This window comes from Phormidium tenue FACHB-1050, assembly GCF_014696925.1.
Classification (GTDB): Bacteria; Cyanobacteriota; Cyanobacteriia; order Pseudanabaenales; family Pseudanabaenaceae; genus Pseudanabaena.
The window spans coordinates 1-57,671 of the sequence record NZ_JACJQY010000019.1 but is presented as its reverse complement, the minus strand read 5'-3'; the positions used below and the strand labels follow the sequence as shown (position 1 = coordinate 57,671).

Here is a 57,671-nt window from a genome sequence, read left to right as displayed (position 1 = left end):
GGATTGCGATTGCTAGCACCTGCAACAACTGTTTTCTGAGGAATATTGGCGACCACATTGGAAGGCACTTGCCGACCTACTACATAGGTCTTTGCACCTGAAAAAGAGGCTTGAGCAACTTGCAGAGCTTGCATTACCTCGTCCGCCGAACGATAGCGATTGGTGGGTTTGTAGCTCAACATTTGGTTGATCACCCTTGCAAAGGCGGGATTGACATTGGCAAACTGCTGCCAATTCCACGCTAAATTGATGCTGTCAAACAGTTCCGATGGCTCTTTGCCCGTAAGCAACACAATCGAAGTTACTGCAAGGGCATAGAGATCACTATTGGCATAGGCACTTCCTGACTGCAATTGCTCTGGTGGTGCATAGCCCGCTTTACCCGCGACCGTTGAGGCAGGAATACCCATTTGTGAGTTGAGTTTGGCATTGGTTTCTTGGACAACCCCAAAATCGATCAGCACAGGTAAATTATCCTGCGATCGCAGCATCAGATTTTCAGGAGAAATATCGCGGTGAATGATGTTGTGACTATGCAGATAGCTCAGCACTGGCAAAAGCTGCTGCATTAAAGCAAAAATTTCATTCTCCGAGAATGTCTGTCCAACCTTGAGGCGATCGAGTAATAAATTACGATAATTTTTGCCCTCCACATAGTCTTGCACCAAGAGCAACCTGCCCTCAGACTCAAAGGTAGCGCGGAAGTCTGGCACTTGAGAATGACGGATTTGATAAAGTACTGAGGCTTCGCGGCGAAAGAGCTCTTTAGCCTTTTCGGTTACTTCTAAAGAATCTTGAGGCGGAATAAATTCTTTGAGTACGCAGGTTTCATTAAAGCGCTCTAAATCTTGTGCTAAATATGTGCGCCCCATACCACCCTGTCCAATCGTTGAGCGGATTGCATAGCGACCTTTAAGTATAAAACCTTGAGGAAATGGGGGTTGCATAATTAATACCTCACCGCCATTGCACTACCCCGAATGATATATCTAGGTCCTTCAATATCAATTGATGTGCCGACTTTAACCTTTTCATTAGCAAATACAGCCCCATCATTGGTAATTTGGGCAGTTGCTTCGAGGGTGAGCGCTAGGTCGGATTGAGAAGTGGCGACAGCGCGAGGATCATCAAAATAAACGGCTGTACCATCAGCTTTTGCGGCGACAATTTTGGGAACCGAAATATCTACTTTTGTGATCGTGACTTCGCCGCGTGGTTGATTGCGGATAATAATTTTCACTTTGTCACCGACTTTGACAAGTTTTTGAGGCTCATTAGCACTTAAACCACGTACATTCATATCTACTTGGACTGTCTTATTTTCGGCAGATAGCACTTGAGCGATCGAACTGCCGCTATTGCCAGGGACGACGAGTAAGCCAATCAAGACAATCAGGATCGTCGCGATCGCGCCGATGTCTAGAATGCTGAATTTACCAAATAAACGACCTTGCCGATCTAGAAGTGCCATGCGTATTTTCAGGATGTAACGGTGGAATAGAGTGTTAGAGGTTTGCTAAAGCGACAAAGCGCTTACAGCATTACAGTATAGCAATCGCTAAGACGGTTACAGTGTTTTTTGTATGGTGCGGCAAAGCCGCGCCATACAAAATCTGGTTACTGTGCTTCCCTTATTACTTACGGGGTAATGCGTTTAAAAGCTCTTCGGTAATAATTTCGGTCATGATGCGCGACATTTGGGGCATCAAAATTTCGTTAGTACGCTGAAAAGAGTCATTAAAAATCTGTGGCATCAGACTAATTGCCTTTTTGCCAGTTGACGACTTATAAAATCCGATAATGTCGCGCAATTCCGATTCTGTAAAATACTTGTCATAGATCGGATAGGAAACCTGTTCAATTAACTGATTGACATCAATTTTTTTGACCACGCGATCGCGATACTTACCCGCCATGCGTGAGACGATCTCACTAAATTGTTTTTGAATTTCTGGGCGATCGCTGTCGAGGGCAGGAGCATTTTTGAGGACTGCTGACACTAACTTAGGCAACTCGGAACGCACCATCGAATCCATGATCTGTTCAGCATTTTTAGTAGATTCTGTAATCTCTAGCAACTCTTTGATCAAGGCTCGTTTTTCTTGTGAAATAATCGGCGCAGTAGGCTTAACAGTAGGCTTGACAGCAGGCTTAGTTGTATTACTACTTTCTTGAGGTGTTTGGGCGATCGCTTGATGAGATGCGGGCAAGACTAAGCTAGTAGTAAGCAATGAAGACAAGGCAGTAGTTAGAAAAATGCGGTTTAGCATAATTTTTTTTAGTGTAATGAGGAAAACCTGTGGCGCACGCTGCGCGTTCGCCACAGGTTTTAGATCAGATGAGATACTCATGAGGACATTTTTTCGAGATTATAGGTGAGTTTTTCAGCGATCGCCGTTACCCAATTTTCATCTTGCTTAGTGTAACTACGGGGAATATTTGCTCCTAATACCATGACTCCTTTTTCGCCCAGAGGTTGCACGATCACACCCTGAGTATTTTCGGGTAGATAGTCAAACTCCACCCGTCCTGGATAAAGCTCTAATTTGACCAAATAAACTGGCTTTTGGGTTTTCATTACCCGCTCAGCGATCGCGCCAATATTTACCTGTTTGCTCTTGCCTAAAATGCCTCGTCGTAAAATTGTTTGGCGATCGTAATAAACCGCTACTACCTTAGTCACTGTATTAGTTAGCAAAATATGCGAAGCCCAAGCCAGTTCAGTTTTAACTGCATCGCTGAGTGAGTTATCGATTTCTAACCCTTCTTCGCCAATCAAATTTACAGCCTCAGGGGGCTTCGGCTGAGCTTGTTGCCATAGTAACCCCACTAAAATCAACACAGCACTCAATAAAACTCCTAGAGCATCAGCGCGAGATTGGCTAGCCGTGAGATTGAATGTTACCATCCGATTTGCTAGTAGGGCAAAGCCTCCCAACGTCCCTACCACAAGGGGCAAATATCGAATCATGTTTACTCTTATACTCAAATGACAATAAATACGCTGCTAGCTGTCGCCAGTCTGATTAGGACATAAACCCAGAAGACGAGTAGCGGCGCAAAGCGCCGCTACTCGCTTCTTGGGTTTTGATTTGTCATAATACAAACGGCGACAGCTATAAATTAGCATTTCTGTGAAACATCTATGCTGCCTAGCGAACTCCTGATGCATCGACTGAATGGCGAAACCGTCGTTCCTAAACGATTGAAATTAGATGATAAGCATCAGGCGATCGCTACGGAATTAATCGCAATTTTTGAGAATGCTAAGGGTGGTACACAGGGGGAACTCGATCGCCTATTGCAAGAACTTGAAGGTGATACTCCTGACTATCGGGTGAAGCGGGGATTGGCTCATATTCTCAAATCCAGCTTCAGTACCTTTGAAATTATGAGTCCCCTCGAACCGCAGGAATTACGTCGCCGCATTTTTGAATTATCAGCGCAAGTTATCCCTAGTCATCAAGCTACAAAGCAAACTCTCATTCAACTCGCCGATAAACTGACTGAAGAACTGAAACGCGAAGTCCTACCTTCTCAAATTACCGCAGGACTCTATGCTGATCTGATGGAAAATCGGATTCTGACACAATTTGAAAGCCCTACGCCTGAAGCTCTCATCCATCGTTATAATCTCTCGCAAGTGCAGGGGATTTTCTATCGGGCAAGTCATATGACGCTCAAAGTCCATCGTAATGATCCAGGGGAATACAAGTTACTGTTCCGTTATCTCAAGCTATTTCAATTGATGTCCTATATTGAAGGTGATGTTGATTATGGCTTTACGATTACCGTTGATGGTGCAACGAGTCTGTTTGGTACAAGTACCCGTTATGGCTTGGCGATCGCTAAATTACTTCCTGCTTTGCTCCATGTCACCAAATGGAGCCTCAACGCCACTCTTGTTGAAAAAGATACTTATTCTAAACAAAAGCGTACAGGTCTATTTACTCTTGATTCAGACTGTGGGTTAGTCAGCCATTATCCTGCGGGCAAAATGTATGACAGTGCGATCGAGTCATCGTTTGCTGAGCGATGGGCAGAATTAAAAACAGAATGGAAGTTAGAAAGAGAAGTTGATTTAATTCCTATCCCTGGAAGTGTGATGATTCCCGACTTTCGATTAGTGCATCCCGATGGACGTACTTATCTCTTAGAGATTGTCGGCTATTGGCGACCTGAATATTTACGCAAGAAATTTTCGCAAGTGCGGCAGGCTAATTGTGAGAATTTGATTTTGGCGATTTCTGAACGCCTAAATCTGGAGAAGGCTGGCGTAAAAGTAAGTGATACGCCTGCACTGACGGTTTGGTTTAAGGATAAACTTTCGCCTAAAGTCGTTTTACAAGCGATCGAATAAATCGCAAATATAGCAATGTATAGCAATCCTAAATGGTTAGTGGAAGAACACCCCATCGGGGTGTCCTTCCACTAACCAAAAAAATCACAAATGATATAGGACTGCTATATAAGCTAAATAACAGAATATTCATGGAACATCAGTTGTTTAGATACAGTCTAAATAATAATTAAGACCAATTTACGAAAGTATAACTACACTTTTGCGAATTAAAAACAAAACCCTTATTGGGTTTTAAAAACACAAAATGGCGTAACACTTTTGAGGATTAAAAGATAAAACTCGGCAACTATTTAGATATATGAAATATCAAAAAAATACAGATTAAAATATCCGACTTTTTCTAGCCAAACAAAGGCAATTTGTAAAACCACAAAAAAGTCGTAAATCTTTGCTTTTAGAGCTTTTTTGATTGCCGACTTAATAGTTTAAATGCACAAAATAGCTACACTATTTTGTGCTTTAAGGTAAGACAAAAAGCTTATTTACATGTATTTTTTTACGTCTAGGATGAGTTATCATCTATTTTTTTATATAAATAAAGTTAGCAAATCATTTAGAGAATGAAGATTAAGCAAAAGTTGACTCTGAGTTATTTAGCGATCGCTGCTATCACAAGCTTAGTTGGTGTAATCAACTACAAAAACATAGAAACAATCAACCAAGATTTTCAAACTGTTTCCGAGGGAACTATACCTACTAACTCAGCGCTCAAAGACCTAAAAAATTCAGGCTCAAAAATTATTGCTGCTACTTCTGAATACTCAACGATCTCTGCACGCTCGAAAGTTTTGGCTCCAGCCCCAGAAATAAACGCAGCTTTACTTGAAGAAGAAGAAGAGGTAAAACAAGGATTTTTGGCATATGATTTGGCGTTGAATCTTTATAAGTCTGTACCTGAAAACTTGTCTGCTGATAAAAAAGGTGCTCTTAACCAAATTAAATCCGCAGGTGCATCCCTCAAAGCAAATAGCTTAAAATTAATTGAGGTTCAAAAAACAAGCAATGATCCCCAGAAATTTTTAGAGCAAAAAGAGGAGTTTGAGGAGAGCGAAGAAGAATTTATTAAAGCAATCGATGTCGCCCTAAAGGCCGAAGAATTAAAGTTGCAAAGGCTTAAGACTGAAGTCCAGATTGCAATTATTGACAGTCGAAATATCTTCTTAATTGCCAGTATTTTTACATTTATTTTCGCGGGAGGAATTGGGCTAGCTTTATCAGCTTCTATTATTAAGCGTTTACAAGAATTGGTTCTATCTACTAAACAGATTAGCCAAGGGAATATAGATGTGCTGCTTCCATCCCCTAAGAATGATGAATTGGGACAACTAAGCCAGAGTTTTGCCGTTATGCAAAATGAACTTAAATCCAACTTTGATCGACTTGAAGACACCGTAGAAGAACGCACAAAACTTTTAATGCTTGAACAGGCTAATTTAAAAAAGAAGCTAACTCAAGAGCGTCTGGTGTTAAGCATTGTTGAACAAATACGCCATTCTTTAGAGATTATGGAAACCCTCAGCTCGGTTACGGCTGACATGCGCTCAGTATTTGCTTGTGATCGCGTAGCCATATTTCAATTTAACGATCAAAACTTTGCTACCTTTATCAACGAATCGGTAGGGCAAGGTAACGATCCTATTGTCAATGGCACACTTCAATCCTTTTTTGTCGAGAATAAGGCTTTTCGATCTGGGTTAACTCATCTCGCCATCAAAGATCATGAAGATCATGAAGATATTTACTCACGTTTGAGTATGCCAATATTTGAAGGCGACCAACTTTGGGGAATATTAGTTGCTTTTGATTATCAGCAGCCTAGCCGTATTTGGACAGAAAGTGAAATTGCGATCGCTACAGCAGTTTGTTTACAGCTAGGAATTTCGATCAAACAAAATATTTTATTGAATGAATTAAAACGCTCTAAAGAAAAAGCTGAAGCCGCAAATGTTGCCAAAAGTGAGTTTCTATCGATGATGAGCCATGAAATTCGCACTCCCATGAATGCTGTAATAGCTGTAAGCGACCTTCTTAGTTTTACTGAACTTAATGAAGAGCAAGAAGATTATATCCAGATGATTATTGAGGGGGGAAGAGTATTATTAAATGTGATTAATGACATCCTTGATTTTTCCCGTATAGAAGCAGATCACCTAGAGTTAGATGTAAAAACTTTTGAATTACGTCGTTTTATTGAGAGTATAGTTAACTTACTCAGCCTACAAGCTAGTCAAAAGAATCTAGGTTTATTCTCCATAATAGATCCATTGTTACCAAATTTATTTTGGGGAGACAGCAATAGAATAGAGCAAATTTTAATTAATTTGGTTGGTAATGCCATCAAATTCACTGAATCTGGAGAGATTAGAATCATAGTAGAAATGCTAGATCAAAATGAAGGCAACTATACAATTAAATTTAGTGTTTCAGATACAGGGATTGGGATTGAGCCTGAAAACCAAAATAAGCTTTTTAGTCCATTTGTTCAGGTAGACTCTTCAAATACTCGTCGCTACGGTGGTAGTGGTTTGGGGCTAGCAATTTGCAAACGGCTAGTTGAGAAAATGGATGGAAATATTTCGGTGCGATCGCAATTTGGGAAAGGTTCAACATTTAGTTTTGCGATCCCGTTAAAAGAAGAAAAAGAGGAGCAACCAGTTACCCCGCAAGCAAAGGTCATAGTAACTACTCAAGCAACTTCCATAGTACCTCCTCAAGCTATTGACACAGAAGCAAATCTAAAAGTCTTAGTGGTAGAAGACAATTCCTTAAATAGGATTGCAGCGCTGAAGTCTTTAAAAAAAATGGGATGCTCGGTAACTTTAGCTGGAGATGGACTTGAAGCGATCAGTCATCTTAAACTGCAACATTTTGATTTAGTATTTATGGATCTGCATATGCCCCAATTAGATGGAATTGGAGCTACTCGGTTAATTCGCCAAGAAGCATCTGATGATTCTCCTTATATTATTGCTATGACCGCAGATATGACCCAAGGAGTAAGGGAAGAATGTTTAGATGCTGGTATGAACGACTATATTAGTAAGCCAGTCACATTTAAAGAATTAGACTTAGCTGTAAAACGAGCATTAAAATCAATGGATTCCAAATCAACTTTAAAATCTATTGATTTATAGCAATGTAAGTTTTGCTTAGGACATAAAACCCAAAAGATGAGTGGCGGCGCTTTGCGCCGCCACTCATCTTTTGGGTTTTGATTTGTTCTAGCTATCTCTTGCATTGCTATAGAACCCATTTAAGAATTACACAACCTCAAAAACTCTAGGTGTCTAGCCCCCTAAATCCCCCAATTCTGGGGGACTTAAATATAGTTCCCCCCAGAATTGGGGGGCTAGGGGGGCAAAAACTACAATTCTTAAAATCAAGAATGGATCGGCGGCGCAAAGCGCCGCCGATCCATAAAAACCAAATACGCTTATAGATACTAGGGATTGCAATAAGAGCAGTACATCGGATCAGCAAATTGAACTTGATCTGGGAAGAGAACTTCTTGCTGAAATAGACAGCGATCGCATCGCTATCTTAAGAAGCCCAAGGCACTTGGTTATAATCACCTTCCCACCTTGATTTATAGAGACGATTTGTATAGACTCCATTGTAGCCAAACAAGCGTAATAGGCAAAGCTCTAAATACCATTTACTTAGATTGTAAGCTTCGGTTCGCTCTTCAGGGGAGTATTTTAGAATAGTCGTAGATTTGCCTTTTCTTTTTGGGTGCGTAATTCTATTCCGAATTGCCGTAATACATCCCGCACAATCCAATAGATTACTTTCTGCCTTGAGCATTTTTTTAAGAGCATCAAGAAAAAGTGGAGATTCTTCTGGTACTGGAGGCATTGTTATTGGGATCTGAAGCCAAGAAAATAGTAATCGTAAACTACCTTCAGCTTTTAATTTATCCAGTCCATCAGGCACTGGTCAGCCAAATCGAGATCGACGTATTTGCGTCTTTTTTATCGTCATGAAATGGACGTTTCAGAACCCATCCCACATTAGCTGACCAGTGCCATAACCGCAGAGAGATATCATTAGTAAAATCAAGAGAGCGGTAAGAACTATCCTGAAATGAAAATTTTACTTTTATATCGGGGAGCCAATTAAATGTAATTTCGCCATATCCTTGATAAGCTTTACTATCATCTAAGAACTCAATTTCCCCTTGATATAGAGTTATTGGTTGATTTTGTTCGCACTAGTAGATTGGTTGGATTGCTTTTTGGATGTTTCTCATGTTTGGTTATCCGCAATTTAAATAATTTGTTTTTTGAACATTTTGTAATTGCTTAAATAGTTAGGCTGTAATATAGAAAGTACAATAAATTATACTAAGCAAAGGTATTATTGATTTAGGTTATAATCATAATTTTTGTTTTGGTTTTTCATATTTGCAATATCTCGCGTTCTCACACAATAAAGATATGGAAGAACTTTTGACGTTAAGGGAATTGCTAACTAAAGGCGATATGACTGGAGCATTGGCAATTGTTGATGAATTAGAAGAAATGAGCCGCGACGATAAAATTAACAACATTCGTAGCTATGCAGTAATTCTGCTCATGCATCTCATCAAACAAAAAGCAGAAAATCGCACCACCAAGTCTTGGGAGCTATCAATTCGTAACTCGATACGCGGTATCCAAACCAAAAACCAGAGACGCAAAGCTGGCGGAACATACCTTAATACCGAAGAATTATGCTTAGCAATTTCCGAAGCTTATACTGAAGCAGTCGATCGCGCATCCGCAGAGGTTGAGGAAGGTCGCTATGAACCCAAGGAGTTAGCCAAATTAGTCAACCGTCAAGAAGTCTGCGATCGCGCCATGATCTTAATCTCGACAAATCTAGAAATTTAAACCAACCCCAAATATGACTTGGCAGGCTAAGCCCACCGAGTCATAGGGGTTTATTTCGTTTGTGCTCCTAAGGATTGCAATAAGAGCAGTACATCGGATCTGCAAATTGAACTTGATCTGGGAATAGAATCTCTTGCTGAAATAGACAGCGATCGCAACGATAGACATTGGCGCGGGTGGATTTTGTAGGCAATCCGCAAAGCTCACAGGGCAATCCCTTAATTCGATCTACTATATCGAAATTCACAAAATTACAATTGGGACAGAGTTGCTGTAATTTGCGTACTAAATCTTCAGTAGCTTTGGTAATATTTTTCATTCGAGTGGGATTATATAGCGCTCGCATGTCAGTTTCTATGTGGATTTGTAGCGATTTTTTCAATAACTCATTTACTGCTTCCTTCAGCATGTCTTCAGAAGTAATTCCTTTATAAATTGATTCCTTTGCTGAAGTATGAGTATCTGGAATTAAGACAACTGCATGGTCTGGAAAGCCAACTTTGAGCGCAAAATCATAGGCTTGCTCATAGCTGGAAATCTTTTGATGGCGAAAGTTGGTATCAGATGAGAGGGCTTCACCATAAACTGTGAAGTTATGCTGTTTATCTAGCAATAAAACAAGTTCGCGATTGAAGGGAATACCTAGCATCGGATGCGGGAAAAAGCTGCCTTCACTGGCGATCGCTAAGTCAGCATCAATTAGTTCTAAAGCTTTCTCCGCCTTAATCTTCGCGGTTTCAATTTGATTGGCAGGGCGATCAATATCGCGGGTAAATGTACCGAACAAGTCGCTATCAAAATTTTGAGGTACGGTAACTCTTACGCCCAAAGATGTTTGTAAGATTGGTGCGATCGCTAATTCCTTACGATGCATGGTCGCAATTACCGCTAGGCGATCGCGAAAGCTTATTCTGTTATCTGGTTCCCCTCTCCCATAGGGAGAGGGGCTAGGCGTGAGGGCATCACTCATCATGGGCAAAACGGTTATACAGAAAATCTAAAGCTGTATTTCTAAGATCATAATATAAAGGATCTTCCATGATTTGGGCGCGATCACGAGGACGGGGGAAAGGGATGGTCATGATTTCACCAATATTAGCGGCAGGACCATTGGTCATCATCACTAAGCGATCGGCTAGGAATAGAGCCTCATCGATATCGTGGGTAATCATTAATACGGTACAGCGATGCTCTGTCCAGATTTGTAATAGTTCCTCTTGCAGTTCCTCTTTGGTAATCGCATCCAAAGCGCCAAAGGGTTCATCAAGAATCAATACTTCAGGACGGATTGCTAAAGCTCTAGCGATCGATACGCGCTGCTTCATCCCCCCCGAAATTTGAGTGGGCTTTTTCTCGGCGGCTTCACTTAATCCCACCATTGCCAAATGATGGCGGACGATATCATTTTTTTCGCCTTTCGACATGTTGGGGTTAACCGAGTCAACGGCAAGCATGACATTTTCATACACCGTTAGCCAAGGCAAGAGCGCATAACCTTGAAATACCACCATGCGATCGGGACCTGGTTTGGTGATCAGTTTGCCATTGACTGTTACTTCACCAATGGAAGGCTTTGAGAAGCCGCCGACCATGTTTAAGAGAGTAGATTTACCACAGCCAGAGTGACCAATTAAACAAATAAATTCACCTTCTTGAATATGTAGATTGACATCCTTAAGAACAACATATTCACCTTTTGGCGTGGGATAGATTTTGGAAACATTTTCGATTCGTAGGAATGCTTCTTGAGGTGGAATTTGGGCGATTTGGTTTGTACTTTCAAAAATGGTTTGGGTCATGTTCTTTTTGATCTCTTTGAAAAATTGGTTATGAAAGTAAGGGTTGAGATCCCCCCAGCCCCCCTTGTAAAGGGGGGAGAATCAATTTATTTTCTTCTTCCCTTTACAAGGGGGATTGAGGGGGATCAAGTAGAATTTTTGCTAAAGAAGGAAGCTAAGCAACCATTCGCATTGATTCCATGGCAATTTCTGCCATCGTGATATTTCGTTTAATGTCTAGATGGTTGAGATAGCCAATGGGATCTTCAGCATTAAAGGGAATATCATCAAAGAGTTGAATCGCATTGCGGCTGTAGGTGATGTCTGTTAGACCCAACTCACGGGCAGCAGTACTGAATACGCCGACGCGACAGGTTTTCTCTAATACTTCCACCCAGTTGCGTGGGAAGGGAACATCGCCCCAACGTGCCATCTGGGTAATGTGCCAGAGATGCTCAGAACGGCTCGGACGATTGACCCCAGCCCCATAGAACTGGTGGTGAGCAGGTTCGCGCATGGGAGTGTCGATCGCACAGGTGACATCATCAGGGTTACCTAAATGAATGTAATTAACATTAGTGCTGACGTAGGCGCGACGGGAGAGAATTTGACGGATCTCTTCGGAATTATTTTGGTCGGCGCAATACATACAGGCTTCTAGTAATGCTTTGACGAGGGCAATATGCGTATTCGGATAGGCATTAGCCCAATCTTCCCGTACACCGAGAACCTTGCCAGGGTGTCCTTGCCAGATTTCTAAATCCGTAGCAACCGTAAAGCCGATATTTTCCATGGCGGCACGGAAGTTCCAAGGCTCACCAACACAGAAACCATCGATACTGCCTGCTTTGAGGTCAACTACCATTTGAGCAGGAGGAATGGTTTTGAGTTCCACATCGAGATCGGGGTCGATACCGCCAGCCGCTAGCCAATAACGGAGCAGCAAATTGTGCATCGATGAGGGATGGACTACGCCCATGCGGTGAGTGCGATCGCGAGTATTTTGCAACATCGCTTTGAAATCCGCGAGGGTATGAATGCCGCGATCGTAGAAATGCTTGTCTAGGGTAATGGCGTTACCGTTGCGGGTCATAGTTAGAGCCGTAACAATGGGCTTACAAGCACCGTTGCCGCCTAGCGTCATCCACATTGGCAAACCTGAAGGCATTTGCGCTGCATCAAGATAGCCGCCTGCAATGCCATCGACAATACCGCGCCAACTGGTTTCGCGAACGAGAGATACTTCATCAAGACCATGCTTCTCAAAGAAGCCTTTCTCTTTTGCAACTGCGATCGGCGCACAGGCGGTTAAGGGAACGAATCCGATCTCTAAATTGACTTTTTCTAAGCCATGACGGGCAACCGTTGTCACCTTGCGAGCATTCAATTTCTTGACGCGCTTTTGCTGATTTAAGAAGTAAATAATTTCACTGCGGAGGCTGTAGTAACTAGGGTGATTAACCGCTTCCATGCGTTGACGAGGACGAGGAATATCCACCTCCAAAATGTTACCGATTTTTGAGGCGGGTCCATTGGTCAACATTACAATGCGATCGCTTAGTAATACTGCCTCATCGACATCGTGTGTAACCATTACCGCTGTGATCTGATCTTCGTTACAGATCTGCATCAGCTTTTCTTGCAAATTGCCGCGAGTCAGGGCATCCAAGGCTCCAAAGGGTTCATCAAGGAGCAAGAGTTTGGGACGGACGGCTAGCGCTCTGGCGATCGCAACCCGTTGACGCATCCCACCCGATAGCTGCGTGGGTGGCTTATCGATCGCATGGGCAAGCCCGACCATATTCACATAACGTTCCACCAGATCATGACGTTCGCCCTTTGGCAGATGGGAAAGAACTTCATCAACTGCCAGAGCCACATTTTCCCGTACCGATAGCCAAGGCAACAGCGAATAGTTTTGGAATACCACCATGCGATCTGGCCCTGGGCGAGTTACACGCTCATCTTCGAGCATCACTACGCCGCCCGTAGGTAAGTCTAAACCTGCAATCATATTGAGCAAGGTGGACTTGCCACAACCAGAGTGACCAATCAGAGAAATAAATTCGCCTTTTCTTATTTGGAGGTCAATTCCTTTAAGGGCGATATATTCTTTGCCGCCGCCCAAGGGAAATGTTCTCTCTACCTGATCAACTAAAACAAAATCCTGCATTTTAAAATTCTCCTTTTATTACATTCAAATCTCTAAGACCCTCACCCCTAGCCCCTCTCCCAATGGGGGAGAGGGGAACAGGAAAAGATTACATTTTCTCTTTCTCCCCCTCTCCCTTAATGGGAGAGGGGGCTGGGGGGTGAGGGCAATTTACTTCTGTTCTTCAGGCAAGATCACATTTTGAAGCCATGCAACGGCGCGATCGAGAATCAAGCCCACAGCACCAATGTAAACTAGAGCCAAAATTACTTCACCCACCTTGTCATTGGTATAGGAGTTCCAGATGAAGAAACCGATACCGACAATACCTGACATGATGATTTCCGCAGCGATAATCGCAAGCCATGCGAGACCGATGGAAATGCGTAAACCAGTGAAGATATAGGGCAGTGCCGAAGGAATCAAAATCTTGAAGAAATACTTTTGCTTAGAGAGTTGTAGGACTCGCGAAACATTGCGATAGTCTTGAGGAATTTGCTTCACACCAACCGCTGTATTTAACAAGATCGGCCATACAGCAGTAATAAAGATAACGAACAAGGCGGCGGGTTCATTTTGACGTAAGGCGGCAAGTGCAATGGGAACCCATGCTAGGGGTGGCACTGTTCGCAAAAATTGGAACAATGGATCGAGGGCTTTATCAATAACTGCATTAGTCCCCACCAGAATCCCGACACTAATACCCACGATCGCCGCCAGTGAGTAACCCTTAGCAACGCGCTCAAAACTAGCGAGGGTTTGCCAGAACAAGCCTTTATCCGTACCACCGCGATCGAAGAAGGGATAAAGTAACAGGTTACGAGTGTTTTTTTCATAAATAATGTCGAATGGGCTAGGCAGTTTTAGTAAACCAGTAGCCGAGAGAACTTGCCAAACCAGTAAAAATCCTAATAGTCCGATGATTGGGAGCGCCCAGTTTTGAGCATTCTTTTGCCAAAATTTGCTGAGCGATCGCCCAAAGCTACCATTACGATTACCAACACTTACTGCCATAATTTTTTAATCCTAGAGAATCAAGTAAATTGTTTTTTTCATAAGAGCGAATCGCTTTTGACTATTCGCTCTTTTAGCTGTTATTTAGAACGTAAATGTAGTACGAACTACTCCAACGGTCGCGGTAGGTGCGTTGTTGATACCTTCGGGGTTAAAGACAAAGAACACTCCTGGGGTAACGCTGATATTTTTAGAAAGTTTGAAATTGAAATATCCTTCCAAGTGATAGGGTTTAGTGGTAATCCCAGTGGGATTAGCAAGCCCACCAACAGCATTACGTGCTAGAGGCTGTCCAAAGATAAGCCCAGCCGTGTTGCCTTCATTGAAGACATCATTGAAATGGAATCCTGTCATCCAACTAGTAAAGGTGGTGGAAGCATCCTTATTAGTAAGGTTGGCAAAAATCCAAGCGCCAGATAGATTAAAAGCAATCTTGGGAGTAATCCGCCATGTCAAAGTTGAACCGATAGAATTCATTTTGATTGGGTCGGTTAGTGCTGTCCCTGCTCCACTAATTGCATTAATGTCTGCGGAAGCTAAACCTGTTCCCAAAATGTTAATCTGGTGATAGCTATTGGCATAGTTGAGTCCGATATCGAGATTGGAAGTGGGTTTGAGGGTTAATTGGGCAGCTGCAACACTACTACCGCCAAAGAAGCCCGCCCCAAGCAAACTCGTGGCACTGTTGGTCGGAATCGCAGAGTTAACACTTCCATATAAAGCTCGAAAATCAACCTTATCGGAAGGAGTCCAGATGAAACCAACGGCAGCGGCTAGCCCAGTACCAGATGTCCCTCCAGATACACGGGTCGCAGCATTTAAACCCTGACCAAAGCGGGAGATAGAGCCTTGCCCTTCACTAGCAAATGGGCTAATTGCTGGGAAAGCATCAGAAACTTCCGCATTAGAACCTGCAAACATCGTCAACTTATCAGCAACTGGGAAAATGTAGAGTAACTTGTAAAGATTGACCGAGTTTGCGGCTGCTGTATTGGAGTTAGATGGATTGAAATTGAGGAATTGATTCTCAAATCCCAATTTCACGTTACTAGAACTGCCAAGGGGATCGGCATAGCCTAAAGGTGCAGCTAGACTGTTGATATTGGTAGCTTGTAAGCCTGTAATCAATAAGTCCTTACCAGAAAAACTGGTCAATAAATTTAGGCGTACACGGTTATTAAAAACAATGTTAGTGTTTGTGCCACTGTTGTTAGGATTTGCTCCTGTTGCGCCTGACACGCTGAAAATTGCTTCACCGCTTAGTTTGGTTGTAGTGGAGAACTGTTGAGCCTCAAGCTTGGCAGTCTTCGCATCAAGGGCATCAACCCGACCTCTCAAAGTTGCAAGTTCCGCAGCAAATTCCTCTTGGAGCTTTTGCAAGGTTGCGAGGTCTTCTTTGCTAACTTTGTCAGCCAAGCCCGCCGAAATAATCTCATTGATCTTGTCAAGACAGGCATTTAAGCCAGCCGCAAACTCATACCGTGAGGTAGCTTGTTTGCCGCGAAATGTGCTATCGGGATAGCCTGCGATGCAGCCATAGCGCTCAACTAGCGATTGTAAGGCGGTAAAAGCCCAATCCGTAGGACGCACATCTGATAATTGAGAAACAGAGGTAACATTCTGAGCGATAGGATCGGTAGCGATCGCCTTAAGTTGAGTTTCGCTAGAAACTTGGGGGATAGTAGTTTTAGTTTCAGTGGATGCAACTTTTGAAGAACTAGTAGGATTTGCCTCTGCTGACAAAGATATCGAGCCTAAAGCTAGGGGCAAGCTTAGTAGAAGCAATCCGAGACGACTGGTATGAATTTTCAAGATTAATTTTCCTCACACAATACTTGTTTGTTTTTTAAATTTTCTGACCGAATTTTTTGACCTATGCCTTCTTGATCTTTAGGCTGTCAAGATAGGCTTGAGGATTTTCGGGGTCGAACTTTGTACCATCAAAGAATTCCTCAATACCGCGAGAAGTGCTAGTAGGAATATCAGGGAAACCTGCTTCCTTAGCTGCCTCGCGCCATAGATCCTCACGGTTGACCTTCTTAATCAAATCCTTAGCCGTAGCTAAAGACTCTTTTGGTAAGAAGCCCCAGCGCACACTCTCTGTAATGAACCAAAGATCATGACTTTGATAGGGATAGGAAACACTTCCCTTGGCATCTTTCCAATAGAGCGGAGCCATAGTCTTATCGTCAATCACGCGCCCATCACCCATGTCATATTTGCCCATCATTGGGTCTGTAAGGATTTCAGGAGAAACGCCAAAGTAGTTTTGCCCCGAAACAATCTGCACTAGTTCTTTCCGATTGTCGAAGTTATCACACCATTGCTGTGCTTCCATAATTGCCTTCAGCAAGGACTTAGTTGCTTTAGGATATTTATCGACCCAATCCGCACGTAGCGCTAGATATTCTTCAGGATGTCCCTTCCAAATTTCCGCAGTCAGTGCAGGAATGAAACCGATCTTCTCTTTGACGATGCGATAGGGCCAAGGGTCGCCTGTGCTGAAGGCATCCATTGAGCCAGTTTTCATGTTGGCTACGGTTTGCGCCGCAGGTACAGTCAATAATTCGACATCCGTATCAGGATCGACTCCATTAGCCGCTAACCAGTAACGAATCCAAAATTCTTGATTGGCTTTAGGGAAAGTGTAAGCAGCTTTAAATTTCGCTCCTTCAGATTTAGTTTTCTCAAAGAAATCCTTGGCTTTGTCGATTTTGAGGGTTAGTCCTTTGTTTTTGTGCTTATCAGCGATCGCGATCGCATTGCCATGGGTATTTAACTGCAACAGCACATACATTGGGATTTTGAGGCTATCAGTAATAATTCCTTCGGAAATTAAATAGGGCATGGGCATTTGCCACTGACCGCCATCAATTCCACCTGCGGAGGAACCAATTTTGACATTATCTCTAGCGGCTCCCCAGTTGGCTTGCTTAGAGATTTCCACATTATCCATGCCATACTTCGCAAAGAAGCCCTTCACTTTAGCAATAACTAATGGTGCAGCTTCAACAATTGGCAAATAGCCAAGTCTGGCTGTGTTAATTTCAGGAACTTGTTCAGGAGGCAGATTTATTTTGACCGCCTGTGATGATGTAATCGTTGGTGTGTCTTCTGGAGGGTTACCAAGACATCCCTTAAGTAAGACTGAACTGAGAGCGGTAGCTCCTGCGGTTGCTAAAAAGCGCCGCCTTGAAAAGTTGTTATTGAAACCAGACATAGTTTCTCTCCTAAAACATAATAAATAGGTTTTTTCAAAAAAATAAGACAGCAAAAATTAAGCTGCGATCGCGATTGAAGTTAATATGCAAATTTGATTTGCACATTTCAATGCAATCTCAACGGATCGTGATTTAAAAAGCTAAATTATCAAGATAATTTAGCGAAAATATTTAAAAACGATTGATTGGTTGCTATTGATATATTAGAGTTAAGTCTTGATAGAGTAAAGTCTATTATTCTTATAATTATCATAGATTTAAATCTATTTACTCTGTAAAACCCGTAAGGTTTCGTCCCGCAGGGACGAAACCTTACGGATTTTGGTAATTTATTGCATAGGTACTTAGATAAATCTCTATAAGTATTTGTCACAAAAGAAGAAGAGAACAAGGAATTAGAGCGACTCAAGTTTTGCTATACAATTGCCATAGCAACAACACATGAATTAAGTATGGATACAGCAAGTCTCAATGCTCTGCTCAATAGTGGTGCGATCTTGCCAGAACTAATTGTCATTGGGACATTGGTACTCGTATTGATTGTCGATCTGATTGCATCAGGGCGAAAGTCGGTAAATGTTCTACCCTATATTGCGATCGCAGGTTTAGCAGCTTCTACTGCGGCTCTTGTGTGGCAATGGACGGGCTTAGAAAATCCGATCGCCTTTTTGGGCAGTTTTAATAGTGACAAACTCAGCATTATTTTTCGTGGCATTATTGCCCTATCGGCTCTATTTACGATTCTCGTTTCGGTACGTTATCTAGAGCAGTCAGGTGTGGTAGTTGGCGAGTATCTCGTGATTTTGCTCAGTGCGACCCTCGGCGGTATGTTCCTCACTGGCTCCGACGAAATGGTGATGGTATTTGTCTCCCTTGAAACCCTGAGTATTTCGTCTTACTTGCTGTCGGGTTATACCAAACGCGATCCGCGCTCCAATGAAGCGGCGCTCAAATATTTGTTAGTCGGTGCAGCTAGCTCGGCGATTTTTCTTTATGGAATGTCTTTGCTCTACGGACTTTCGGGCGGCGAAACTTCACTAGCGGCGATTGCCTCAAAGATCACCGTTAACAACACAGCCCTAATCATCTCAATGGTATTTGTGATTGCAGGGGTTTCCTTCAAGCTCTCGGCAGTACCTTTTCACCAATGGACACCTGACGTTTATGAAGGTTCCCCCACGCCTGTAGTTGCCTTTTTGTCGATTGGCTCTAAGGTGGCTGGCTTTGGACTTGCACTCAGATTTTTGATTACAGCGTTTCCTCTGGCTTCGCTGCAATGGCATTACGTGTTTGTGGTATTGACCATTTTGAGTATGGTCTTGGGTAATGTGGTGGCGATCGCGCAGACGAGCATGAAGCGGATGTTGGCTTACTCCTCCATCGGTCAAGCAGGATTTGTGATGCTCGGCATGGCGATCGACTCCGAAGCTGGTTACGCCAGCATGATCTTTTACTTGATCCTGTATCTATTCATGAACATGGGTGCTTTCGCCTGTGTGATCCTGTTTGCTTCTCGCACAGGAACCGACCAAATCAGTGAATACAGTGGCTTATACCAAAAAGATCCTTTATTAACGCTTGCGTTAAGTGTCTGCCTCTTATCTTTGGGTGGTATTCCTCCTCTCGCAGGTTTCTTTGGTAAGCTCTACATTTTCTGGGCAGGTTGGCAAGCTCACGCCTATGGCTTAGTTCTACTAGCTCTAGTGATGAGTGTGGTTTCTCTCTATTACTACATCCGCGTTGTCAAGATGATGGTAGTTAAGGAGCCTCAAGAAATGTCTGAGTCGATTAAGAACTATCCTGCGATCACATGGACTCAGGTGGGTATGAAGCCTTTACAAGCGGCGCTCGTATTTACGCTGATCTTTACAGCGATCGCTGGTATTGCATCCAATCCTCTCTTCTCCCTATCCAATCAAGCCGTAAAAGAAACCAAGTTTCTCCAAGCTAAAGCACCAATATCAAAACCAGTAGCAGTCTTACCAACAACTTCAAAATAAACAAAAAAGAGGCGCTTAGCGCCTCTTTTTTGTTTTATTGTCTGTGGCATTCTCAGAAATATCTTGGGTGTCGATTAGACTAATACATATTAGTTATATAGTCCAGCTTTTAGAAACAATGACGACACGCTTAGAGAAAGTACGACACCTTCAAGACATTTTTATTGCCCGTGCAACAGGTGGAGATATCAAGGATGAAGATTATAGTATTCTCCGTTTAGAGTTGCTAAGAGATAGCACAGTCAAAGATCTTCTTCCTCAATTTGTTATAACTTGCGACGAACCATCAAAATTCTGGAGTTTCATTAAATCAAAGTTCAGTACCTACCAAGAACGAAAAGTTTTTATATGGGGAGAGTTTGCTTCGTTGATTACATCTCTGGAGCAAAATAGTATTACGGCTCAACCAGCAGATAACGACATTTCCGCAATTCTTGTTGAGTTCGATACTGAACATGTTCATATTGCTTGGCAAAAAGCTCTTGAACGCAGAGATGAAGATCCTGAAGCAGCAATTACTATGGCACGTACATTAATTGAATCAGTTTGTAAACATATTTTGGATGAAGCAGGTATTCCTCACACCGATAAAGATGATTTGCTTAAACTCTATAGAGAAACTGCTAAACAACTTAATATGGCTCCTGAACAGCACCAAGAAGAAGTCTTTAAACAAATACTTGGCGGTTGTTCTTCAGTCATTCAAGGACTTGGAACTATACGCAATAAGTTGAGTGATGCTCATGGCAAAGGGAAAAAAGCCATTAAACCATCTCCTCGACACGCTGCACTCGCGGTCAATTTAGCGGGGGCAATGGCTGCATTTTTGGTCGCAACTTGGGAAGAAAGAACGTCAAAATCTACCTAAAAAATGGATGAAATAGCTAGAGAATACCCACAGTAAACTTTAGACAATGAATCTTAGAGGTAATCGCATAGCTGAGCTAAGATAGCATTCACATAGAAGAGGCAATACCTATGCTTTTAGAAGACTATTTCGACTTTCTAAGTCCAGATGACATCCGCATCAAAGGTCATCGTATTGGCATCCAAGGTGTTAACAGAAAATATCCATAGGAAGTAAGACAATGCAAACAATCCAAACGACAGCCCAAGTTGATGAAAAAGGCATACTTCAAATTCAACTTCCTGAACATTCAGGAGAAAAACTAGATATTTTATTGGTGTATCAAATTGTCCAGAAGACTCAAAAGCGCCAATGGTCACAGCGATTTCTGAGTACATTTGGAGCATGGCAAGGAGAACCGTTAGTAAGAGAAACCCAAGGCGAACAACCAGAACGTAACGAACTTTTATGATTTATCTGCTCGACACCAACACCTGTATTGGTTACATCAATCGCCGTAATCCAGCTATTTATCAGCATTTTTTAGCAACCTCACCTGATGATGTCTGTATTTGTGACGTTGTAAAATTTGAACTTTATTATGGTGCTTACAAAGGCTCTCGAACTGCTGAGAATCTAGAAAACCTCAGTCACTTCTTTGCCGATTTAACCAGCTTACCTTTTGACGGCAAAGCAGCCTTAATTTGCGGACAAATACGCGCCAAATTACAAAAGATGGGAACTCCGATAGGAAGCTATGATTTACAGATTGCTGCGATCGCTTTAGCCAATAATCTTATCCTTGTAACCCACAATACTAGAGAGTTTGAGCGTGTTGAAGGATTAAAACTTGAAGATTGGCAAGAATAAAGATGGCGATCATATAGATGAGCTAAGATATTATTCACATAGAAGAGACAATACCTATGCTTTTAGAAGACTATTTCGATTTTCTAAGCCCAGATGATATCCGCATCAAAGGTCATCGTGTTGGCATCCAAGATGTCATCAAATACTATTTAAGCGGCTATAGTCCCGAAGAAATTTTAGAAGAACTGCCAAGCTTAAATCTAGAAAAAATCTATGCCGTAATTACCTATTATTGGCGTAACCGCACTCAAATTGACGAGTATATGTTTCGACTAGAGCACTCACAGGAACAACACTATCAAGCATGGTTAAAGAAAGAACCTTCAGAATTAATCGCAAGACTGCGATCGCTTAGAGAGCAGACAAAAAAGAAATTGTTACTCATCTCATGAAAACAAGATTTTTACTTGACGAAAACCTCTCGCCAAAGTTGAAATCTGCGCTATTAAGGCTTAATCCTAAAATAGATATCATGCGAGTTGGTGAAGAAAATATGGCACCTTTAGGAACTCTAGATCCTGAAATTCTCATCTACTTAGAAATGTCCAAAAGATTGCTGGTTACAGATAATCGGAAAAGTATGCCCTCACACCTAGACGATCATTGGTCATCAGGTAGACACACTTGGGGTTTATTTTGGCTACGCCCAAACTTGCCTCTCAATAAAGTTGCTGAAGAATTAAATCTAATTTGGGAAGTTTCTGAAGCTGAGGAATGGATCGATAAAATAGGCTGGATTCCTTTTTAAAAATTTTATAAGCGAAAGAACTTTTACTTATTTCATGAAAATATTCTTTAACTTAGCGATCGCCTCTCACTAGCATTGATGACAAAATTTAATTTATTTATATCTCAATAAAGCAATAAAATATTCCTGTTGAAAATGATGATCGTGCCTCCAGTAAAAAATTTCTATAGCAACGCAAGAGATAGCTGGGACAAATCAAAACCCAAAAGATGAGTGGCGGCGCGAAGCGCCGCCACTCATCTTTTGGGTTTTATGTCCTAAGCAAAACTTACATTGCTATAGATGTACTTTCTTGTCATCGAAAGAATAGGCGTTATAAAAATCATTAGTGATGGGCGGCAAATCCGCACATTACTAGTGATTCAATGGAAAGAGTAGCTTTACAGATAATCAAGAATCGAATCAGCAACGCGGTTAATTGCTCCTTTCTCTCCCAAACTTTCCCTTACTCTGATATATCCATCGAGCATAGTTTGCCTTGCTTGAGGATTGATTAATAGATCTAAAGCAGATTCCGCGATCGCTTCGGGAATCGCCGCATCTTGCACAAACTCAGGCACAACTGATTCCATATTGACCAAATTTACGGGCGAAATAAACGGTAATTTCAGTTTGATAATATTGCGAGCAATCCAAGCTGTAATCGCACTGACGCGATATAAAATCACCTGTGGCACATTGAGAAGAGCCGTCTCTAGATTCACTGTTCCAGATTTGCTCAATACCAAGTCAGCAGCACTAATCGCAATTTGTGACTGAGCCGAAATAATCGTAGCTTTGATGTCATATTCCTTGAGCAACTTCTCAACTTCAGGACGATAGCGTTCTAGAGATAGCGGCAACCAAAATTTGACATGAGGTAACTTGGTTTGGATGATTTTTGCTGCTTTGAGAATAATTGGCATGACAGATCGCAATTCTTGAGTTCGAGAAGCGGGAAGCAAAGTTACCACCAAGTCATCATCGGCAATGCCAAGTTGTTTACGAGATTCAACGCGATCAGGAATCTCTGCCATTAGATCTACAAAAGGATGTCCGACCCATTGCACATTTGTGCCTTGCTTCTCGTAATAAACTGCTTCTTGAGGGAAAATCGCCAATAACTTATCGGTAAAAGCGGCGATCGCCTTTGTATTTTTGTCATTAAAAGACCACACCCATTCTTGAGGTGCAATGTAATAAATGACAGGAATCTTTAAAGTACGCTTGGCATAATAGCCAATTCCTTGGTTGGGCATCATGTAGTCAATTAATACCGCCACATCAGGAGGAGAAGTCTTCAACCATTTTTTAGCATCTCGCTGCACCTTGAGTGTGGGCAAAATATAGGGCAGGGCTTCAACTGCGCCAATAGAACCAATACCAACTGTATTGCCGAGGATTCTCGCTCCTGTTGCTACCATGCGATCGCCACCAAGCCCGACGATCTCTAATTCGATATTTCTAAGGACGGCTCGCTCACGTAGAGCTTCAATTAAAATTGCCCCATGCCAGTCGCCTGAAACTTCCCCTGTACTGATAAACACACGGCGTTTGATCTTAATTTCTGAACTAGATTCCATACTTATGTTGTAAGAGACAGGTTGTGCCATAGAGTTCGACTGAAACCGATTTTAGAGTTTTCTGTGCCTACGGCACAGAAAACTCTAAAATCAGTTTTAAATGATAATTATTTGAATTGCGTACTAAATGCAATATATGGCATTACCTTATGGTACACTCGTAAAGGTCAAAAATTTGGACTAGAAAGAAGTGCCTAAGCTCAAAACTCGTAAATCTGCCGCCAAGCGATTCAAGGTGACGGGTAGCGGCAAGTTTGCTCGCCGCCACGCTGGTCGCAACCACCTACTAGAGCATAAGCCTACTGTTCGTAAGAGCAGATTGGGTCAGATGGCTATAGTTGATGAGACTGATAATGACAGAGTAAGCGCAATGATGCCTTACGCCTAAGAGCTTTTTACAGGGTGCTTAGCACCCTGTAAAAAAATTAAATAAAAACAAATCACGATAATAACGAAGCCATGACGAGAGTAAAACGCGGTAACGTAGCTAGAAAGCGCCGCAACAAAGTACTAAAATTAGCCAAGGGCTTTCGCGGATCGCACTCTAAGCTGTTCCGCACTGCTAACCAGCAGGTAATGAAAGCTCTGCGTAATGCCTACCGCGATCGCCGCAAGAAGAAGCGCGATTTCCGTAGCCTCTGGATTACCCGCATTAATGCTGCGGCTCGCCAACAAGGTTTGAGCTATAGCAAGTTCGCAGGACTGCTCAAGAAAGCAAATATCGACATCAATCGTAAGATGCTTTCTCAAATTGCCATTCTCGATCCCCAAGCATTTACGGCGATCGTCGAAAAAGCAAAATCTGTCGTATAAACCCAAAAAATAAAAAAGCGGCGCATTGCGCCGCTTTTTTATTTTTTGGGTTTTGGAGATTTTTCAGGAGGTTATGTGAGAAAAGCTCAAAGTAATACTTTTGCCGTAACAACGCTCGCCATGATTGCTTTATTTACTGGCGGAAATTATCTCAAGGTGATTCAGCCCGATCATTTGGCGATCGCCGCAGAAACAAATTCAGCTATCACCCCAGACATAAATACTCTCGATAAAATTAAGAAGCGGGGCAAGTTAATTGTCGGTGTCAAAGATAATTTGTATCCCTTAGGATTTCGCGATCGCAGTGGTAACTTAGCAGGACTAGAAATTGATATTGCGCGTGAGTTAGCCAAAGAGCTAGATTTCCCCGTTGAATTAGTGCCACTAAAAAATCGCGATCGTCTCTCAGCATTACAAACCAATCTAGTTGACTTAGCGATCGCCCAAATTACAGTTACCAATAATCGTTCGCGGCTGATAGATTTTTCATTGCCCTACTACACTGACAGCACAATTGCCATCGCTAGGCGCGGCACAACTTTTCAAGAACTAAGCCAACCTTCAGCGATTGGGGTACTCAAAAATTCGGCAGCGATCGCGGTGATTCAATCGCAATTCCCCAAGGCAGCGATCATTGGCGCTAATTCTTATCAAGACGGTTTAAATGCATTGCAATCGGGCAAAGTCAAAGCTTTTGTGGGCGATCGCACTAGCCTCACCCAATGGCTTAGAGAGTATCCTGATTTTGCAATCATTGGGCAACCCCTAGCCGTGCATAGTTTAGCGATCGCTTTGCCGCGAGGGTTGCAACATTTGGACTTACGCGATCGTGTATTTGATATTGTCGAAAAATGGCGTAAAAATGGCTGGCTCAAAGAACGAGCAAATTTTTGGGGTTTATAAAAAAAGAGAGTGCAAAGCACTCTCTTTTTTTATTTAGTTGCGAGCGCCTGTATAGCCAGACTCATTCGCTAATTCATCTAAACTTCTTTCACCAGAAAGTAACTTGCCATTAATCTCCCAAGTGGGAAATCCCTTAATTCCCTTTTGTTGGCATAGGGCAGTTTGCGGATTTACACCATTAGCATCACATTCAATGTAGGGAATCAGCTTTTGAGCTTCGCCAAATTTTCTTTTTTGATTTTCACAATGTGAACACCAATAAGCCCCATACATTTTGGCATTTGTTGAGGTTAAGTGCTGGGCTAGTCGTCCTGCATAGGAGTTACTCTGAGCCGCAAGTTTACCTTGGTTCGCGTAAACACCAAGAGTTGCGGTAAGAGTGACGATCGCCACGATCGCACCTGTAAAGAAAAGATTGCCAACATCTTTCCACGCATAGCCAAATATCGTGAGCAACCAAATTGTGGTCATGGTGGCAGCGGAGGATATGCAATAGAGGCAAACCTGAGGCTGTCCGCCGATACTGCCTGAGGCAAGTAGATACATTAGGTATCCACTAAACACAAATGTTGCCGAAGAAACCATGAACATCAAGAAATTGGCTACTTCCTTGAGTTGCGCCTGCGCCTTGGGATCATCCTTTTTTAATATCAATGGCAATCCTGCCAAAAGTCCTAAAGTGAGATAACCTAGAGCGCCAAAAATCGTTAGGGGGATTCCAAAAATCTTGGCATACTCACTGCTCAGCACTAAATCACAACCGCTGCCTTGTACATCACAGAGGGCGACTTTTTGACCAAAGAAGTGGGTTACGGTCAAATAAGTTGTTAGAGAAAAGCCAAATAGGGTCAAAGCGACGATCGCAGGGCGCGACCACCGATGCAACCAAGGCTCAGATCGTTTTCTTGTAGCTGTTCCTGACAATTTTGTACCTACCTGCTAATAGATTTATAATACCAAGGCTCAAAAGTGTGACGACACTTTGAGACTAAACAACATACTCAGTAAGGGTTTTAAAACTAAAAAGTAGCTATGCCATTTTGTGGTTTGGTATCACTAGAGGCGCTATGCACCTTTAGTTTTTATTTTAACCAATCGACACTGGCGGCGATCGCAATATTTGCTCTTCAGCGATACGCTTATTTTTTTTATTGGCAATATCTAAGCGCACAGCATCGACAAAACGGCTGACCCTGATTGGATCAATCGCCTGTTGAATCTGGCCATTACGCTTTAATGAGCTAGAGACAATCACACCATCAGCATATTCCATCAACTGCGGTACGTTATCCCATGTTGCACCAGATCCCACCAATAGAGGTGTATCACCACAAGCAATTTTTGCTTCCTTGAGATCCTCAGATGTTGGAGCATGTCCTGTTGCCCATCCCGATAAAATTACGGCATCGGCAAGTCCGCGATGGACAGTATCGTGGACTGCGGCGGCGATCTGCGGTACAGAAATAGGTTGAGCGTGCTTTACCAAAACATCAGCAAAGATTTTCACATCTGAACCTAGTTCACGACGATATCGGAGCAGCTTGTAAGCATCTCCTTCGATAATGCCTTGATCGGTTGCCATTACGCCCATAAGGACATTGACGCGAATAAACTTTGCACCGACACAGGAGGCGATCGCTAAGGCACTATGACCATCATTCCTCAGCACATTAATGCCAACAGGAATGCCAACCATCTGTTTGACACGATGCACAATCAGACTCATGGAACTGACCACCGCAGGATCAACTCGATCTTTGGTAAACGGAGCATCAAAAAAATTCTCTACGATAATTCCATGCACTCCGCCTGCGGCAAGGGCAGTTGCTTCCTGTTCGGCTCGATCAATGACCTCTTTAAGGCTGCTCCCCCAACGCGGCGAAGTAGGCAATGGCAAAAGATGAATGACCCCGATCACGGGTTTTGGCGTATCAAATAAACTACTTAAATCCACATGCGTGACGCTTATAAAAAACTTGAGTAAAAAATTGGGGTAAAAAGCTTCGTTACTAGCTTTTAATTTAACTCGATCATGAGTGCATAATTTTATCGTGAATTCGATCCCGCCATTCCAATTTCTAGCAATCAACCCATAAAGTAGAGAGGGCGCGAATTTCTCTATCTACCCTTACAAGTTTATTAACCAAGTTTATTAACTATGATTAACAATCCTCAAACCACAAATATCTTCACAGATATTTTAATTCTGTCGAATGGACCTGGGGAGTTAACGACATGGGTATATCCTTTTCTCAAAGCTTTGGCAATAGAGCAGCAGCGATCGCCTGAAGCCCTAGCGAAAATCCGCATCTCGATCGCCCTCTCGCCTTGTCAGAACGCCAGTGGAAAAGAGGCGCAACTCGCCCAAAGCTTTCCTAATGTTGAACGAGTATTGCCACAGGAGCAGTTTTTTGATTTTTTGCTGTGGGGCAGAACTCCCAATTGGGAATGGGCAAAGCAAGGAATTGTGATTTTTTTGGGTGGGGATCAGTTTTTTACGGTAGCGATCGCTAAGCGTCTAGGTTACAAAACTTTAATCTATGCAGAATGGGAAGCTAGATGGTATCGCTGGGCTGATTTATTCGCTGTGCGTAATCAAGCGATCACCGACAAGATTCCAGCAGAATTTCGTCAAAAATCAACAGTTATCGGAGATTTGATGGTTGATCGGGTAGAAACAAAGTTACTAAGTGACTCTGGCTCTACCTTACAAATTTGCTTTATGCCAGGTTCCAAAGGACATAAATTACAGATCGGTGTACCTCTAGCTGTGGCGATCGCCGATATCCTCAAGCAAAAGCGTCCTGACTTAGAATTAGTAATCGCCTTAGCCCCAACAACTACCCCAGAAGGCTTAGCGAAGTATGCTCAAAATAGTTTCCCTACAGACGATAGTGATGGGGCAACCGCAACTTTGATCGATGAGAATTTAGTAACAGCTAAAGGCACAGTTATTAAGATTCATCGGGAATTCCCAGCCCATGCTCTCATTCAAAGTAGTCAATTGTGCATTACGACGGTTGGGGCAAATACTGCCGAGCTAGCAGCCCTCCATCAACCTATGATTGTTTTATTACCTACTAATTTTGTAGATATGAAGGTGGGATGGGACGGAGTTTTAGGTTTACTTGCTACTGCACCAGTCTTGGGTAAATTTCTCAGGGTTTTAATTAATTCCATCCTAATAACCGAAATTCAAAAAAAAGGTCAATTATTAGCTTGGCCGAATATTTGGGCAGGTGCAGCGATCGTGCCAGAACTTTTAGGGGATTTGACTCCCACCCAAGTTGCCACGGAAATTTTGTTTTATCTTGATCATCCTGATGAACTAGCAAAAATGCGCGATCGCTTAAAACAAGTATGTGGACAAGTAGGAGCAGCTACAAAGCTGGCCGAAATGGTGATAAAAACTCTTTAAAAAAATGAAGTGCCACGCGGAGCGCGACACTTCAAGAATAAAAAAGCCTCGCATTGCGAGGCTTTTTTTGGGTTTTAGCTAACTGCTAAAGTAGGCGGATAACAAACGTTAGTACCACCTAGACCACAATATCCACCTGGATTTTTGGCGAGATACTGCTGATGGTAGCCCTCAGCATAATAAAAATCACCAGCATCACGAATTTCAGTCGTAATACCCTGCTTCATTCCTGAAGCCTTAAGAGCATCCTGATAGACTTCTCGCGAATCTTCTGCAAGTTTGCGTTGGACATCGTTGTACACATAAATACCTGAACGATATTGCGTGCCCTTATCATTGCCCTGTTGCATTCCTTGAGTAGGGTTATGGGATTCCCAAAAGACCTTAAGCAAATCAGCATAACTAATCACCTTGGGATCGTACACAACTAAAACAACTTCGTTGTGTCCAGTCATGCCCGAACAGACTTCCTCATAGGTTGGATTAGGAGTTAGCCCAGCGGCATAACCCACAGCCGTTACATAGATTCCTTTTTGTTGCCAAAACTTACGCTCTGCTCCCCAAAAACAGCCTAATCCAAAAACAGCAGTTTCCATACCTTCAGGAAAAGGTGGTTTCAACGCATTCCCATTTACAAAATGGTGAGAGGCTGTAGGAATTGCCGAATTTCTTCCTTTAAGCGCTTCAGACGCTGATGGAAGTGTTAACTTTTTGCCAAGTCCAAATAACATATATGTATTTATCTCACTAAAAATTAGGGGCTTTAGCCCCTAGTCTAATTCATAAATTTAGTGGCTTTAGGTTTGACCGCTAAATACAAGAAAACGGTCGAACTTAAAATCCAGTGAATCATCATAAACAGTAAGGTTTTCAGGCTTACAGCGCTTTACAGTAATAGCAAGCCCCTTAGAACCTTCCGCTTCCAAATCTTCTATATAACCGACCTTGGCTAATTCAGCCTCAGCCGTGCTCGTAAAAGGACCAAAGTAATAAGTGCAATGAGGTGAATCGGTAACAATTTCGATCCACACAGCCAAACCAAATGTTTCGAGAATTGATGTGAAAATGTTCTTAAACAAATTACCACCCATGATTTTACATAGCTAAAGTGAATGGTTTTGGTGAGCGATAAAGACTTAGATTTAAGACTTTTCCTATATATTTAATGTAACTCAAAAAATAGGAAAGTCTTATATCTACATCTTTTCTTCCATTAGTTTATATAACTTAAAACATGGTGTTAAGACAAATTGTTCAGGTTTAACGTATTCACCCAACGTTGTCTGAAAATCTCGTACAGAGCCATTCCTGTGGCTACAGATGCATTCAGGCTTTCCACTTTTCCATCTAAAGGTATAGAAACGAGAAAGTCACAGTTTTTTTGAACCGAGAGGCTGAGCCCCTCATCTTCCGAGCCAATCACCAAAGCGATCGCCCCTGAGAACTTGGCTTTGTGAATAGGTTCGCTTGTCCCTGCCATGGTTCCATAAACCCAGAAACCCGCTTCTTTGATTTTTTCAAGGGCGCGATTGAGATTAACAACACGAGCGACGGGCAAAATTTCTAATGTACCTGCGGCGACTTTGGCAACGGTAGCCGTAATTCCTGCTGCACGACGCTGGGGAATTACTAAGGCTTGCGCTCCGAGAGCAGCAGCACTGCGGATAATTGCTCCCAAATTATGGGGATCAGTGATACCGTCTGCGATCACAATGACAGGATTAGCCGATTTTTCCTTAGCTTTGACAATCAACTCATCAAGATCAGCATATTCGTAAGCAGAAACTTGAACGGCGATACCTTGGTGTCTACCATTGTCTGTAATGCGATCCAGTCTTGTATTATCGACTTCATCGACGACTGCTCCCGCAGCCTTAGCTTCGTCAATCAGTGGTAAAAAATCTGGTGCATAACGCAATCTTGCCGTTACCCAAACTCGATTAATGCTGCGATCGCTTTGTAATACTGCTTCAACAGCATGGCGACCATACACAATGTCAGGATTTTCAGGATTATGAACGGGTGGCACAATTCCTAGTTCACCATCGGGATCAACATTGCGCGAGACGGGTGGCAAAGAGCGGCGCTCAAAGTTGGGAACTTTGTGATCGCCGAAGTTGCGATCGCGGTCAAATTTGCGATCACCAAAGTTACGATCAGGGCGATCGCCGAAATTACGATCACTGCCACGATCAGAACGTTCAGGGCGATCGCTACGTTCAAACTTTTTATCGCCGAACTTTTTATCGCCGAACTTCTTGTCACCAAACTTTTTATCGCCGAATTTCTTCTCGGCGAATTTGTCACCGAACTTTTTGCCGATGGGCTTGTCAAACTTGCGCTCAAATCTCGGTTCAGATGATGAGTCACTGCGCTTTTCAAAGGGCTTATCAAAATTCTTCTCAGGACGACGATCTGCGTATTTGTCTGATTTACCAGCGTATCCTGAATATTTAGAAGAGTCAGATCGGTTGTCGGAACGCTTGTCAAAATTTCTATCTGTGTTTCTATCTGATGACTTGTAAGGCTTATCAGATTTATAAGGTTTGTCAAAGGTTCTCGCAGGTTTTTCTGGACGGCTATCGGAACGACTGTCAGAGCGTTTGTCGCTATATTTGCCTGTGCTGCGATCGGATCGGCTGTCAGAGCGATTATCAGATCGCTTATCAGAATATTTATCAAAGGACTTCTCGGAGCGTTTCTCGTAACTCCTCTCTCCGTCTCGGTCAGAATTCTTGTCGGATTTAGATTTTAGTCTGGGTTGCGTTGTCATGGCGGCGCTGGGTTATCGATGTGGCTAAGTAGCTGTGTGAAAATTTGGTCAAGGCGATCGCGATCGGTTAAGTAAAGATAACCAATCAAAGCTTCAAATCCTGTGGCATTTTGGTAAATCTTGGGATCAACTTTACGTGGTGTAGATCCAGCAGCATTGCGTCCACGTCTTACTAGATCGGACTCAAAGTCTGTGAGATCGATTTTTTCGAGAAGTCTTGCTTGTTGCTCGGCTCTTACTTGACTAACTACGAGTTGGTGATACTGTTTTGCGGTGCGTGGCGGGAGTAAATAATGCAACCGCATTTGCATTTCATAAACAGCATCTCCAATATAGGCGAGAGCCGAGGCTGGAATCTCAGCAATATTGTTAACTGTTGGACTAAGAGACATTACGAAAGAATGCCATTACAGAGTAATTAGGTTAATTAGTTTGTATGTAGATAAAATGTTTAGACAATCAACATTTACATTTATTTCAGACAAGTATGGGCAGACCGAGCCTGCCCATACTTGTTTATAAATTTTATCTCATCCACATCATACAGCAGTTTTCTATCAAAAGAACCACAAGAAATTTTCAAGAGTATTGTTTCACAACACTCTTGAAAATTTCTTAATTCGGTTTTGATCGCAAGGTACTGTAATTTAGTTTTGACTAAATTATGACCATATCAAAGCCAGTAGAGTTATTAATCTCATGTCAAAGCAAAACTCAAGTTTGGAAAATTTACCCCGCTTAATTTTTCTGAAAATTTAGTTCAAAGTCTAGCTCAAGTGATTAGCTGATTTAAACCTAAGTTATAGGTTGAATTTTTAGATTAATTGATCGTGAGAGCAATTGACTTTGATTAACTTTTTTTAGTCTGGTCAAGCTTGGCTAGAGCTTCATCAATTGATGTTTGTAGTGATAGGAACTGATCTAGTCGAACCAATTTGACAGTTTGGGTGACTCTAGCGTTGGTAATAATCTGGAGTGTGCCACTCAAAGTTTGAGTTTTTTTTGCCATTTGCACTAAAACCCCAAGTCCAGAGCTATCGACAAAATCAATGGTTGACAGATCTAGTATCACGTTGGTAGGACCATCTTCGACGCATTTGCCAATGACCTTTTTAAAGGCTGGCTCAGAAAAAGCGTCTAGAAGACCTGTGAGGCGGATCAATTGATAGGTGTCCTTGACTTCGCGGCTGCCTCGTAAACTCACAGTCAGGGTTAGCGGTTCAGGAATAATGACCTCCAAGCGGTGCGAACGTACCTTAATTTGCGGATATATTGTATTTGCTTTCTCCACACTTGTCCAGAAAATTGTTAAATTACCCTATCGTTAGCATTAGCTAGTTTGGTTTTATAATTGGGACTCTGCCCAATAACCCATCAGCTTGTTTATGTCATCGATCGCCCAAATTCGTCAAACCTTAATTAATAAAGAGCGATCAGCAACCGAAATTGCTCAAGAGTTTTTAGATCGCATTGATCGGTTAGAGACAAAATTACATAGTTTTGTGACTGTTACGCCCGAAGTGGCGATCGCCCAAGCAAAAGTCATCGATGCCGCGATCGCCGCAGGAGAAAATTTACCAGCATTAGCAGGTATTCCCCTAGGCATGAAAGACAATATGTGTGTCAAGGGGATGCCCACTACTTGTGGCTCCAATATGCTGAAAAATTTTGTCCCACCCTACGAAGCGACAATTACGGCAAAATTGCGATCGGCTGGGGCTGTCATGGTCGGCAAAACTAACCTCGATGAGTTTGCAATGGGTAGTTCTACCGAAAACTCAGCGATCTCGCTCACAGCTAATCCTTGGAATACGGATTATGTGCCTGGAGGCTCATCGGGTGGCTCAGCAGCAGCCGTCTCTAGTGGTGAATGTGTAATTGCTACGGGTTCAGATACGGGTGGCTCAATTCGTCAACCTGCTTCCTATTGTGGTGTCGTTGGTCTAAAGCCTACCTATGGACTAGTTTCCAGATTTGGGCTAGTTGCTTTTGCTTCATCATTGGATCAAATAGGACCCTTTGCCAACTCTGTTGAAGATGCAGCTATATTCTTAGGAGCGATCGCAGGTTACGATCCTAAGGATTCCACTAGCATTAACATCGAAGTCCCTGACTACGCGGCTTTACTAACCCCAGATTTAACTCAGTCCCTCAAGGGTAAAAAAATTGGTGTAATCACCGAAACCTTTGGCGAAGGTTTAGATAGTGAAGTAGAAGTTGCGGTTAGAAAAGCGATCGCTCATTTTGAGACTATGGGTGCTGAAGTCTATGAAATATCCTGTCCTCGTTTTCGCTATGGACTGCCAACTTATTACATCATTGCGCCTTCAGAAGCTTCAGCCAATCTTGCTCGATATGATGGCGTAAAGTATGGCTTCCGTGATCAGGATGCTGAGAACTTGCTGAGTATGTATGAAAATACTCGTGAACAAGGCTTTGGTGCGGAAGTAAAACGGCGGATTATGATTGGGACATATGTTCTATCGGCTGGTTATTATGACGCTTATTATCTCAAAGCGCAAAAAGTCAGAACTCTGATCGTTCAAGATTTCCAAAAAGCTTTTGAGCAAGTTGATGTTTTAGTTTGTCCAACCGCACCTACTACTGCTTTTAAGGCAGGTAGTAAAACGGAAGATCCACTGGGAATGTATCTCTCTGATTTGATGACGATTCCTGTGAATTTGGCGGGGCTTCCAGGGATTAGTATCCCCTGTGGCTTTGATTCTAAAGGACTACCAATTGGCTTGCAAATGATCTCTAATGTCTTAAGAGAAGATGTGTTATTGCAAGTTGCCTATGGCTACGAGCAGTCAACGGAATGGCATAAGCGCCAGCCTTCTCTATAAACAACAAAAGCCTTGCTAAGCAAGGCTTTTGTTAATCAAAAATAAGCGGCACTTTGGGCCGCTTATTTCTTAGATGATGGTGTTATCAGGAATAACGGCATTTTTGACAACGACAACAATGCCATTACAGATGCAATAGCCTTGTTCTTCACGATTTACATCTTGAACTCGATCCTTATTGATAATTTGCACATTTTTGCCAATGCGAGCATTTTTATCGATGATTGCGTGGCGAATGATCGTATTTTCACCAATGCCCATTGGCACTCTGCTGTTTTCGAGATCTGAGGCACGATCCTCTTCAGGTTGATAAAAATCACAACCCATCAGTAGTGTGTCTTCAATTGTGCAATTGGCTTCAATATGCATCCGAATCCCAACAACTGAGTTAGTAATTGTGGATTGGTTGAGGATACATCCTTCGCCAATAATTGAATCCTTGACTTTACTATCATGCACTTTGCTAGGGGGCAAGTAACGAGCGCGAGTGTAGATTGGTTTTTTGGTTTCGTAGAAATTAAAACCAGTGGCAGGATGGCGAGTTAGTTCAAGATTGGCTTGATAGAAAGACTCAATGGTTCCAATGTCTTCCCAATATCCCTTGTAAAGATAAGCCTGAACATTCAAATTGTGAATGGCATCAGGAATAATTTCTTTGCCAAAATCTGTGTGTTCAGGATTCTCGCTGAGCAGCTTTAACATAGCCTGCTTGTTAAATACATAGATTCCCATTGAAGCGATGAAAGGGTTCGCGATCGCGGAAGCTTGATCCAATCCGAGTTTTGTGGTGTTAACACGCATTCCCTCTAGAGCTTCACCTTTAGGCTTTTCTAGGAAGTTAATCACTTTGCCAGTACTATCAGTTTTAAGTAAGCCAAAAGCTGAGGCTTTTTTCTGATCCACAGGTAATACTGATAAGGTAATATCTGCCCCAGTTTCGCGGTGATGCTCAACAAACTTTTCATAGTCCATGTTGTACAGATGATCGCCAGAGAGGATCAAATATTCACTGACATCCCAAGATTCTAAAAGCCATGCATAACGACGAACAGCGTCAGCTGTACCTTGAAACCAGTCTGGACTATCGGGGGTCTGCTGTGCGGCAAGAATTTCCACAAAGCCATCAGAATAGGATGCAGGTCGATAGGCTTGATTGACATGTCGGTTAAGTGATGCGGAGTTAAACTGCGTCAGGATATAGATTTTTTCAATACCTGAGTTAATACAGTTACTTACAGGAATGTCGATCAATCGATATTTGCCTGCTACGGGGACTGCGGGTTTAGCACGGGTCTTAGTGAGGGGATATAGTCGGCTTCCCTGTCCGCCGCCCAGAATGATAGCCAGTACGTTTTTCATAAATTATTCGGATTATCTTGGCTTTTTTATTTGCATATTTTTTCTGAATGCAAACATTGTCTATCTTTGCGGGGATCGTTGCAAGTGATATAGCTTACTTGTCTCGATACTTGTCGCGAAACAAACCTTAGAAAGCTAAAATACTTAATTTTTTAGGAAATACAGTGTTTGAAGATTGTAGAGAGGCGATCGCCTAAACTCACATAATTTCTTCAGCCAAAAGTTCACCTGTAAACCGTTCATATTCATCTTCCAGAAAATACGACAAATTCACTCATTTATATCTCCATCAATCACCCAGTCTTCGCCTTCTGCAACCCAGAATTCATCAGTAGTTAATGTTTGTTCTGCTCATTCCACATCAGGATACTCATCTAGTCGCTCAGAAATTGCTGGATTTGATGATGGGGGTGAAGCGATCGCGCGATCGCCAATATAATCAATGAAAACAAAAACTGACGGGAATATATGTTGACAGTTTATTTCACAATTGGGTTGCCTGCTTCTGGTAAATCCACATGGGCTAAGGCAAAGGTGGATAAATCACCCAATGCAATTAAGCGGGTTAACAAAGACGAACTTCGCGCCATGCTTGATAATTCTTCCCATTCCAAAGGCAATGAAAAATTTGTCTTAAACATACAGGATCTGATAATTAAATCGGCGTTAGAGGAAGGTAAGCATGTGATTGTCGATAATACACATCTTGCACCCAAACATGAAGCACGGATTAGAGAACTGATTAAAGGCTTAGCGGTTCTAGAAATAGTAGACTTTCGCCATGTACCTCTAGAGACTTGCATTGAGAGAGACTTAAAGCGGTTTAACTCAGTCGGCGAGAAAGTAATTCGCTATATGTACAACCAATTTATCGCACCACCTAGAAAACCCAAACCTGCTTATAATCCAGACTTACCCGATGCAATCATCTGCGATTTAGATGGAACTATTGCTTTGATAGGCGATCGCAGTCCCTATGATGGTGCTAGCTGTGAGAAAGATTTAGTAAATGAGCCAGTACGCTCCATTTTGCAGACATCAGGAAAAGCGATCGTGTTTGTTTCTGGGAGGGAAGACAAATACAAGCCTCAAACTCTGGCATGGTTAGAGAAGCATGGGATCAAATTTGAGAATCTCTATATGCGAAAGTCTGGTGATATGCGAAAAGACAGCATTGTCAAGCAGGAAATTTATGATCAATTTATTCTTGATAAATACAATGTTGCTTTTGTGCTGGACGATCGCGATCAAGTAGTTAGAGTTTGGCGAGATCTGGGTTTAACTTGCTTACAGGTTGATTATGGTGATTTCTAGATTTGATAGTTTCCAAAGTAAGAGTGGCGGCGCTTTGCGCCGCCACTCTTACTTTGGGTTTTGATTTTTCTTGTATGGCTATAGCAATAATCACCAAAGTTTTGGGCAAAGCTGTCCTAATCGTTATAATACAATTAGGAAATTATTAAAATTTGTAAGAATTTATATAGGTTTGCCCAATATTAAGTACCTTGGCATAACTAAAAACCAGATCTAAAGTGTGGCGCACGCACGGCGTGCGCCACACTTTAGGTACTTATCATGTTGCAAACTTGCTAAGTTTCCCTGAACATTTATCTGCTGTCTGCATTACTCTAAACTTTTATGGCTAGCCTTCCCTCTCTTACTGGTGCTGAAATTCGCTCAAAGTTTCTCAATTTCTTTGAGGATCGTGGTCACAAGGTATTGCCTAGCGCCTCACTCGTACCTGCTGATCCCACAGTACTATTGACGATCGCGGGAATGCTACCATTTAAGCCAATTTTTTTAGGACAGCAAGAGCCTGAAGTTCCTCGTGCCACCACATCCCAAAAATGTATCCGCACCAATGACATTGAGAATGTGGGCAGAACAGCACGTCACCATACCTTTTTTGAAATGTTAGGCAATTTCAGCTTTGGTGATTATTTTAAAAAAGAAGCGATCGCTTGGGGATGGGAATTAGTAACTAAAGTATTTCAGCTACCGCCTGATCGCTTAGTGGTTAGTGTCTATCACACCGATGAAGATGCTTTTGCGATTTGGCGTGATGCGATCGGCATTCCTGCTCATCGGATTCAGCGCATGGGTGATGATAATTTTTGGGCTTCGGGAGCGACAGGACCTTGTGGACCTTGCTCAGAAATCTATTATGACTTTCACCCTGAATTGGGTGATGATGCGATCGATTTGGAAGATGATTCAAGGTTTTTAGAGATTTACAACCTTGTGTTCATGGAATTAAATCGCGATGCCGATGGTAATCTGACTCCATTAAAAAAACAGAACATTGACACAGGCTTGGGCTTAGAAAGGATGGCGCAAGTTTTGCAATGTGTTCCCAATAATTATGAAACGGATTTAATCTTCCCAATTATTAAAAAAGCTGCGGATATTGCAGGAATCGATTATCACAAGAGTGATGAGAAAGTAAAGACTTCGCTCAAGGTAATTGGCGATCATGTACGCTCGGTTGTGCATATGATCGCTGATGGCATCAATGCCTCAAACGTCGGACGTGGCTATATTATGCGTCGTCTCCTACGTCGAGTAGTACGTCACGGTCGCTTGATTGGCATCTCTGGTACATTTGCGTCTGAAGTTGCCGAAGTAGCGATCGCCCTTTCCGAATCGGTTTATACCAACACTCGCGAAAGAGAACAAGTGATCAAAGATGAAATCAAAATTGAGGAAGTCCGCTTTTTACAAACCCTAGAGCGTGGTGAGAAGTTACTCGAAGAGATTCTTTCTAAACCTGAAGTCAAATCTAGCAAAACTATTTCGGGTGTGGATGCTTTCACTCTCTATGATACCTACGGATTTCCGCTTGAGCTAACTCAAGAGATTGCCGAAGAGGTCGGCTTTACCGTTGATGCCGATGGTTTTGAGATAGAAATGAAGAAGCAACAAGAGCGATCGCAAGCTGCCCATGAAGATATTGACCTTATGGCAAAGGACAACTGGGCAAATATTGCTAAAGAGATTGGCAAAACTGAATTTCTAGGCTATGCAGAACTTATTAGTGCTGCAACGGTCAAAGCAATTCTTGTGAATGGTGAACTCGTAAAAACTGCGATCGCAGGCAGTAAAGTCCAAATCGTTTTAGACCGTACACCATTCTATGCTGAGTCAGGTGGACAGGTTGGTGATACGGGTTATCTCGCCATTGGTGAAGCGATCGCCAAAATCAGTGATGTTCAAAAACAAGCCGATTTGTTTATTCATATTGGACAAATTGAGCGTGGAGAAATTACTGTTGGTGATAGTGTTAATGCTCAAATTGCCGTATCTGAGCGTCGCCGCATCCAAGCCCACCACACCGCTACTCACCTCTTGCAAGCAGCACTAAAGAAAATCGTTGACTCTAACGTTTCTCAAGCAGGTTCTTTAGTTGATAGCGATCGCCTTCGGTTTGATTTCAATCTCAATCGTGCGGTTACAACTGAAGAAATCCATCAAATCGAACTCCAAATCAATAACTGGATCGCTGAAGCCCATGATTCTGTAATCGAAGTATTGCCGATCGCTCAAGCTAAAGCTAAAGGTGCGATCGCCATGTTCGGCGAAAAGTACGGCGCAGAAGTTCGCGTGATGGATATTCCTAACGTATCGATGGAACTCTGCGGCGGTACACACGTTAAAAACACTAGCGAAATCGGCGTATTCAAAATCATTGCTGAGGCTGGTGTTGCTTCTGGTGTGCGCCGCATCGAAGCGATCGCAGGTCAAGCAGTTTTGGAATATTTAACAGTGCGCGACAATATCACCAAGGACTTAAGCGATCGCTTTAAGATTAAGCCTGAAGAAATTAGCGATCGGATTACAGGACTGCAAAACGAGTTAAAAAATTCTCAAAAAGAAATCGAATCTCTCAAGCAGCAACTAGCTCTAGTCAAAGCTGATAGCCTCCTCTCGGAAGCAGAACCCGTTGGCGCATTTAAAATTCTCATTGCTCAACTTCCCGATATCGAAGCAGAAGCCCTCAAAGCGGCTGCCGAAAAACTATCAGCGAAGTTAGGGCATAGCGCAGTGGTGCTTGGCTCCTTTAGCGAAGATGGCAAAGTCACACTTGTCGCTTCTTTCAGCAAAGAAGTGATTGCTAAGGGGCTACAAGCTGGCAAATTTATCGGTGCGATCGCCAAGATTTGCGGCGGCGGCGGTGGTGGTCGTCCGAACCTTGCTCAAGCAGGTGGGAAGGATGCAAGCAAGTTGCCAGAAGCTCTAGAAGCGGCGGAAGCTCAGTTAAGACAAGCTCTTGGTAATTCTTAACAATTCCCTTAAGTCAAGATAGAAGTCTAACCATGAAATTACACTCGTTAGAAATTGAAAATTTTCGAGCCATTAAACATCTTGAATTAGATTTTACTGACGAACTATCAAGACCAAGATTAATGACTTTAATTGTTGGTCCTAATGGTTCTGGGAAAACTTCTATCTTTGATGCTATTGATATTGTTGTCAAAACCTTTGAAGATCCACAAAACCCAAATCCTCAACTAAGAGATGGATTGATTTTTTCTCCTCAGCAAATTGTAAGAGGAAAAGGATATGTTGCAAATATAGGCTTTGAATATTCAATAAATAAGTATGAAGCAGAAGTAATTAAAAAAATTTATGCTGATCTTGGCACTTCTGCTTTTTTAGAAGAGGAAAAAAAATTCCCCGTACAGGATAGTCTGAAATTTACTTGGTTTTTTCCTCCATCACAAATCATGGAGCGATTTAAGACTTTTGATTGTGATGAACCAACTGATTTACATAATATTTTAGGCGCAAGAGGAAAAGCTCGAAAGTCTATTGAGAGAAAGCTAGAATCTGAGAGCATTTTTGATAAAGTTGGTAGTGTTTGTTATTTAGATCAAAGGCGCACAGTAAATCTAGAACATAGTATTTTCAACAATAGAAATCATGACGAATTAGAACATAATGGGGTTCTTTCACTGCTATATAAATACTATTTTAGACATATCACGTGGAATGAGGATAAATTTGGCGAGTCCTATTGGAGTAGAATTAAGCGGTTATTTAACAAAATTTGCTTTCCAGCAGAACTAGTTCGTTTTGAATCTGGACCTGATTTAGATACACTTATTTTGAGAAAAAATCAACTTGAATATGATCTATACCAAATGAGTTCTGGTGAGCATCAAATTTTGCGAATCTTAGTGGGTTTAACTTCGGCGATCGCAAAAAATTCAATTGTGTTAATTGACGAAATCGAACTTAATCTGCATCCTACTTGGCAAAAAAGATTAATTAGAGCATTGAGAGAAGATACGGATAATAATCAATATATTTTTACTACTCATTCACCTGATGTGATTGGTCTTTTCTATGACTCAGAAATTATTCATCTTGGGAAATTGTCAGAGTAGTTAATAATGAATATTAAAGACGACACTCTATATATCCTAGTTGAAGGAGAACCAAATAGCCCTGAAGTTGAATCATTTGGTCGTCTTTTATCATCAGATATTAGTACAGTAAATTATGAATTTATTGAAATTGGTGGTAGTAGCAACTTTAATACAGTCGCAAAGCTAATATATAACAAAGTAAAAAACAGAGAAAATTCTATTCATAAAGTAATTCCTGTATTAGCGATCGCAGATCGTGATTTTCGTAAATCATCAGAGGATAACATTGCAGACAATATTTTGATTGAAAGAAACAAAGCAAAAATTATCTATTGGGAACGCCATGAATGGGAAAACTTTTTACTTGATGAGCTTGATGTAATCACATCTTTCTTGAACCAACTACCAGATAAATCATTAAACAATAAGCCTACAAAGCAAGTCATAACTCCGATAACAGAAGGATTTATCAATGATTTTTTATTACAGTATTTTCAAAATCAGGTCCAAAAAGAATTTATAGAATGTATTAGATTTAGATTTCTACATTCAGATAAATTATATCCTAAATTAGAAATACCCAAAAATATTACAGGTATAGACGATTTAAGAAAATGGTATATATCGCAAATAGATGAAAAATCTCAACAATCTAAAAACAAAATAGCAAGCTGTGCTGCTATTTTTGATCAAGTTTTAGAAGAATATAATTGGAGAACTTGGATTGAAGATCCACAGTCTTTACTACTAGAGGATTGCAAACAATATTTTCGTGGAAAGGAAGCCTTTACAAACCTCCTAAACCACTTGTCAAATGAATTCAAAATCTATCATCTTCATGAAAATAGATTAAAAGAGCGTATTCTCAGAGATTTAGAAAATAGTAAAGAATCGATTCTAGTTTCTCAGATTAATAAACTACTATCCCCTTACTTAGGAAAAGCTAGGGAGATTTTAGAATGACAAATAATCATTCTATTCAATTCCTAATGTCTGCACATAGCTATTTATAGGATTAGAGGACTATGCTAACAAACATTAAAATGATGATTGAAGCTTGCAAAAATTCATCTATCTCCTATGAGATTTTGCATCCTAATCAAAACTTAGTCAAAGTCATAATTAGCGATCGCGACTATTACTTTACTAACTATTCAACGCCATTAACACCTCAATCTGTCGCTGAAATTTTTAAAGATAAGCAGTACTTTTATCAAGTCTTCCAAGATGTAGTGAAGATGCCACATACTATATCTTTCATTTCTCCCTATTGCGATGAGAAATATAAAGAGTATTTACAATTTTCTTCTATAGATGAAATTATTGCTGAAATTGAGAAAAAATTTGAGCTTCCCATTATTCTCAAAAGAAATCGGGGATCGGGAGGAAGCAATGTTTTTAGATGTCATGATCCACAGCAAATGCGAAAGGCTCTAGAGTATATATTCAATATCAACTCTAAAAGCTATGACTATATTGCACTTGCCCAAGAGTCTATCAATATTGTCAAAGAATATCGCTGCGTATGTCTCAATGGTGAACAAGTGATTTTGTATGACAAAGACTTTTCGCAAGCAAAATTTACTGGCAATCTTAGTCCTCTACATTGGGAAGGGGCGATCGCTAAACAAGTAAGCGATTCTCAAGTTATTCAGGCGATCGATGAATTCATTAAACCAATTTTTCAGAAAATGGCGATCGCCTATGTGGGTTTAGATGTTGCTTTGGATGATCTGGGGAGTTACTGGTTAATCGAAGCGAACTCACATCCGAACTTTGATATTTTTATTCGTGATAATGGTGAAGATGCAATTATCAAGCTTTTTCAGAAAATTCTAGAATATTTAGCATAAAAGAAGGGGTCGGTGCTTAGCACCGACCCCTTCTTTTAACTAAAAACTATAGCAAGCCGATTTGAGAAAGGATACCTTGACCAGTGAGCAACTCTGTCGCTAAACCGATAACGAAGCCAAGCATTGCAAGACGACCGTTCCAAGTTTCAGCGAAGTTGTTAAAACCAAATTTAGGCTCTGTAGTGTCAGACATTGCAATTATCTCCTGTGTGTTTTGATTTCTAGACTTTAAAAATCTTTGCTTGAATTAATAATACTTTATATTTCTTAACAAGCTATACCACCAAAGATAGATTCGATAAAGCTATCAGAGTTATTACGAAAGCAAATAGGGAAAAAGGGGCTTAAGCCCCTTGTTTAACAAGCCACTCATCTTCTCCCTCAAGAATCAGTGTTGCGGTGCTTCGCGCCGCAACACTGATTCTTGAGGGAGAAGGGACGCGATCGCGACAGCTTTTGGACTACTTTGAGACTTGCGCCAGTGGAGTATCCACAAAACAAAAGCTGCCGAAATCATGCGATCGCGACAGCTTTTGGACTACTTTGAGACTCGCGCCAGCGAGTATTCACAAAACAAAAGCTGCCGAAATCATGTGTTCTCGACAGCTTTTGGACTACTTTGAGACTCGCGCCAGCGAGTATCCATAAAACAAAAGCTGCCGAAATTGTGCGATCGCGACAGCTTTTGTAAAAAATAAAAATAAATGAGAGCGATAGTAATAGCCAAAGCTATTAATTAGACATCGTAAGTAGCCTTACCTGTAAACTTGACGCTTATAGGATTAGGGTTATCACCAATCTTGCGGCTGACGCTATTAGCGGCAACACGACCAGCATTCACCTTCTCAGGGAATACACCATCGCTAGGATGTAGATAAACTTGGTCGCCATTAGGAAATTCGCGCCAAATTTTGTAATTGGTGATCTTAAATTTACGCAACTGTGTACCCAAAGCAAGGGCTTGCTCTTTCTTAGCTAAGTAAAGCAAGTTGTCGCCGCTGACCATAGTTGCAGCGCCGCCTGTGGGCATTTCAAATACTTGCTCTTTGGGGCTATTCCAAGAGATTAAGTACTTTTCTTCGGTGAAAGCGGAGTTGAGCAAACCACCTGTGCTACCACCCCAGATAGGGGTTTTGCCTTTAGGGGCAGGTGCAGTAAAGGTTGCTGTTTCTTCTGACATTGAGATGTTCTCCCAAATTGCGTATATGCTTTTGATATCAAGAGCAAAGATATCATTTCTATATACCCCTGCTTCAAGCTTACTTAACGTTACTTTACGAAGCTTGACAAAACTTTTAGAGAAAAACCCAAATAATTTTTAATAAGACTGGCTTTTCCTGTCTTTATTGCTGTCGCCAAGTGTATGAGGACAAAAGCAAAACCCAAGAAGAGAATGGCGGCGCGAAGCGCCGCCATTCTCTTCTTGGGTTTTGTCCTAACACAATCGACGGCAGCTATATTAAAAATTATTTGGGTTTGAGTCATGAACTAATTAGACGACTGAGATACCGCTCAATCAAGATGGCGGCGACAATGTCATCAATGGGGCGATCAGGCGATCGCATTCCGAGGGGGACTAACTTCATTAAGCCTTTAGCTGGATAAATTTGCCAAAACCTTTGACGCGCCTCTTCGCTGCTAAAACGCTCATCTACGGTGATAATTCGTAAATCAGGGAATGTGGATTGTAGTTCAGCTTTCCATTGCTTAGAGGCGGTTTGATCGCCCATGATCATCAGAGAAATAGGATAGCGAGCTAACAAGTTACCGACTTTAGCGATCGCTTCGGCACTAGGGATAACTGCTTGAAAATGTAGCTTACGATCTAAGCCCATGACAGCAACACCACATTTTTGTTTTCCTGGATCGAAACCTAGCAGCACAGATAGATCTTCCTAAATTGATAATTCGTAACTCTTAAATACCAATCCATAAAAGTGTGATCACACTTTTATGGATTAAAACTCAAACCAAGTAATGTCTTTCAAGCTAAGAAATGGTTTAGCCATTTCTTAGCTTGGGATAATTCGTAATTTTTGGTTCGCTGTTCACGATTATATACTTTGGATAAATTCGTTAACCCCATTACGATAGGTCTCGAGGGAATCTAGAAAGCCACTGTTATGATCGCCGCGTAGTTTGACTAACTTTTTAGGCTGATTGGCTACTTGAAAGTTGCGCTCGCCATGGTGAAAGGGGATGATCTCATCATCGATGCTATGAATCACTAAAACAGGGATTTTAATGCTGGGCAATCGGTCGATGGAGTTGTAGGAAAATCGTGACAGAAATCGAATTGGCATAAATGGATAAAGCTCAGCCGCGCGATCGCTAATTGAGGTAAATGTTGAAGCAAGCACTAAACCACCTGCATTATCGTTGCCGTTTTGTTGCGAGTTTTTCTGGGCTAAGTAAGAGGCGATCGCGCCACCCAGAGATTCACCATAAATAATAATTTTTTGTGGAGGGATTTGTCTTTCTTGGGTCAGGTATTGCCATGCAGCTTCAACATCTGCATAAGTTCCTTCTTCGGTAGGAGTTCCCCCACTTTTGCCATAGCCACGGTAATCAAACAGGAAAGTTGCCAGCCCTAATTCTCTAAAAATCGGTAAATAGCTGATGCGGTTACTAATATTGCCACCATTGCCATGACAAAATAAAATCACTCCTTTGCCAACTAAGTCATTATCTTTAGCTGGTACAAACCAACTATCTAAGTTGACATTGTCTCTGGTTGTAATTTGAATATTTTCAAACTTTATACTAAGTATTTCAGGTGTTTCTATGACATCTTTACTAGGCATAAAAACTAAGTTTGATTGTCCAAGATATAAGGCGATCGCTAAGCCAATATAAGCAAAGGCAAGAATGCGAATAACTGGTAGTAAAAACTTCTGAAATATTTGAAATAATAATTGTAAATTCTGACTCATATTTCCTCTAGCATTAGCGTTCAGATAGCAAAGTTATTGAAATAATTGAGAGATTTTCTTAAGGATTTGGAGTACAGATAAAAGTTCATTAGTTCTGCGGTTATATAATGAGAAATCATTAGAAAATTGATACTGCATAACTTCACCTTTCATGACTTTAAGAAACATTGAAAATCCACCATTGCTAATAAATCCATAGGTTGGCTGTGATTGATTAGGGCTATCTAGCATATAGGTAAGAGCCTGAGCCATGCCTGACTCAATGCTAAATGCTTGTCCTTTTGATTCAATGACTAGTACCCACAGTTTTTTGTGAATTACGAGTGTATCAATACGTCCTTGATAGATAGTTTCTTCATTCTCATCAAATTCTATTGATTCAAGTTGAACAGGATATTCGGCTCTGATGTCAAAAGGCGGATCGTAAAAGCCAGCCATTTCGAGCAAAGGGGCGATCGCGATTTGATTAACCAGACCTTCGCTAATATGTCCATGATGGCGATGGTAAAGATAGCGTTCTTTTAATAAATCACAACGTTCTTTTTCTACTTCAGTTAACTCTGGTAAGTCTTCATACCATTCACTGAAGAAGCGATCGGTAATAGCTTGCTGTGCCGAAAATTTGGTTTCTACTTCTAGCAAACTATTAACATATTTAGAAATTGCTAATGTCGTTACCATCGCCTCTAGCCCTTATTTTTATATCTAGTGTGATCTAGCCTTTTATTAAATTCTTAACTGCTGCTTCAATATTTTCTTGTTTGATTAAAGATTCACCTACTAATACAGCACTCGCACCACAACTTTGGACAAAATCTAAATCTTGACGGGTATAAATACCAGATTCACTGACCCAGAGATATTTATTCCTAGTAGCTGGATCTAGTCTATCCATCAAAACTTTGGTCTGCTTAAGCTCGACGACAAAGTTTTCTAGATTGCGGTTGTTAATCCCGATTAAGCGCACATCAGGAATTTGTAAAACCCGATCTAGTTCCGCTTGCGTATGCACTTCAACTAGAGCTGCCATTCCTAATTGGTGAATCAATGCTTGAAATTCGGTTAACTCGGCATCGGTGAGAATTGCGGCAATTAATAGGACGGCATCCGCGCCATGCGATCGCCCCCAATAGATTTGATAGGGGTCAATAATAAATTCTTTACAAAGTAAAGGTAAATCGACGACTTGACGGACTAATTGCAGATTCTGGAATCCACCTTGAAAAAATTCTGAGTCCGTTAATACTGAGAGACAACTTGCGCCACCAATTTCGTATGCTCTTGCGATCGCTTGAGGATCAAAATCTTCACGAAAGACACCTTTGCTAGGTGAGGCTTTTTTAACTTCGGCGATCAATGCGGGTTTGGTGCGGGAATTTTCTAATCTGCCATAAAAATCTCGCGGAGGCTGGACATTTGCAACTTGAGATTTCACAACATCTAGGGATGCATTGACATACATCTGGGCAACCTCACGCTCCTTTTGCCAGACAATTTTTTCTAGGATATTTTGAGGCGCATCGTTGAGCGCGGCGATCGCATAGCCTTTGTTTCTAGCGGTTTCAGATTGGCGACGTACTTGCATTGATGAAAACAATTTTGAGCGTGAAAGGTATAACTTTTAGCATAAAGCAATTTATCAAAAAGCCGCCTAAGGTTACGCTTTAGCAAATTGCTTTATAAATTATGAGGTTTCTTTACAAGCAAAGCGCTCATTTTTCGGTATATTTGCCTGTGTAATCTGAGTTGAGCATAGTTTTTATGAGCGCGATCGCAAACTCTAACCAACCCGAAGACAAGCCAAAGACTTCGCGAGTTTCATCTTATTGGCGAAATATCCCTTGGAAAAAGTTATCCAGTTTGCTGATGGCGATCGCCCTGTGCTTTTACCTCACAGCTTGCGGAGGTGATAATAAACCAGTTAGTAAAGCTCCAACAGCCACAGTAGTTTCTAACATCAATATCACCGAAGTTTCACCTCCTACTGAAATTCAACGCCTCGGTCGCCTGCTTGAGCGCTATACACCACAAGTCAGCATCGTTAGCCCCAAACCTGATGAAGTGCTAAACGATACTCAAGTGTCAGTCAAATTTGATGTAAAAAATTTACCGATTTTCAAAAATGCTGATTTTGGCTTGGGTCCCCATATCCATGTGACTTTGGATAACCAAGAATACAAAGCAGTTTACGATCTCACTCAATCCGCAACATTTGATCACCTCAGTGCAGGAACCCATACAATTCGCGCCTTTGCTTCCCGTCCTTGGCATGAAAGCTTCAAAAATCAGGGAGCATATGCCCAGACTACTTTCCATGTCTTGACCAAGACAGGTGAAAATACGCCAGAACCCAAAACCCCTTTGCTTACCTACAGTCGTCCTGTGGGAACCTATGGGGCAGAGCCAATCATGCTTGATTTTTATCTGCAAAATGCACCTTTGCATTTACTTGGCAAAGATGAAGAGGCGATCGATGATTGGCAAGTTCGCGCCACCATTGATGGAAAAAGTTTTACCTTCGATCGCTGGGAGCCTATCTATCTCAAAGGTTTTAAAACTGGACAAAACTGGGTAAAACTAGAATTGCTAGAACCAGATGGCGATGCGATCGCCAATGTGTTTAACAGCACTGCTCATTTGATTAACTATCAACCCAATGGTACTGATACCCTAGCGCGTCTAGTCAGTGGCGAAAAGATTGCCAATATTGAGGCGATCGTCAATCCCGACTATGTGCCACCTGCCCCTGAAGTAACACCTGCACCTGTCGAGTCAGCAAGTCCAGAACCTGCCGCTATCACGCCTACAGAAAAGCCCGCAGAGACACCTAAAGCTGTAGTTCCTAGCCCTGCACCCGCAATCAAGGAAGAGACTAAGCCCTCAGTAGTACCTGTGATTCCTGTAGTTCCAGTTCCTGTGGTTCCAGTTCCTGTGGTTCCAATCAAAACAACTCCCGAAGCGATCGCCCCTATTGCGCCAAAACCAGCACCAATTACTGAACCCATTAAGAGCAAATCTACCCCTGTAGTAGAACCAGTCAAGGTTGCACCAGTGACTGCTCCAGTAATTACTAAGGTTGTCCCCGTTAAGGTTGCACCAGTTGCAGAGCCAGCCAAAGTTACCCCGCTCAAAGTCAAAGCTGCTCCTGTAGTAGAAACCACGAAGCCAGTTACACCACCAGTCAAGGTAAAAACCGCACCTGTTGTCGTGCCAACCAAGGCGATCGCTCCTAAAGTAGTAACTCCTCCAGTGAATTCTGTAGTAACTCCTCCAGTGAATTCTAAGGAATCAACTAAAGATACAACTCAAGTAACTCCAAAAGCTGAAACAGCCAAAGATGTCTTGCCTGAAAAGGAGCCTAAGACGTTCAAGCCAACTTCTGCTCCCAAGGATGTGTTCAAAAATTTCAGCAACTTTGATCCACGTAAATTTTTCCCAGCCAAAACTGAAGAGACAAAGCCTGAATCTAGTTCTCCTGATACTAAGGAAACCTCAGAAGCTAAACCTGAGGCTAAGTCAACAGACAAACCTCCCGCATTAACAGATTTGTCAACAACCACATCAACACCAGTTAAAGTGTTAACTAAAAAATAAATTATATAGCTGTCGCCATTCTTGTTAGGACATAAAAACCAAATAGTGTGAGGCGGCGCGAAGCGCCGCCTCACACTATTTGGTTTTTGATTTGTCTAGCGAGGTACAAAGGGCGGCGCGAAGCGCCGCCCTTTATTTATTTTCAGCAAAGCCCGTTGGACTAAGTTGATTAGTTTTCTTTTGGATATCTAATACACGGTAAATTCCTGTTTCTTGGGTTTTCCCTTTGAGAGCAAATTTACCTACAAACTCGGTCTGGAAATTATTATCTAAGCGTCGATACGTCTCTTCACTAATCAAAATGTGATGCGGTCCACCATCAACTTCTTTATTAAAGCTTTCCAGACGCGACGCAACGTTAACCGCATCTCCTAATACAGAATATTCAAGACGCTCCGAACTTCCCAAACTTCCTGCAATCACCAGCCCAGAATTAATGCCAATTCCTGTTGATACGGGAGGTAGTCCTTGGGCTACCCATATATCATTCATTTCTGCTAACTTACGGGCGATCGCTAAAGACGCAGCAACCGCAGATTGAGCATCACGGGTACGCTCCACTTCATTGCTATGGGGAATCGGTACACCAAATACTGCCATCACCGCATCACCAATATACTTATCGACCATCCCTCCGTAGGCTAAAACTTCGTTAGCGATCGTACCCAAATAATTATTGAGCCAATTTAGTGTCTCCCCAGGAGCTTGGGCTTCCGCCGCCGTACTAAAATTTCGCATATCCGTAAACAAGACCGTCACATATACTTCTTGTCCAGTGATCCGTCCCTCTTGCAGAAATTTTTCACGGTTTGACCAAATAATATCGGCTAACTCCTTAGAAACATGTCGCGAAAACAATCCCATCAACACTTTGCGTTCTGATTGTTGAATCGCAAGCTGATAAGCCATCACAAGTACATTTGCTGAAATCAAACCTAATAGGGCAGGGAATAAGGGAATCCACAAAGCCTGACCAAAAGCAAAATAGCTAACCCAAACTAAGCCCCCAGCGAAAATAATTAAAAGTCCAATATTTTTGCCAGCATGGGAAATAAATGCTGCCATCGCACCACCAGCGATCGCCCAAAATAAAATCCAGATATTTTCGAGTTCATTTGACCATACCTGAATAAAACGGCGATCGTCTAAAGTACTACTAATCAACTGGCTGACAATATTTGCATGGATTTCGACTCCATACATCACCTCACCCTCAACATTGACAGGTGTAGGAAAGCTATCTTTAGTACTTTCGGCGGTTACACCAATTAGGACAGCGCGATCACGAAATTTTTCAGGAGCAACACGTCCCTCCAGCACGTCAGTTGCGCGAATATGCTCGAAAGATCTTACTTTGCCCCGATAGCGAATCATTATTTGATATCCACTATCATCCTCTTTACGATATGCCCCGTAATTTGCCGTTAATCTGGGAATAATTTGGTTACCAGCCTTAAACTGAATTGCTTCGGGATTAAATTCAATGCTTTTGTTGTGTAATTTTTTTAGATATAAATTGGCGATTTCAAAGGCAAAAGAACCTGAATCTCCGACTATTGAAGCCCGCCGTACAAGCGCCCCTTTGTCCTTAGGTAAGTTTACATAGCCATGGGCGCTAATTTGTTCGAGATCTTTTGCAGGATCGACATTACTTCTACCTGCTACTGTGGCAATAAATTTAGCGTTGACTACATTTCCTGCATTCTTAATTGCGGCAACTAACTCATCACGACCTTCTAATACAGGTAAATCTAAATATTTATCAACGCCGATCGCGGCGGGTTTGGCTACGGCAATTTGATTAATCAGTTTGGCAAATAAGCGATCTGAAATCGGCCATCGCTCACCATATAGTTTAGAAAAGTCTTGAATATCCGCTTCTGAAATTTCGACAATGACCACGCGCCGATCTTGAGGTTCATGGAGTTGCGATCGCATCAAACTGTCATAGACCCAAAGCTCAACTTCCTTAAAAGCTCCGCTTTCTCTCAATCCTAAAACGCCCAGTGAAAACGAAAAAGTAATCAATCCAGCGACTAATTGCTGATGATTGCGTTTACAGAACGCTCCGAAATTAACCAAAGCAGAAGGTATTTTCATTGCGATTGCCGATGAGAAAAGAGTGCTTTGTTATTTTTTGAAGAGAATCGAGGAGTTTTTACAACAATAGCAACTGAATCTTAATTGTTTGCGATTATGTAATGTAACTTTTATACCAAAACACAAAATGGCTTAGCCATTTTGTGTTTTATAGCTGTCGCTAAGTGTATGAAGACATAAAACCCAAGGAGGGAATGGCAGCGCTTCGCGCCGCCATTCTCTCCTTGGGTTTTGCTTTTGTCCTAACACAATCGACGGCAGCTATAAAACCCTTACTGGATTTGGTTTTTAATTGACAAAATTGTGACCACATTTTTGTCTATATTTTTGTTAATTGGTATTACTCAATCTAACCGCATCGCTCTATATCCATACATCAGCGAAATTGCGTGAACTCAACAAAAAAGAGGCGGTGCTTTGCACCGCCTCTTTTTTTTGAAAAATTTATTTCCAGTTTTTAGCTACAACTTCGGCTAAATCAACAACACGTTGGCTATAGCCCCACTCGTTGTCATACCAAGCTACAACTTTCACCATGTTGCCACCCATAACCATAGTTAGAGATGAGTCAACAATCGAAGATGCATCAGTACCACGATAATCAATGGAGACCAAAGGCAATTCGTTGTATTCCAAAATGCCCTTCATGGAGCCTTCAGCAGCAACGCGGAATGCTTCGTTCACTTCTTGAGCGATCGTGTGCTTTTCAACTTCTACTACAAAGTCTACAACCGAGACGTTAGGAGTAGGAACACGCAAAGCAATCCCATTCAATTTACCAGCTAGCTCAGGTAGTACAAGAGCAACTGCCTTAGCTGCACCAGTTGATGTTGGCACAATGCTCAAAGCTGCGGCTCTCGCACGACGCAAATCACGGTGGCTAGCATCTAGCAAACGCTGGTCACCAGTGTAGCTATGGGTAGTAGTCATTACACCCTTAACAATACCGAAGTTCTCTAGAATGACTTTAGCTACAGGTGCTAAGCAGTTGGTGGTGCAGCTAGCATTACTGATGATGTGATGAATGTCGTGATCGTACTTATCTTCGTTTACACCAACTACAAATGTCCCATCTTCATTTTTGCCAGGTGCTGTAATCAAAACTTTCTTAGCGCCTGCGCCAATATGTCTACCAGCACCAACCTTGTCAATGAATACACCTGTAGATTCAATAACTAGATCAATACCCCAATCTTTCCATGGGAGGTTGTCAGGATTGCGATCGGAGACTGTTTTGATGGTTTTACCATTGACAGTAATTGTGGTGTCATCAGCACTAACTTCGCCAGCAAATTTGCCGAGCATGGAGTCGTACTTGAGCAAGTGAGCGTTAGTTCTGGGATCGGATGTATCGTTAAGTCCAACTAATTCTATGTTTGTTTCTGAGCGACCAGCCCAACATCTGAGAAAGTTACGTCCGATGCGTCCAAATCCATTAATCGCTACCCTGATAGTCACTTCTTATCGCCCTTTATATAAATTTAACTTTTTACTTTAATCTGATGCTTATGATACCGAAAAACCGTCACCAATTTATTGTCTATTCAAGCAAAATTTTTTTACTGCTACGATGACATTGTTTGTGCAGCCACTTGCAAAGACTAAGCCATATTTCAGGTTTATGAGTTGTTTTTGCCATTGGGTTTATAGCTATAGCCACCTGTATCAGGACAATTCAAAACCCAAATAGTGTGAGGCGGCGCTTCGCGCCGCCTCACACTATTTGGGTTTTATGTCTTAACAAGAATGGCACAGCTATAGCGATCGCATTGCTACTCCCTTCTCAGTCTAAAAATGGACATTAAAACCCAAAGATTAGCGGGGATGCGCTTCGCGCATCCCCGCTAATCTTTGGGTGGGACGGGAGTAAAAAAAGATTTTCCCCTTTTGTTGACATAATGGGGGCATCCAGCTAAAACTTGAGCGAAAAACAGCTACATGGCAACGACTAATATCCTTCAATACGAATCAACGATCTGGGCAACAGCGGATCTGCTGCGGGGCTGTGGGATTAAGGAGTCTGAATGGCCGTCTTTCATGATGCCTTTTTTTGCTTTGGTGATGATCGAGAGTCGTTTGATTAGAATGTTATACCAAAACACAAAGTAAAGACGACAGATGGTTATTAAAAAATGCTCGTAAACCCAAACCAATATTTAGAGTGTGAAAATCCCATCTGTCGCCCTATCTAAGTGATTTGGTATTAGATGAACTGACTGCCGAAATTGGGGCGGCGGAGTTGGCGGAGCTGGATGCAGAGGATCGGATGACGCTAATTCAAGATCGGGGTCAAGGCTATAACAAGTTTATTTTTGAGAAGAATCAAACGCTCAAAGATATTTGCCAGAATGATAAATCTTTTAATATTGATTTTGAGGCTTATTTGCGGGGATTTGATGGTGAAACTAGGGATTTGCTGGGTGTAGATGCGACTGAGGGGGAAAAGTTTCTCGATATCAAGGGGGTGATTGCGAAGCTGAATGCCAAAAAAGTTTTGCTGGGCTATACGAAGGAATGGAGCGGTATTGACCTAAAACCGTTTAACAACTCGGAAATTACGACTTTAGAGGAGCATATCAAGAGGCGTTGGGCGGATATTTCGGCAGAGACGGCGGGGGAACAGTATACGCCTGATGACGTGATCGGGCTGATTGCGGAAATTATTGCCTCAAAGATTGAGGATAGCGATCGCCTTTTAAAAATATATGACTGCACCTGTGGCGGTGGAAATTTGCTGTTTGGGGTGGAGGATCGGATTAATGCCAAGGTAAAGCGACTGACGCAGACTTTTGGACAAGACTGGAATGATGCATTGTATGCGTTGGCAAAGATTGAGAGTCGGTTTCGGTTGGATTCCAAAATTTTGCATGGCAACACGCTGACGGATGACAAGTTTGACGATGGTGCGTTTGATGTGGTGATTGCCAATCCGCCCTATGGGGTGAGTTGGAAAGGTTACGAAAAAGCAATTAAGGACGATAAGACACAGCGCTTTAAGTATTTGCCGTCGATTTCGGATGGTCAGTTGTTGTTTATGCAGCATTTGATCTCGAAGCTGAGTGTGAATGGTATGGGTGTGGTGGTTCACAATGGCTCGACGCTGTTTAGTGGGGATGCGGGTTCGGCGGAGAGCAATATTCGCAAGTGGATGTTGGATATCGATATTGTGGAGGCGGTGATCCAGTTGCCGACGGATGAGTTTTTTAATACGGGAATTTATACTTATCTGTGGGTATTGAATAAGCGCAAGTCAGGCGATCGCCTAAATAAGGTGATGCTGATTAATGCGAGTGAAAAGTTTAAGCCACTCAAGAAAAATAAAGGCTCGAAGCGCAAGGAAATCGATGAGGCAAGCCGCTTGGAGATTGTGGAAACTTTGGCGCGGTTTGTGGACAATGACTATGCGCGGGTGTTTGACAAGGAGTTTTTCTATTTCAATAAGCAGGGGATTATGCTCACGAATGTGGATGAGCAGGGCAGGAGTTTTGCGAGTCACCTCAAGGATGGTAAGACCAGTCTCAAGCTATCTCCGATCGCGTTAGATAATGGGGTGCGATCGCTGACTGAGTTTACGATTACCGATTCTGATGATCTCTTAGCATTTTATGAGCAGGACATTAAGCCGTTTATTGATTCGTTGGATTATAAGGATCAGCCGTTGGTGGTGACGACGGATAAGGGTGTTTATAGTTTTGATAGCGATCGCGAGACAATCATCAAACAATCTGGGGCAAAGCGTGAGGAGTTGGGCTGTGGGAAGTTTGTGGTGAAGGCGGCTTTTAAAAAAGCGTCTAAAACTCAGGCTGAACGGATTGAGATTACGGTGGAGTTAATGCCTGACTATCAGAAGGATTATGAGATTATTCCCTTTCATCGTGATGAGGTGGTAAATCGAGAGGCGATCGCGGCGTTTATGGCGAAATATATTACGAAGCCGTTTGAGTATTTGGAGAATGTGGTGGGTGTGGAGATTAATTTTAATAAGGTGTTTTATAAGCCTGAAAAGTTGCGATCGGTTGAGGAGATTTTAGGTGAGATATCGGTGTTGGATAGGGAGTTGAGGGAGTTGGAAAAATTGATAATTGATAATTGATAATTGATAATTGATAATTGATAATTATCAATTATCAATTATCAATTTGAGTAAAGTAAATGTTTGGAGGTTTAGATGATTGCTTTAAAAGAACATTTTCCGAAGTTCACTCCAGAAGAATACTTCGCATGGGAGGAACAACAATTAGAACGCCATGAATACATCGATGGTGAAGTTTATGCAATGAGTGGTGGCACGATCGATCATGGGAGTATTGCTGGAAACTTTCTGGTTTTACTTAAACCTCATCTGCGAGGAAGTGGCTGTAAAACACTTAATTCTGATTGTCGAGTAAGTATTGTCGGCGCGACGAAGTATGTCTATCCTGATATCAGTGTGACTTGTGACGATCGCGATAAAACCACGAGCCAATACATTACCTATCCTTGTCTGATCGTTGAGGTCTTATCGCCCAGTAAAGAAGCCTATGACCGTGGCAACAAGTTTAAAATGTACCGTCGTAATCCAAGTTTACAAGAATATGTTTTAGTCAGTGTAGATGCGATCGAAATCGAGTTATTCCGTAAAACTGAAACGGGTGATTGGCGGATTATTAATTATCAAAAAGGGGATGCGATCGAGCTAAAAAGTGTTAATTTCACCTGCCAGATTGAACAGGTTTATGAGGATGTAGTATTTAATGGAGAATTAATAATGGAGAATTAACAATGAATAATTATCAATTGTCAATTAAAAATTATCAATTATATAAGGATAGTGGAGTCGCGTGGTTGGGCGATGTGCCTGAGCATTGGGAAGAAAGGCGGGTTAAAGATATTGCTACTTTAGAACGTGGAAAATTTACTCATAGACCTCGAAATGATCCACAAATGTATGATGGAGTTCATCCATTTATTCAAACTGGTGATGTTGCTAGAGCAATTAAATATATTAATGTCTACAAACAAACTCTAAGCGATAAAGGAACGACTGTAAGTAAGAAATTCAAAAAGGGAACTTTAGTAATGGCTATTGCGGCTAATATTGGAGATGTTGCAATAGTTGATTTTGATACCTATTTCCCAGATAGCATAGTCGCTTATAAACCTAAAAATAATGATACAGATTATCTATTTTATTTATTTTCTGCTACGAGACATGAACTAGACAAAGTAAAAGTTACTAGTACTCAAGATAACTTGAATTTAGAAAGATTAAATTCATTAATTAGGTTTATTCCTCCTATCTCAGAACAAAAATTGATCGCAAATTACCTAGATACAAAAACGGCGCAATGCGATCGCAAAATTGATCTACTCACCCAAAAAGCAACACAATACGGCAAGCTCAAACAGTCTCTCATCAATGAAACTGTGACTCGCGGGCTTGATAAGTCTGTGCCGATGAAAGATAGTGGTGTTGAGTGGATTGGGGATGTTCCTGAACATTGGCAATTAAAACGACTTAAAGATATTGGCACTAGTATTATCGGTATTACCTATGCGCCTGAAGATGCTTTAGGAGATAAAACTAGTGGTTTACTCGTTCTCAGATCTTCCAATATTCAAAATGGACAATTGAGCTTATCAGATACTGTCTATGTAAACAAAAAGGTTAATCCAAGGCAAATAGTGAGAAAAGGGGATATTCTTATACCAAATCACAAAAGAGAGGCAACAGATAGGGCATCCAGTATGGAATCTCTACCGACAAGAGAAGCAATTACAGATTTAGTCATTTCGGAGAGACGATTCTTGACCAAAAGCCGCAACTCATCCATATTTTTGGGTAAAGAAAATCTCAACCCTTGCTTCAAATGTAGCCAAACCCGCTCAATTGGGTTTAATTCTGGAGAATGAGCAGGCTGAAATATCAAAATGATATTGTGAGGCAATCGTAAACGCTTAGCCCGATGACAACCAGCTTGATCAACTTGCATGATAATTATGCTATCTGCAAATTTCTCTGATACAAGGTCTAGAAATATTTGAAAACAGTCAGTGTTGAGATGACTAAATTCATAGAAAAAGCTTTCTCCCGTCGCAGGTTCGACGATGCCGTATAGCCATGTAGCCTGAAACTGCCACTGGACTTTTGCCTTGGGTTTGACCCCACGAGCCGTTATTTTACGACCACTGATGGTTTTCAAGCCAATCCTTGTTTCGTCTTGACAAAAGAATCGGACTTTTCCCGTTAATCCCAACAAGGTCACGGCATACCATGCCACCATGGCTAGGTTATCCGAGAGTTT

Annotated in this window: 52 protein-coding genes and 2 pseudogenes (1 of these 54 running past the window's edge); 24 read left to right on the top strand and 30 right to left on the bottom strand. The window is 41.8% G+C overall.

Translation table 11 applies throughout. From position 1 onward, the window contains the following. From H6G05_RS13010 to H6G05_RS12995, 4 genes are all read right to left on the bottom strand, one after another. Nucleotides 1–947: the 5' portion of a serine/threonine-protein kinase gene (locus tag H6G05_RS13010; RefSeq protein ID WP_190578584.1), read on the bottom strand. Its footprint begins 769 nt before the window's first position; 947 of the gene's 1,716 nt are visible here — the first part of the coding sequence; the start codon lies at nt 945–947; its stop codon lies off the left edge, out of view. Between the two features lie 2 nt (nt 948–949). Next, on the bottom strand, nt 950–1,471 hold the full coding sequence (locus H6G05_RS13005; protein WP_190578583.1) for a DUF4330 domain-containing protein: 522 nt from the start codon (nt 1,469–1,471) through the stop codon (nt 950–952). Between the two features lie 163 nt (nt 1,472–1,634). Continuing rightward, nucleotides 1,635–2,270 carry a DUF2059 domain-containing protein gene (locus H6G05_RS13000; protein WP_190578582.1) on the bottom strand — a complete coding sequence of 212 codons (636 nt, stop codon included), beginning with the start codon at nt 2,268–2,270 and terminating at the stop codon, nt 1,635–1,637. A 77-nt stretch (nt 2,271–2,347) separates the two neighbouring features. After that, nucleotides 2,348–2,971, bottom strand: coding sequence for a cofactor assembly of complex C subunit B (locus H6G05_RS12995; RefSeq protein ID WP_190578581.1), 624 nt, complete (start codon nt 2,969–2,971; stop codon nt 2,348–2,350). A gap of 174 nt (nt 2,972–3,145) precedes the next feature. Between H6G05_RS12995 and H6G05_RS12990 the strand changes: the two genes are divergently transcribed. Together H6G05_RS12990 and H6G05_RS12985 are read left to right on the top strand one after the other, a co-directional pair. Beyond that, on the top strand, nt 3,146–4,360 hold the full coding sequence (locus H6G05_RS12990) for a DUF790 family protein (protein WP_190578580.1): 1,215 nt from the start codon (nt 3,146–3,148) through the stop codon (nt 4,358–4,360). 563 nt (nt 4,361–4,923) lie between these two features. Next, nucleotides 4,924–7,497 (top strand): hybrid sensor histidine kinase/response regulator, encoded by a 2,574-nt coding sequence (locus H6G05_RS12985; RefSeq protein WP_190578579.1) that lies wholly within the window; start codon nt 4,924–4,926, stop codon nt 7,495–7,497. Between the two features lie 308 nt (nt 7,498–7,805). Here the strand turns inward: H6G05_RS12985 and H6G05_RS26015 are convergent. Continuing rightward, nucleotides 7,806–7,883, bottom strand: a pseudogene (locus tag H6G05_RS26015) (DUF6671 family protein); the annotation flags it as partial. 20 nt (nt 7,884–7,903) lie between these two features. Next, nucleotides 7,904–8,218 (bottom strand): hypothetical protein, encoded by a 315-nt coding sequence (locus tag H6G05_RS12980; RefSeq protein WP_190578578.1) that lies wholly within the window; start codon nt 8,216–8,218, stop codon nt 7,904–7,906. A gap of 581 nt (nt 8,219–8,799) precedes the next feature. On the opposite strand from H6G05_RS12980, the gene H6G05_RS12975 reads away from it, so the two are divergent. Further along, nucleotides 8,800–9,234, top strand: coding sequence for a DUF29 family protein (locus H6G05_RS12975; protein ID WP_190578577.1), 435 nt, complete (start codon nt 8,800–8,802; stop codon nt 9,232–9,234). A 67-nt stretch (nt 9,235–9,301) separates the two neighbouring features. On the opposite strand, the gene H6G05_RS12970 is transcribed toward H6G05_RS12975, so the two are convergent. The 6 genes from H6G05_RS12970 to H6G05_RS12945 all read right to left on the bottom strand — a co-directional run bounded on the left by H6G05_RS12970 (nt 9,302) and on the right by H6G05_RS12945 (nt 17,398). Continuing rightward, a complete protein-coding gene (locus tag H6G05_RS12970; protein WP_242025480.1) occupies nt 9,302–10,207 on the bottom strand; it encodes a DUF6671 family protein in 906 nt (301 codons plus the stop codon). After that, nucleotides 10,197–11,033, bottom strand: coding sequence for a nitrate ABC transporter ATP-binding protein (locus H6G05_RS12965; protein WP_190578576.1), 837 nt, complete (start codon nt 11,031–11,033; stop codon nt 10,197–10,199). Before H6G05_RS12965 ends, H6G05_RS12970 begins: the two co-directional genes overlap by 11 nt. A 154-nt stretch (nt 11,034–11,187) precedes the next feature. Then, the gene (locus H6G05_RS12960; RefSeq protein WP_094533322.1) at nt 11,188–13,185 is read right to left on the bottom strand and encodes an ABC transporter ATP-binding/substrate-binding protein; all 1,998 of its coding nucleotides are present in this window, start codon (nt 13,183–13,185) and stop codon (nt 11,188–11,190) included. Nucleotides 13,186–13,335: 150 nt separating this feature from the next. After that, nucleotides 13,336–14,178 (bottom strand): nitrate ABC transporter permease, encoded by an 843-nt coding sequence (ntrB, locus tag H6G05_RS12955; RefSeq protein ID WP_094533321.1) that lies wholly within the window; start codon nt 14,176–14,178, stop codon nt 13,336–13,338. Nucleotides 14,179–14,262: 84 nt separating this feature from the next. Further along, complete coding sequence (locus tag H6G05_RS12950; RefSeq protein ID WP_190578575.1) at nt 14,263–15,990, bottom strand: iron uptake porin; 1,728 nt, start codon at nt 15,988–15,990, stop codon at nt 14,263–14,265. A 61-nt stretch (nt 15,991–16,051) separates the two neighbouring features. Further along, nucleotides 16,052–17,398 (bottom strand): CmpA/NrtA family ABC transporter substrate-binding protein, encoded by a 1,347-nt coding sequence (locus H6G05_RS12945; RefSeq protein WP_190578574.1) that lies wholly within the window; start codon nt 17,396–17,398, stop codon nt 16,052–16,054. Between the two features lie 453 nt (nt 17,399–17,851). Between H6G05_RS12945 and H6G05_RS12940 the strand changes: the two genes are divergently transcribed. From H6G05_RS12940 to H6G05_RS12915, 6 genes are all read left to right on the top strand, one after another. Further along, nucleotides 17,852–19,399 carry an NAD(P)H-quinone oxidoreductase subunit N gene (locus H6G05_RS12940; RefSeq protein WP_190578573.1) on the top strand — a complete coding sequence of 516 codons (1,548 nt, stop codon included), beginning with the start codon at nt 17,852–17,854 and terminating at the stop codon, nt 19,397–19,399. Between the two features lie 118 nt (nt 19,400–19,517). Further along, on the top strand, nt 19,518–20,267 hold the full coding sequence (locus H6G05_RS12935) for an abortive infection family protein (RefSeq protein WP_190578572.1): 750 nt from the start codon (nt 19,518–19,520) through the stop codon (nt 20,265–20,267). A 220-nt stretch (nt 20,268–20,487) separates the two neighbouring features. After that, entirely contained in the window at nt 20,488–20,718 is a 231-nt protein-coding gene (locus H6G05_RS12930; RefSeq protein ID WP_190578571.1) for a hypothetical protein, read from the top strand. After that, nucleotides 20,715–21,116 (top strand): type II toxin-antitoxin system tRNA(fMet)-specific endonuclease VapC, encoded by a 402-nt coding sequence (vapC, locus tag H6G05_RS12925; protein WP_190578570.1) that lies wholly within the window; start codon nt 20,715–20,717, stop codon nt 21,114–21,116. Before H6G05_RS12930 ends, vapC begins: the two co-directional genes overlap by 4 nt. A gap of 56 nt (nt 21,117–21,172) precedes the next feature. Then, entirely contained in the window at nt 21,173–21,508 is a 336-nt protein-coding gene (locus H6G05_RS12920) for a DUF433 domain-containing protein (RefSeq protein WP_190578569.1), read from the top strand. Beyond that, the gene (locus H6G05_RS12915) at nt 21,505–21,864 is read left to right on the top strand and encodes a DUF5615 family PIN-like protein (protein WP_190578568.1); all 360 of its coding nucleotides are present in this window, start codon (nt 21,505–21,507) and stop codon (nt 21,862–21,864) included. The genes H6G05_RS12920 and H6G05_RS12915 overlap by 4 nt, the downstream gene beginning before the upstream one ends. A 380-nt stretch (nt 21,865–22,244) precedes the next feature. On the opposite strand, the gene lpxB is transcribed toward H6G05_RS12915, so the two are convergent. Further along, the gene (gene lpxB / locus H6G05_RS12910) at nt 22,245–23,456 is read right to left on the bottom strand and encodes a lipid-A-disaccharide synthase (RefSeq protein WP_242025478.1); all 1,212 of its coding nucleotides are present in this window, start codon (nt 23,454–23,456) and stop codon (nt 22,245–22,247) included. Nucleotides 23,457–23,616: 160 nt separating this feature from the next. Here lpxB and rpmI point away from each other — a divergent pair, with 160 nt between their 5' ends. The 3 genes from rpmI (at nt 23,617) to H6G05_RS12895 (ending at nt 25,142) form a co-directional block, all read left to right on the top strand. Next, the gene (gene rpmI / locus H6G05_RS12905; protein ID WP_009625755.1) at nt 23,617–23,814 is read left to right on the top strand and encodes a 50S ribosomal protein L35; all 198 of its coding nucleotides are present in this window, start codon (nt 23,617–23,619) and stop codon (nt 23,812–23,814) included. A gap of 71 nt (nt 23,815–23,885) precedes the next feature. Then, a complete protein-coding gene (gene rplT, locus H6G05_RS12900; protein ID WP_190578567.1) occupies nt 23,886–24,239 on the top strand; it encodes a 50S ribosomal protein L20 in 354 nt (117 codons plus the stop codon). Between the two features lie 75 nt (nt 24,240–24,314). Beyond that, entirely contained in the window at nt 24,315–25,142 is an 828-nt protein-coding gene (locus H6G05_RS12895; protein ID WP_190578566.1) for a transporter substrate-binding domain-containing protein, read from the top strand. Between the two features lie 33 nt (nt 25,143–25,175). Here the strand turns inward: H6G05_RS12895 and H6G05_RS12890 are convergent, their stop codons facing one another. Continuing rightward, entirely contained in the window at nt 25,176–26,066 is an 891-nt protein-coding gene (locus tag H6G05_RS12890; protein WP_190578565.1) for a vitamin K epoxide reductase family protein, read from the bottom strand. Between the two features lie 163 nt (nt 26,067–26,229). Beyond that, nucleotides 26,230–27,096: a photosystem I biogenesis protein BtpA gene (gene btpA / locus H6G05_RS12885; protein WP_190578564.1), complete on the bottom strand. Its 867-nt coding sequence runs from the start codon at nt 27,094–27,096 to the stop codon at nt 26,230–26,232. A gap of 204 nt (nt 27,097–27,300) precedes the next feature. Between btpA and H6G05_RS12880 the strand changes: the two genes are divergently transcribed. Beyond that, entirely contained in the window at nt 27,301–28,560 is a 1,260-nt protein-coding gene (locus H6G05_RS12880) for a glycosyltransferase family protein (protein WP_190578563.1), read from the top strand. 74 nt (nt 28,561–28,634) lie between these two features. Here the strand turns inward: H6G05_RS12880 and msrA are convergent, their stop codons facing one another. The 5 genes from msrA to H6G05_RS12855 all read right to left on the bottom strand — a co-directional run bounded on the left by msrA (nt 28,635) and on the right by H6G05_RS12855 (nt 32,561). Beyond that, entirely contained in the window at nt 28,635–29,291 is a 657-nt protein-coding gene (gene msrA, locus H6G05_RS12875; protein ID WP_190578562.1) for a peptide-methionine (S)-S-oxide reductase MsrA, read from the bottom strand. A gap of 66 nt (nt 29,292–29,357) precedes the next feature. Further along, nucleotides 29,358–29,651, bottom strand: a complete 294-nt coding sequence (locus H6G05_RS12870; RefSeq protein WP_190578561.1) for a DUF1816 domain-containing protein — start codon at nt 29,649–29,651, stop codon at nt 29,358–29,360. Nucleotides 29,652–29,800: 149 nt separating this feature from the next. Next, a complete protein-coding gene (gene rlmB / locus H6G05_RS12865; protein ID WP_190578560.1) occupies nt 29,801–31,333 on the bottom strand; it encodes a 23S rRNA (guanosine(2251)-2'-O)-methyltransferase RlmB in 1,533 nt (510 codons plus the stop codon). Further along, complete coding sequence (locus H6G05_RS12860; protein WP_190578559.1) at nt 31,330–31,725, bottom strand: Mini-ribonuclease 3; 396 nt, start codon at nt 31,723–31,725, stop codon at nt 31,330–31,332. The genes rlmB and H6G05_RS12860 overlap by 4 nt, the downstream gene beginning before the upstream one ends. Nucleotides 31,726–32,183: 458 nt before the next feature. Then, nucleotides 32,184–32,561 (bottom strand): STAS domain-containing protein, encoded by a 378-nt coding sequence (locus tag H6G05_RS12855; RefSeq protein WP_408962475.1) that lies wholly within the window; start codon nt 32,559–32,561, stop codon nt 32,184–32,186. A 157-nt stretch (nt 32,562–32,718) separates the two neighbouring features. Between H6G05_RS12855 and gatA the strand changes: the two genes are divergently transcribed. Continuing rightward, nucleotides 32,719–34,179, top strand: coding sequence for an Asp-tRNA(Asn)/Glu-tRNA(Gln) amidotransferase subunit GatA (gene gatA, locus H6G05_RS12850; protein ID WP_190578558.1), 1,461 nt, complete (start codon nt 32,719–32,721; stop codon nt 34,177–34,179). Nucleotides 34,180–34,248: 69 nt separating this feature from the next. On the opposite strand, the gene H6G05_RS12845 is transcribed toward gatA, so the two are convergent. Then, a complete protein-coding gene (locus H6G05_RS12845; RefSeq protein ID WP_190578557.1) occupies nt 34,249–35,538 on the bottom strand; it encodes a glucose-1-phosphate adenylyltransferase in 1,290 nt (429 codons plus the stop codon). Between the two features lie 468 nt (nt 35,539–36,006). Between H6G05_RS12845 and H6G05_RS12840 the strand changes: the two genes are divergently transcribed. From H6G05_RS12840 to H6G05_RS12820, 5 genes are all read left to right on the top strand, one after another. Further along, complete coding sequence (locus tag H6G05_RS12840) at nt 36,007–36,852, top strand: phosphatase domain-containing protein (protein ID WP_190578556.1); 846 nt, start codon at nt 36,007–36,009, stop codon at nt 36,850–36,852. Between the two features lie 324 nt (nt 36,853–37,176). Beyond that, nucleotides 37,177–39,819 carry an alanine--tRNA ligase gene (gene alaS, locus H6G05_RS12835; RefSeq protein ID WP_190578555.1) on the top strand — a complete coding sequence of 881 codons (2,643 nt, stop codon included), beginning with the start codon at nt 37,177–37,179 and terminating at the stop codon, nt 39,817–39,819. 32 nt (nt 39,820–39,851) lie between these two features. Then, nucleotides 39,852–40,925, top strand: coding sequence for an AAA family ATPase (locus tag H6G05_RS12830; RefSeq protein WP_190578554.1), 1,074 nt, complete (start codon nt 39,852–39,854; stop codon nt 40,923–40,925). A gap of 6 nt (nt 40,926–40,931) precedes the next feature. Beyond that, on the top strand, nt 40,932–41,870 hold the full coding sequence (locus H6G05_RS12825; RefSeq protein ID WP_190578553.1) for a hypothetical protein: 939 nt from the start codon (nt 40,932–40,934) through the stop codon (nt 41,868–41,870). A gap of 62 nt (nt 41,871–41,932) precedes the next feature. Continuing rightward, on the top strand, nt 41,933–42,760 hold the full coding sequence (locus tag H6G05_RS12820; protein ID WP_190578552.1) for an ATP-grasp domain-containing protein: 828 nt from the start codon (nt 41,933–41,935) through the stop codon (nt 42,758–42,760). 46 nt (nt 42,761–42,806) lie between these two features. On the opposite strand, the gene H6G05_RS12815 is transcribed toward H6G05_RS12820, so the two are convergent. From H6G05_RS12815 to trpC, 6 genes are all read right to left on the bottom strand, one after another. Beyond that, nucleotides 42,807–42,953: a chlorophyll a/b-binding protein gene (locus H6G05_RS12815; RefSeq protein ID WP_126388604.1), complete on the bottom strand. Its 147-nt coding sequence runs from the start codon at nt 42,951–42,953 to the stop codon at nt 42,807–42,809. Nucleotides 42,954–43,496: 543 nt separating this feature from the next. Continuing rightward, nucleotides 43,497–43,940 carry a photosystem I reaction center subunit II PsaD gene (locus H6G05_RS12810; protein ID WP_103669609.1) on the bottom strand — a complete coding sequence of 148 codons (444 nt, stop codon included), beginning with the start codon at nt 43,938–43,940 and terminating at the stop codon, nt 43,497–43,499. Nucleotides 43,941–44,241: 301 nt separating this feature from the next. Further along, nucleotides 44,242–44,643: a Holliday junction resolvase RuvX gene (ruvX, locus tag H6G05_RS12805; protein WP_190578551.1), complete on the bottom strand. Its 402-nt coding sequence runs from the start codon at nt 44,641–44,643 to the stop codon at nt 44,242–44,244. Nucleotides 44,644–44,814: 171 nt separating this feature from the next. After that, entirely contained in the window at nt 44,815–45,693 is an 879-nt protein-coding gene (locus tag H6G05_RS12800) for an alpha/beta hydrolase (RefSeq protein WP_190578550.1), read from the bottom strand. A 33-nt stretch (nt 45,694–45,726) separates the two neighbouring features. Beyond that, complete coding sequence (locus H6G05_RS12795) at nt 45,727–46,374, bottom strand: type I restriction endonuclease subunit R (RefSeq protein WP_190578549.1); 648 nt, start codon at nt 46,372–46,374, stop codon at nt 45,727–45,729. A 34-nt stretch (nt 46,375–46,408) separates the two neighbouring features. Beyond that, the gene (gene trpC, locus H6G05_RS12790; RefSeq protein ID WP_190578548.1) at nt 46,409–47,278 is read right to left on the bottom strand and encodes an indole-3-glycerol phosphate synthase TrpC; all 870 of its coding nucleotides are present in this window, start codon (nt 47,276–47,278) and stop codon (nt 46,409–46,411) included. A gap of 176 nt (nt 47,279–47,454) precedes the next feature. Here trpC and H6G05_RS12785 point away from each other — a divergent pair, with 176 nt between their 5' ends. Continuing rightward, entirely contained in the window at nt 47,455–49,287 is a 1,833-nt protein-coding gene (locus tag H6G05_RS12785) for a hypothetical protein (protein ID WP_190578547.1), read from the top strand. 132 nt (nt 49,288–49,419) lie between these two features. On the opposite strand, the gene H6G05_RS12780 is transcribed toward H6G05_RS12785, so the two are convergent. Together H6G05_RS12780 and H6G05_RS12775 are read right to left on the bottom strand one after the other, a co-directional pair. Further along, nucleotides 49,420–51,387: a CHASE2 domain-containing protein gene (locus tag H6G05_RS12780; RefSeq protein ID WP_190578546.1), complete on the bottom strand. Its 1,968-nt coding sequence runs from the start codon at nt 51,385–51,387 to the stop codon at nt 49,420–49,422. 444 nt (nt 51,388–51,831) lie between these two features. After that, on the bottom strand, nt 51,832–52,839 hold the full coding sequence (locus H6G05_RS12775) for a type I glyceraldehyde-3-phosphate dehydrogenase (protein WP_322096363.1): 1,008 nt from the start codon (nt 52,837–52,839) through the stop codon (nt 51,832–51,834). 486 nt (nt 52,840–53,325) lie between these two features. Here H6G05_RS12775 and H6G05_RS12770 point away from each other — a divergent pair, with 486 nt between their 5' ends. From H6G05_RS12770 to H6G05_RS25855, 4 genes and pseudogenes are all read left to right on the top strand, one after another. Next, entirely contained in the window at nt 53,326–53,496 is a 171-nt protein-coding gene (locus tag H6G05_RS12770; protein WP_190578544.1) for a hypothetical protein, read from the top strand. Between the two features lie 88 nt (nt 53,497–53,584). Continuing rightward, nucleotides 53,585–55,480 carry an HsdM family class I SAM-dependent methyltransferase gene (locus H6G05_RS12765; protein WP_199310505.1) on the top strand — a complete coding sequence of 632 codons (1,896 nt, stop codon included), beginning with the start codon at nt 53,585–53,587 and terminating at the stop codon, nt 55,478–55,480. Between the two features lie 75 nt (nt 55,481–55,555). After that, nucleotides 55,556–56,146: a Uma2 family endonuclease gene (locus H6G05_RS12760; RefSeq protein ID WP_190578543.1), complete on the top strand. Its 591-nt coding sequence runs from the start codon at nt 55,556–55,558 to the stop codon at nt 56,144–56,146. Between the two features lie 2 nt (nt 56,147–56,148). After that, nucleotides 56,149–56,700, top strand: a pseudogene (locus H6G05_RS25855) (restriction endonuclease subunit S); the annotation flags it as partial. 380 nt (nt 56,701–57,080) lie between these two features. Here the strand turns inward: H6G05_RS25855 and H6G05_RS25850 are convergent. After that, on the bottom strand, nt 57,081–57,650 hold the full coding sequence (locus H6G05_RS25850; protein WP_322096362.1) for an IS630 family transposase: 570 nt from the start codon (nt 57,648–57,650) through the stop codon (nt 57,081–57,083). Nucleotides 57,651–57,671 lie beyond the last annotated feature (21 nt).

What these genes read in the sequence shown, in the direction of transcription:
- H6G05_RS12830 (WP_190578554.1), top strand. Translation starts at nt 39,852, where the DNA reads ATGAAATTACACTCGTTAGAAATTGAAAATTTTCGAGCCATTAAACAT.
- ntrB (WP_094533321.1), bottom strand. Translation starts at nt 14,178, where the DNA reads ATGGCAGTAAGTGTTGGTAATCGTAATGGTAGCTTTGGGCGATCGCTC.
- H6G05_RS12975 (WP_190578577.1), top strand. Translation starts at nt 8,800, where the DNA reads ATGGAAGAACTTTTGACGTTAAGGGAATTGCTAACTAAAGGCGATATG.
- msrA (WP_190578562.1), bottom strand. Translation starts at nt 29,291, where the DNA reads ATGTTATTTGGACTTGGCAAAAAGTTAACACTTCCATCAGCGTCTGAA.
- H6G05_RS12990 (WP_190578580.1), top strand. Translation starts at nt 3,146, where the DNA reads ATGCTGCCTAGCGAACTCCTGATGCATCGACTGAATGGCGAAACCGTC.
- H6G05_RS12770 (WP_190578544.1), top strand. Translation starts at nt 53,326, where the DNA reads ATGGCAACGACTAATATCCTTCAATACGAATCAACGATCTGGGCAACA.
- alaS (WP_190578555.1), top strand. Translation starts at nt 37,177, where the DNA reads ATGGCTAGCCTTCCCTCTCTTACTGGTGCTGAAATTCGCTCAAAGTTT.
- H6G05_RS12940 (WP_190578573.1), top strand. Translation starts at nt 17,852, where the DNA reads ATGGATACAGCAAGTCTCAATGCTCTGCTCAATAGTGGTGCGATCTTG.
- H6G05_RS12995 (WP_190578581.1), bottom strand. Translation starts at nt 2,971, where the DNA reads ATGATTCGATATTTGCCCCTTGTGGTAGGGACGTTGGGAGGCTTTGCC.
- gatA (WP_190578558.1), top strand. Translation starts at nt 32,719, where the DNA reads ATGTCATCGATCGCCCAAATTCGTCAAACCTTAATTAATAAAGAGCGA.
- H6G05_RS12930 (WP_190578571.1), top strand. Translation starts at nt 20,488, where the DNA reads ATGCAAACAATCCAAACGACAGCCCAAGTTGATGAAAAAGGCATACTT.
- H6G05_RS12840 (WP_190578556.1), top strand. Translation starts at nt 36,007, where the DNA reads ATGTTGACAGTTTATTTCACAATTGGGTTGCCTGCTTCTGGTAAATCC.
- H6G05_RS12880 (WP_190578563.1), top strand. Translation starts at nt 27,301, where the DNA reads ATGATTAACAATCCTCAAACCACAAATATCTTCACAGATATTTTAATT.
- H6G05_RS12845 (WP_190578557.1), bottom strand. Translation starts at nt 35,538, where the DNA reads ATGAAAAACGTACTGGCTATCATTCTGGGCGGCGGACAGGGAAGCCGA.
- H6G05_RS12970 (WP_242025480.1), bottom strand. Translation starts at nt 10,207, where the DNA reads ATGATGAGTGATGCCCTCACGCCTAGCCCCTCTCCCTATGGGAGAGGG.
- trpC (WP_190578548.1), bottom strand. Translation starts at nt 47,278, where the DNA reads ATGCAAGTACGTCGCCAATCTGAAACCGCTAGAAACAAAGGCTATGCG.
- H6G05_RS12965 (WP_190578576.1), bottom strand. Translation starts at nt 11,033, where the DNA reads ATGACCCAAACCATTTTTGAAAGTACAAACCAAATCGCCCAAATTCCA.
- rplT (WP_190578567.1), top strand. Translation starts at nt 23,886, where the DNA reads ATGACGAGAGTAAAACGCGGTAACGTAGCTAGAAAGCGCCGCAACAAA.
- H6G05_RS12870 (WP_190578561.1), bottom strand. Translation starts at nt 29,651, where the DNA reads ATGGGTGGTAATTTGTTTAAGAACATTTTCACATCAATTCTCGAAACA.
- H6G05_RS12985 (WP_190578579.1), top strand. Translation starts at nt 4,924, where the DNA reads ATGAAGATTAAGCAAAAGTTGACTCTGAGTTATTTAGCGATCGCTGCT.
- H6G05_RS12960 (WP_094533322.1), bottom strand. Translation starts at nt 13,185, where the DNA reads ATGCAGGATTTTGTTTTAGTTGATCAGGTAGAGAGAACATTTCCCTTG.
- H6G05_RS12860 (WP_190578559.1), bottom strand. Translation starts at nt 31,725, where the DNA reads ATGTCTCTTAGTCCAACAGTTAACAATATTGCTGAGATTCCAGCCTCG.
- H6G05_RS12980 (WP_190578578.1), bottom strand. Translation starts at nt 8,218, where the DNA reads ATGCCTCCAGTACCAGAAGAATCTCCACTTTTTCTTGATGCTCTTAAA.
- H6G05_RS12785 (WP_190578547.1), top strand. Translation starts at nt 47,455, where the DNA reads ATGAGCGCGATCGCAAACTCTAACCAACCCGAAGACAAGCCAAAGACT.
- H6G05_RS13005 (WP_190578583.1), bottom strand. Translation starts at nt 1,471, where the DNA reads ATGGCACTTCTAGATCGGCAAGGTCGTTTATTTGGTAAATTCAGCATT.
- H6G05_RS12760 (WP_190578543.1), top strand. Translation starts at nt 55,556, where the DNA reads ATGATTGCTTTAAAAGAACATTTTCCGAAGTTCACTCCAGAAGAATAC.
- H6G05_RS12920 (WP_190578569.1), top strand. Translation starts at nt 21,173, where the DNA reads ATGCTTTTAGAAGACTATTTCGATTTTCTAAGCCCAGATGATATCCGC.
- H6G05_RS12915 (WP_190578568.1), top strand. Translation starts at nt 21,505, where the DNA reads ATGAAAACAAGATTTTTACTTGACGAAAACCTCTCGCCAAAGTTGAAA.
- H6G05_RS12935 (WP_190578572.1), top strand. Translation starts at nt 19,518, where the DNA reads ATGACGACACGCTTAGAGAAAGTACGACACCTTCAAGACATTTTTATT.
- H6G05_RS25850 (WP_322096362.1), bottom strand. Translation starts at nt 57,650, where the DNA reads ATGGTGGCATGGTATGCCGTGACCTTGTTGGGATTAACGGGAAAAGTC.
- H6G05_RS12820 (WP_190578552.1), top strand. Translation starts at nt 41,933, where the DNA reads ATGCTAACAAACATTAAAATGATGATTGAAGCTTGCAAAAATTCATCT.
- H6G05_RS12825 (WP_190578553.1), top strand. Translation starts at nt 40,932, where the DNA reads ATGAATATTAAAGACGACACTCTATATATCCTAGTTGAAGGAGAACCA.
- H6G05_RS12945 (WP_190578574.1), bottom strand. Translation starts at nt 17,398, where the DNA reads ATGTCTGGTTTCAATAACAACTTTTCAAGGCGGCGCTTTTTAGCAACC.
- rlmB (WP_190578560.1), bottom strand. Translation starts at nt 31,333, where the DNA reads ATGACAACGCAACCCAGACTAAAATCTAAATCCGACAAGAATTCTGAC.
- H6G05_RS12800 (WP_190578550.1), bottom strand. Translation starts at nt 45,693, where the DNA reads ATGAGTCAGAATTTACAATTATTATTTCAAATATTTCAGAAGTTTTTA.
- H6G05_RS12795 (WP_190578549.1), bottom strand. Translation starts at nt 46,374, where the DNA reads ATGGTAACGACATTAGCAATTTCTAAATATGTTAATAGTTTGCTAGAA.
- lpxB (WP_242025478.1), bottom strand. Translation starts at nt 23,456, where the DNA reads ATGGCACAACCTGTCTCTTACAACATAAGTATGGAATCTAGTTCAGAA.
- H6G05_RS12810 (WP_103669609.1), bottom strand. Translation starts at nt 43,940, where the DNA reads ATGTCAGAAGAAACAGCAACCTTTACTGCACCTGCCCCTAAAGGCAAA.
- H6G05_RS12780 (WP_190578546.1), bottom strand. Translation starts at nt 51,387, where the DNA reads ATGAAAATACCTTCTGCTTTGGTTAATTTCGGAGCGTTCTGTAAACGC.
- vapC (WP_190578570.1), top strand. Translation starts at nt 20,715, where the DNA reads ATGATTTATCTGCTCGACACCAACACCTGTATTGGTTACATCAATCGC.
- H6G05_RS12815 (WP_126388604.1), bottom strand. Translation starts at nt 42,953, where the DNA reads ATGTCTGACACTACAGAGCCTAAATTTGGTTTTAACAACTTCGCTGAA.
- H6G05_RS13000 (WP_190578582.1), bottom strand. Translation starts at nt 2,270, where the DNA reads ATGCTAAACCGCATTTTTCTAACTACTGCCTTGTCTTCATTGCTTACT.